The sequence below is a fragment of the Autumnicola musiva genome (assembly GCF_031846585.1).
Lineage (GTDB): Bacteria > Bacteroidota > Bacteroidia > Flavobacteriales > Flavobacteriaceae > Autumnicola > Autumnicola musiva.
Genome location: NZ_JAVRHK010000004.1, coordinates 173,015 through 230,685, shown reverse-complemented (window position 1 = coordinate 230,685; position 57,671 = coordinate 173,015). Strand labels below are relative to the sequence as shown.

The following is a 57,671-nucleotide window of genomic DNA, read 5'->3' as shown; positions in this document are numbered from 1 at the left end:
GGGCAAAACGCCAAATGTGGGCTCCTGATGCCGCAGAAAAAGATGGTAAATACTACCTTTTCTTCCCTGCAAAAGATAAAGACGATATTTTTAGAATTGGTGTAGCCACATCTGATAAGCCAGAGGGTCCTTTTACCCCGGAAGAAAAACCAATTGAAGGCAGCTACAGTATAGATCCCGCGGTTTATAAAGATACCGATGGTGAATATTATATGTATTTTGGCGGAATTTGGGGTGGCCAGTTACAGCGTTGGCAAACCGGAGAATTTGTTGAAGAAGACGAATATCCTGCTGATGATAAACCAGCACTTAGCCCTAAAATCGCAAAAATGAGCGATGACCTATTGAGTTTTGCTGAAGAACCAAAAGATGTTGAAATATTAGATGAAAACGGAGAGCCTATTACCACAGGTGACAACGACCGTAGATTCTTTGAAGCAGCCTGGGTTCACCAATATAATGGTAAATATTATTTCTCTTACTCTACAGGAGACACCCACAATATTGCGTACGCTATTGGTGACAGCCCTTATGGCCCTTTCACTTATCAGGGAGTAATTTTAGAACCAGTTGTAGGTTGGACAAATCACCATTCTATAGTTGAATACAAAGGAAAATGGTATTTATTCTACCACGATAGTTCACTTTCAGATGGGAAAACCTACTTACGAAGTATGAAAATGATGGAAATTGAACATGATGAAAATGGTAAAATAAAAACAATGCAGTCTTATACTGAATTAGACTAAAGAAAGCTGTTATTATTGAAAAGCTGCTGATATTTAAATATCAGCAGCTTTTTTCTATCTTATATTTTAACGAGGCATATTGTTCTGAAATAACTTAAAAAAACCGATGCTTACCATGCACCGGTTTTAATAAATCCTTAGACCTATAAATATTAGTTTCTATACACTTCATCATTCCCAGAATATTGAAACCAATTAAATAAAGCATCATTATCACTTGGTTTCCCATTAGAAGTGGTATACAGCCCTAAGTTAACACCTACAAATCCGCCGGCTACCTGGGTACTAAGAAATTTACCGTCCTGAGTTTTTCCTAATTGTTGCCAGTCATTACCGGTATTATAGAAAAAAGTATATTCATCTTCCTCAAACTTTAGTTTAAATTCAACTTCAGATACTGTATTGTCTAAAGAAATGCTTTCTATTAATTCATCAGACTTATATAATTGCACCACAGGTTGTTTATTCTCTTTAGAAAGCGCTGCGTAATAATAATGGGTTTCCTTTTGAAAAGCGAGCAAACCGGCTTTCTCATTTTCAGCCTTTGCGTCAAAATCAACTGAAATAGAAACTTCACCAATTATATGTTGCTGCCTATGACCAAGAAAACTAGGATTAGCCTCGCCTTCTACAGTTTCAGGACGGGTTTTAAGGATAATTCCTTCAGCTCCATCTTTTAGATCATACCAGTTAGTTGTTGGGTTTCTAAGCATCATCCAGTTTAGCGGCAACTCCTTTTTATCAAATTTTTCTTTAAAAGAAAAGTTACCGTTTAACGGAATAAAATCCTTTTTAAGTTCAACTCCCTCTGGCAACGGATAGGAATATTTAATTTCTTCACCCCCTAAATCGAAAATAGGCCAGTCTTTTTCCCATTTCACCGGAGTTAAGAAAGTTTCCCTTCCCGTATTATATAAATCGCCTTCATATGGTCTCACAGCAAGGAAAACTCCGTACCAATCACCATTTGGATGTTGTACAATATCGGCATGGCCCGCAGAAGTAATAGGATTTTCCCGATCTGGATCTAAATGCCGCTGAGTTAAGATTGGATTTTCTTCAAAAGGAATAAACTTATCATTAATATTGGCGTTTCGATAAATCATTTCAGAATGGTTCACCGCGGTTCCACCTTCGGCTGTCATTAAATAATAATAGCCGTTTAGTTTATAAATCCTGGGACCTTCAGCCCAAACGGGTTCAGTAGAAATATCTACCCCGCCATCTACCAAAATTCGGTTCTCACCAATAGTTTTTAGATTTTCTTTATCAAACTCAATCATTCTAATGGTTCGGTGTCCTTCGTATTTAGCCTGGTTATTTGGCGGTTCACTGTTGTAAACCAGGTAAGATTTGCCGTTATCGTCAAAGAATAATCCGGGATCTATTCCACTAACTTCCGGAAGCCAAACAGGATCGGACCACGGGCCGGCAGGATCTTCTGCAGTCATTACAAAATTACCTTTCCCGTCAACAATGGTACAGGTTAAATAGTAAGTACCCTTATCGTAACTAATATCTGGTGCAAAAACTGCCCGGGAAGTCCCAAAGCCATGTAGATCTACCTGCTCTGGCCTGTGTATCACATTACCCACCTGTTTCCAATTAACTAGATCTGTACTGCGGAAAACAGGGATGCCGGGATAAAAGGCAAAGGTAGAATGTACCATATAAAAGTTTCCCTCTCCATCATCAGTAATAGCGGGGTCAGGATACCACCCGGCTAAAATAGGATTTAAAAAATTTTCCTGTGCGAAAGTGCCATTTACACTTAGCAAAATCATTAATATAGATAGTATTTTTTTCATAATAAAAACGCAATCGGTTGTAATTCCACAATATACATTATTAATCATAATATAAGTAAGCTTTACAGATTAAAAAAGGATTATGTTTTACTTAAAAAGCAAGTGTTTTATGCAACTTTTTCAGTAGTGTCCGGTAAAGATTTTTAAAAGCGGGATTTCCTAAAGAGGATTTCCCGCCTATTTTGTATCTTGTTTTTACCACAAAACCAGATACATGAACAAAAGTAATAACTTTAGCGGACAGCCCATTATTAAGCAACTATTAAAATTGCTTTCTCCATCAATAATTACCCGGACAGCATCTGATCATAATAGTGACAGATATTATAAGCGTTTTAAAACATACGATCATTTGGTAACGATGCTCTATGCCACTTTGAGCGGTGTTAGCTCCCTACGGGAATTATCCACGATATTATTGGCCTGCGAGGGGCGAATAGGCCATTTAAACCTCAAAGATTTCCCAAAACCCAGCACATTGTCCGATGCTAATAAAAATCGTAGTAGCGAAGTCTTTGCAAGTATCTACTATTCTTTATTTCATTCATATCGTTCTTTTTTATCGGACAGCAGCCCGCTGTCTTTACCTGTAAAGCATTTAAAGATCGTGGATTCCACTACTATAAGCTTATTCAGTGATATTTTAAAGGGAGTTGGCCGCAACCCTATCGATGGTAAGAAGAAGGGCGGTATCAAAATGCATACAATGATTAACGCATTGGAGGACGTCCCTTGTCTTGTCCGTTTTAGTAGTGCCGCAACCCACGACCATACCTTTTTGAAGGAACTGAATCTGGAAAAAGGTTCTTTTGTTGTCTTTGATAAAGCATACAATGATTATCTACAATATTTTCAATGGACCGAGAATGACATCTATTTTGTCACCAGGCAAAAAGATAATGCAGTCTACAAGAGTATAGCGGAATTTGACCTGTCCGATACCACAAGTGATGCCGTGTTAAAGGATGAACGTATTGCCATCGATAAAAAAGAAACAACCATTGAGTTAAGGCGCATTGCTTATTGGGATAGTGAAAAAGAAAAAGTGTTTGAGTTCATTACCAATCATTTCGAATTAGAGCCAGATAAAATAGCTTCTATCTACAAACACAGGTGGCAGATAGAAACCATGTTCAAAAGGCTCAAACAGAATTTTCCACTAAAGTATTTTCTCGGGGACAATCAAAATGCTATTGAAATCCAGATTTGGTGCGGGCTCATCATACAGCTTCTAATGCTTGTGGTACAGCGAAAAACGAAAAGAAAATGGGCATACTCCAATATGGTATCGATGATACGATTTCATTTGATGACTTATATTGATTTGTTTAAATTCCTTGAAGATCCAAATAAAAAATGGAAGGAGCTGACCACAAAACCTCCGGATAAACAACTGGCTCTATTTTGACACCACCCCTTGCTATTGAAATAAAGAAAAAAACAATGGTTTTATTGGGCGCAATGGTCATTTATATAAAAATCGTATTTTAACCGGACACTAATGCAACTTTTTACAAATATTTCGTAATTTTGTTGCAACCGAAGATTTAAAAATACATGAATAAGAAAAAGGAGGTTACTATATACGATTTAGCCAAGGAGTTAAACTATTCCCCGTCTACGATTTCCAGAGCTTTAAACAATCATAAGAGTATTGGAAAAAAAACCATAAAAAAGATTCAAAAAACTGCAGAAGAATTTGGCTATCGCCCTAACACTTTAGCTGCGAGTTTAAGAAATAATACTTCTAAGGCTATAGGGATTATGATTTCCAGAATAAACCGACCTTTTCAGGCTTCTTTAATTACCGGTATTGAAAAAGCAGCACGGAAATCAAATTATAATGTTATCATCACACAATCTGATGACAAATACGAAAATGAAGTTAATAACGCCAAAGCTCTTTACGATGCCCGTATAGGCGGACTTATAGTTTCTTTAGGGATGGAAACCCAGGATACAAGCCATTTTGATCAATACGTGAAACAGAATATACCTATAGTATTTGTAGACCGGGTGCCTGAAAATTTCAATTCTTACCGTGTTATTATTGATAATCACGCTGCTGGATACCGGGCTACAAAACACTTAATAGAACAGGGATGTAAAAGAATTGCACATTTCGCTGGAGCTCAACACGTTAATGTTTACAACTTAAGAAAGAAAGGATACGTTGATGCACTTATAGACGCTGGACTTCAGGTCGACGAAGAACTCATAATGGATATGAAAACCCTTAGTTTTGAAGAAGGAAAGAAGGCAACCGAAAAATTATTAAAACTTGATAATCCTCCAGATGGTATTTTTTCGGCTAACGATACTGCAGCAGTAAGTGCAATTTTATATGCTAAAGAAAAAGGAGTTAAAATTCCTGAAGAACTCGCTATTATTGGCTTTAACGATGATCCTATTTCCAGAATCGTAGAACCTACGCTGTCTACCGTTTCACATCCCGCAATAAAAATGGGAGAAATATCTACAAAAAGAATTTTAGAACACTCTACGCGCAAACTTGACGCTGCTGTTTCAGAAATTACAATGTTAGATACCGAAATTATTATAAGAAATTCCAGTAAAAGAAAGTAAAGGGATTTTAATTAGAATCCGAATAATTCAGGAAGCCAAAGGCTCAAAAACGGAAAAATTATCACCAAAATTAAGGAAATCAACATTCCCACAAAAAGTGGTAGTAAAGGTTTTACCACTTTTTGAATAGTAGTATTTGCAACTCCTACCCCTATAAATAAAACCGAACCTACGGGCGGCGTACAAAGCCCTATACATAAATTCAGGATCATTATTACTCCAAAATGTACCGGATCTATACCCATAGCTACTGCAACCGGAAGAAATATTGGGGTAAAGATCAATACCGCCGGCGTCATATCCATAAAGATTCCAACAAATAATAATATCAGGTTGATTAAAATAATCACTACAAAAGGATTATCACTAAAACCTAATAAAGCTGAAGTTACTTCCTGCGGAATATTTTCGTAAGACATTACCCAGGACATTGCAATAGACATCGCAATAAGTAACATTACCAAAGAAATGGTCCCTACTGATTCTACCAGTACGGTTTTAAGTTTAGAGAAATTCAATTCTTTGTATAGAAAAGCCAGTATCAGGCAATAAACAACAGCTACAGAGGAAGCTTCAGTAGCAGTAAAAATTCCGCCAACAATTCCGCCAATAATAATTATTAATAAAAGCAGACTTGGAAGGGCATCAAAAAAAGACCGCATAATATGTTTAAACGAACTTCTTTTTCCTGTAGGGAAACCTTTCTTTTTTGCCCAAACTAAAGCAATGGCCATTAAAATTAAACCGGTAAGAATACCGGGAAGATAACCGGCTAAAAATAATGCCCCTATACTCACCCCACCACTGGCAAGAGAATAAATTATAAAAATATTACTTGGCGGAATTAAAAGTCCCGTGGTGGCCGAAGTTACATTTACAGCAACACCATATTCTTTGGTATAACCTTCTTTTTCCATCCTTTCAGACATAAAACTACCAATAGCGGCAGCAGCAGCACCGGCAGAACCTGCAATTGCACCAAACATCATCGCAGCTACAATATTTACGTGCGCCAAACCACCGGGTAAAGCTCCAACCAGGGATTTTGCAAATTCAATTAACCTTTTGGCAATTCCACCACTGTTCATAATGTGACCGGCAAGGATAAAAAAAGGAATAGCGAGTAAGGAAAAACTATCTAAACCGGTAGCCACTCTTTGAGAAATAGTGGTAAAAGCAGGAATAGTATCTACACTAAATAACAAGGTTAGTACCGAAGCTATCCCAATGCTCCAGGCAATGGGAACGCGAATTCCCACCAAAACTATAAAGCTAAATATTAAAACAAATATTTCCATTTACCGATTTGCTTTTAATTCCTGCAAGGTTTGCCGCATTTGCATCCATTTAAAATAAATAATCATCAATCCTGAAATAGGTAAAACCAGGTATACAAATCCCATAGGCAAACCTAAAGCTGCAGAAGTTTGTTCGAGCTTAAAAGAAACATACACATACCTACCACCGCCAATTACAAAAATTGCAGCAGTAAAAAGCATAATTATTAATTGCACCAGGAGATCGAGTTTTAATTTTGTCCTGATACTAAACGATTTTGGAAGTAAATCTATAGTGATATGCGTATTTCTACCTGAAATATAAACGGCCCCAAAAAGGCTAACCCAAATTAGCATAAAACGCGCCAGCTCATCTGTCCACGAGCTTTGATCTGCCAGTAGATAACGACTACAAACACCCCATAACACGCTAAACAACATTACCGTTACCAGGCAAACAACCAACCATTCTAAAAACCAATTAAGTTTTCTACTCATTTCCTAAGTTTTTAATTTCTTGAATGGTTTTGTATAATTCAGGTTCTGTTTTCTCTAAATCTTTAATTATATGGCTACTTTTTTCTTTGAATAATTCTTTATCAGGGTAAGTGACTTTCACCCCTTCTTTCTTAATTGCCGTCAATGCCTCTATTTCGGCAATCTCCCATAATTCCCTTTGTTTTACTGAAGCTTCCTGAGCAGCTTCCTGGATCCATCTCTTTTCTTCGGAAGAAAGCTTGTTATAAATCTGCGTACTTATCACCAAAATATCGGGGACAGCCGAATGCTCATCTAATGAAAAATTTTTACAAATTTCGTAATGTCTTGACGTGTAAAAGCTGGGCAAATTATTTTCTGCTCCTTCTACTACTCCTTGCTGTAGTGAAGTATAAAGTTCTCCCCAGGAAACCGGTGTAGGCGAGCCTCCAAGGGTTTTTACAAGGTTAATTGCCGTAGGACTTTGCATTACCCTTATTTTCAAACCTTTTAAATCTGCCGGAGTTTCAATAGGAGTGTCTTTTGTATAAAATGAACGGCTGCCCGCATCAAAATAGGTTAAGCCCCTTAACCAATATTTCTCGCCGTCTAAAAGAAGTTCATTTCCAAGCTCGCTATCATAAAGCTTATAACGATGCTCGCGGTCTTTAAAAATATAAGGATAACCAAAAACGCGAAGTTTAGGGGAAAAATTTTCCATCACGGCAGATGACACTTTGGTCATAGCCAAACCGCCCAGTTGCAAAAGTTCCAAACTCTGCCTTTCTGAACCTAACTGCCCGCCGGGGTAAACCTCTATTATTAATTCTCCATTAGATTTTTCTTTAACACGCTGAGCAAAAAATGCTAAAGCCTGGTGAACAGGATGATCAAGACTCAACCCGTGGGAAAGTTTTAAAGATTTTACTTCATCTTTATGGCTACAGGAAGCAAAGAGAATTAAGACAATAAAAAGTTTGAAAACTGATCTCATGTAGATCTTATTTCAGTAATTATTTTTAGCACTTTGGCCACATTGTTTTTTATAGATTCAAAATCAGAATTTTCAACCATATTCTTTGGAATAAGTGCTGACCCCATTCCAACGCAAGTAACTCCAGCGTTAAACCATGCTGTTATATTTTCTTCTTCAAGATTAACTCCGCCACTTGGCATAATTGAAGTCCAGGGTTGCGGGCCTTTTACAGCCTTTACAAAACCAGGCCCTAAAACAGCCGCCGGAAACATTTTTACTATTTCGCAGCCCAATTCTTCAGCCTGGCTTATTTCGGTTAGACTACCGCAACCGGGTAGGTATAACACTTTTCTACGGTTACAAACTTTAGCAACATCTTCTCTAATTACCGGGCTCACTACGAATTCTGCACCTAAATTCATATATAGACTGGCTGTACCGGCATCTACTACAGAACCTACTCCAAGAATCATTTCGGGACATTCTTCTCTTGAAAATTTTACGAGATTTCCAAAGACTTCGTGAACAAATTCTCCCCGGTGAGTAAATTCAAAAAAACGTGCTCCTCCTTGATATACTGCTTTAAGCACTTGCTTAACTAATTCCTGGTCCTGGTGATAAAATAAAGGCACTAGCCCCAATTCTTTCATTTTTATCGCAATTTCCGGTCTGGATAATTTTTTCATGATATTTATCTTTTAATTCTTCCTGAGCCATCACCTTCAATTAATTCTAATACTTCTTCTTTACTTACCCTATTAAAATCTCCCACAATAGAATGTTTTAAACACGAAGCCGCCGTGGCAAAATCAAGCGCTTTTTGCTCTTTAAAGTGCTGAAGTCCGTAGATAAGTGCTCCCATAAAACTATCTCCAGCACCAACCCGATCTACAATAGGATAAATGTTGTATTCTATAGATGATAACAATTTTGACCCTGTAAACAGATCTGCCGACCATTTGTGATGAGATGCATTCAATTCTTCACGATTTGTGATAGCTATTTTTTCTAAAGAAGGGAACTTTTTAATTAGAGCTTTAGAAAGTTCGTGATTATCTTGAATATCTTTTAAACCGAAAAACTGACTACAGGCATAAGCCCCCGCAAGTAAAACGTCGCTTTGCTCCACTAGTTTGGTCATGGTTTCTTTAGGCTTGGCCTCTTTGTATTGCCAAAGATTTCCGCGGAAATTAAGATCTCCGGAAATTTTAATTCCTTTACTTTTGGCCACTTTAATCGCATGCGAACATACCTGCGCTGCCTTTTCAGAGATCGCCGGTGTAATTCCTGACCAATGGAACCAGTTGCAATCTTTAAAAATCTCATCCCAATTAAACCATTCGGGTTCTATTTGCGAAAAAGCTGAATTTTCCCGGTCATAAATTATTTTCCCGGGACGGTTAATAGCCCCTGTTTCCAAAAAATATAATCCTAATCGCTGCCCTTCAAATTTTATGTGATTTAAACCTACATTATTATTTCGTAAATCATTTATGGCTGATTTCCCTAAATCGTTTTCGGGTAAAACACTTAAAAACTCGGTTTTTAAACCAAAGTTTGCTGCAGTTATAAGCACGTTTGCCTCACTCCCGCCGTACACAACTTTAAAATTATTTATTTGCGAAAACCTTAGCGCATCTTCGCAAGACAGGCGCATCAATAACTCCCCTAGGCTCACCAGCTTTTTCATAAATTACTTTTTGTCCATTTCAGGAAATTCAAAATACGATTCTGCATTGTAATAACATATATCCTTAATTATTTTACCTATCCATTCTATATCTTCAGGAAGTTCTTTGTTTTCAATATCTTTTCCGAATAAATTACATAAAACGCGTCTAAAATATTCGTGCCTTGGTACAGATAAGAAACTTCTACTATCAGTTAACATTCCGACAAAACAACTGATTAAACCCATATTTGATAATGAATTCAACTGTTTTTCCATTCCATCTTTTTGATCTAAAAACCACCAGGCAGAGCCATGCTGAATTTTTCCTTTCCGGGAATCACTCATAAAATTCCCGGCCATTGTGGCCATCACTTCATTATCTGAAGGGTTCACGTTATAAAGAATGGTTTTAGGCAAATCTTCATTTTTATTTAGTGTATCTAAAAATTTTGCCAGCGGCTTAGCCTGGTTTAAATCTCCAATACTATCTACGCCTGCATCTTTACCAATCTGGTTGAGTAATTTAGAATTGGTATCCCGCACCGGGCCCAGGTGTAATTGCATGGTCCAGTTCTTTGCAGCATACAAACTACCTAATTTTAATAATAAAGCGGATTGATATTTCTCAGACTCTTTCACAGTAAGGTTTTCTCCTGCTAATTTTTTCTTGAGTAAATTATCTATTTCATCCTTAGAAAAATCTTCAGCCAGCATTCTTTCCAAGCCGTGGTCTGAAAGCCTGCACCCGTGTTGATGAAAATATTCTATTCTACTTGCTACTGCTTTAATAAGGGAATCAAAATCTTTAATATCTATTTTAGTTTGATTTCCTATTCTTTTTAAATAAGCTGCAAAATCATCGCTTTCAATATTCAATAAACCATCTGGCCTAAAAGTGGGAAGCACTTTTACTTCAAAACCATCTTCCGCAATCTTTTTATGGTGTTTTAAATCATCGGCAGGATCATCTGTGGTGCAAACCACTTTTACATTCATTTTCTTTAGCAAATTCCTGGTAGAATAAGCCTGGGTAGCAAGCAAAGAATTACATTGATTGTAGATCTTTTTGGCATTTTTCTCGTTCAATAAATCGGTAATACCAAAATAGCGTTGCAATTCTAAATGCGTCCAATGATAAAGCGGATTTCGCATGGTATAAGGAATGGTTTCTGCCCATTTCTGAAATTTCTCCTCATCGCTGCTATTTCCCGTAATATACTTTTCTTCAATACCAAGCGCCCGCATAGCGCGCCATTTATAATGATCACCGGCAATCCAGATTTCAGTAAGGTTTTTAAATTGCCTGTCTTCAGCTATGTCTTGAACTGGCAAATGGCAGTGATAATCGATAATAGGCATATCTTTAGCATAGCGCTCATAAAGCTCTTTAGCAAAGCTATTTTCCAGAAGAAAATCTTCTTCAATAAAATTCGTCATTTAATTCACTCTTTTCGGTTGTTATCTTAGCGTAAACACGGCTTCTTTAAACTGGGCTGCACCTAATTCCAGGCTTCTGGCAGAAGGGCTGGAACTTCCTATATAAATTTTAAATTCTCCTTTTTCTATGATACTTTCACCTTCGTTATTTACAAGCTCCATCATCTCGGGAGTAATATCAAACTTTATTTCTTTAGAACTTCCTGCTTTTAAATTTACTCTTTTAATTCCGTAAAGCTGATATTTAGGCGCCTCTACAGAAGTTTCTAAATCTGAAACATACAATTGTACAACTTCTTCGGCTTCACGATCTCCCACATTAGAAACTTCTAAACTCGCCTCCAGGTTTTGCCCTTTTCGAATTTTTTCTTTGGATAATTTTATATCAGAAAATTCAAAATCTGAATAGCTCAACCCATAGCCAAAAGGATACATTGGTTCTGCATCCATATATTTATAAGTTCTACCCTTCATCGTATAATCTTCATATGGAGGCAAATCGTCCAGGGATTTTGGAAAAGTAATTGGCAATCTACCCGATGGAGAAACCTCTCCAAAAATAATATCTGCCACGGCGTTACCACCTTCCTGGCCGGGATACCAAACCATTAATACCGCGTCTGCCAGTTCGTGTACTTCTTCCAGATTCATTGGGCTTCCGCCCGTAATTACCGCAATCACCGGATTATCGCCGGCGGCTTCATTCAATTTTCGTAAATAATCCAGCTGATTTTCAGGAAGGTTATAATCCAACCTATCTCCAAAAGTTTCTGAAGCTATAGACTCCCCTTCTTCGCCTTCTAAAACTCCGGAAATTCCTAATACAGCGATGGTAGCATCGCTATTTGCAGCATTCGGCGAAGCCCAATCCTGCGGGTTTGCATTTGGACGATCTAACAAAGTCCCCTGGCGGTATTGTAACTGACTTTGAGGTTCTATAGCTCCTGCTATTCCTTCAATAATTGTAACCAAATCGGGATTTACACCGTGATAGTTACCAAGCAAAATTTCAACACTCGTAGCATTTGGCCCGGTAATAAAATATTTCGCCAGGTCATTTTTCAAAGGAAGTACATTGTTATTTTTAAGCATCACGATAGACTTTTGGGCAGTCTCCCTGGCCAATGCTCTGTGTTCACTTGTATTAATATCTTTTGCAGAAAGTTTAGAATATGGATTATTTGTAGGGGAATCAAAAAGACCAAGTTTAAACTTGGTTTTCATCAAAACGGCAAGTTGCTTGTCTATTTCTTCTTCGGTTACCAAGCCTTGATTTACCGCTTCTACCAAAGAAGGATAAACGCTACCACAGTTAAGGTTAACCCCGCTTTTTATTCCAAGAGCCGCAGCTTCTTCAGGAGTTTCCACAACATTGTGACCTCCATAAAAATCTTCCAATGCCCAGCAATCGCTTACCACATGGCCTTTAAAACCCCACTTATCCCGTAGCACATCGGTAAGTAAATATTCATTTGCACAACAAGGTTCTCCGTTAGTAGCATTATAAGCGCACATAATAGTTTCTACCTCCGCATCTACCAGGGCTTCAAAAGCCGGCAAATAAGTTTCCCATAAATCTTTTTGAGAAGCAACTGCATTAAATTCGTGTCTTAATTTCTCAGGACCGCTATGTACTGCATAATGTTTCGCAGCAGCAGCGGTTTTAAGATATTTATCATCATCGCCCTGCAGGCCTTTTACAAACGCCACCCCTAATTTTGCAGTAAGAAAAGGATCTTCCCCGTAAGTTTCCTGTCCTCTTCCCCACCGCGGATCACGAAAAATATTAATATTCGGAGTCCAAAATGTTAGTCCGCTGTATTGTCTTCTATACCCGTTTTCTACGGCGGTATTATGATTTCCGCGGGCTTCATCTGAAATTGCCGAAGAAACTTTAAAAATTAAATCTTCATCAAAAGTAGCGCCCATCCCGATGGCCTGCGGAAAAACCGTAGCCACTCCAGAGCGACCTATACCGTGCAATGCTTCGTTCCACCAATTATATTCTGGAATCCCCAAACGTTCTATGGCCGGACTGTCATGCATCATTTGCATAGCTTTTTCCTCTAAAGTTAATCGATTGATTAAATGGTCCACTCTTGCGTCTATACTCAGTGACTCATTATAAAAACCATAATTTTCATCTTTCTCCTGCGCATTAATAGTGCCCCAGTTTCCCAGTACAAAAATCATTAGGAAGGTTCTCATTACTCTATAATTCATAATTTTCTGATTTAAGTTTATACACCAATATTTAAGTATTACCTTCTTAAAAATGTCTTAACAAATAAAACATAATTTTACTATAAACACAACCGATTGCATAAAAAATTTTGTCAGAAAGCTTTTTTTGTCTAATTTTCAGCCCACAATCGTTTGATAAATTATAATGAACTTAAAGAAATTTATTTCCCTGGCACTTTTAGGCCTATTAATATTTAATACTCAGGCTCAGGAAGGATACGAACTCTGGTTAGACTATAAAGAAATACAAGATCCTACTGTAGAGAAAAGTTATACTTCCTTTCTAAATAACACAGAGGTAATTGGTAACTCTTCTACAATTCAATCTATTAAAAAGGAATTACAATTAGCTCGAGCAGGCTTTGATTTTGAAGATTCAGAACCTAACAATGAATCGAAATTAATTATAGGAGTTCAAAATAAATTACCTTCTACACTTAAAAACCAGATTAATACTAAAAACCTGGGAGAGGAAGGTTATAAAATCACTACGATTAATAATGGCAATACAATTGTAATAAGTGGAAATTCTGAAATAGCTCTTCTTTATGGAACATATGGTTTTCTCCGTGAAATGCAACAATGGAATGATATTTCAGCTTTAAATATTGAAGATAAACCTAAAATCCAGAAACGTGTTCTTAACCATTGGGATAATTTAGATCGCACCGTAGAAAGGGGTTATGCCGGTTTTTCAATCTGGGATTGGCATCTTTTACCCGAACTTATAAAACCCGAATATAAAGATTATGCCCGTGCGAATGCTGCGATAGGAATTAATGGTACGGTTTTGACCAACGTAAATTCTAACGCGTTAATTTTAACCCCACATTATATTGAAAAAGTAAAAGCCCTGGCCGAAGTTTTTAGACCTTACGGGATCCAGGTTTACCTTACAGCGCGATTTTCAGCCCCAATTGAATTAGGCGACCTTGATACTGCCGATCCTTTAGATGAAAATGTAAAAAAATGGTGGAAAAATATTGCCGATGAAATTTATGCCGAAATTCCCGATTTTGGTGGTTTTTTAGTTAAAGCTGATTCCGAAGGCCAACCAGGACCTTTTCAATACGACAGAACACATGTAGACGGCGCTAATATGCTTGCCGAGGCAGTTGCTTCCCACAATGGAATTATCATGTGGCGTGCCTTTGTCTATTCGGAAGAAGATCCAGACGATCGCGCAAAACAAGCTTATGACCAGTTTATTCCTTATGATGGAAAATTTGCCGATAATGTAATGGTCCAGGTTAAAAATGGAGCCATAGATTTTCAACCGCGAGAACCTTTTCACCCAATGTTTGGTGCAATGCCCAATACTCCCTTGATGATGGAATTTCAAATAACACAGGAGTACCTTGGCTTTAGTTCTCACCTGGTTTTTCTTCCCAAACTGTTTGAAGAAGTTTTAGACGAAGACACTTATTCTAATGGAGAAAATTCTACGGTCGCCAAAATTATAGATGGCACAAATTCAAATAAAAAATTAACGGGAATCGCTGGAGTGGCCAATATTGGTACCGAAAAAAACTGGACAGGGCATCCCTTTGGACAAGCAGACTGGTATGGTTTTGGGAGATTAGCCTGGGACCCATATATAGATTCTAAAGATATAGCACAGGAATGGTTGAAAATAAATTTTTCTAATGAGGAAGATTTTGTCAAACCTATGACCGATCTCTTAATAGAATCTCGCGAAACAGTGGTAAATTATATGACACCTCTGGGATTACATCATATTATGGCTACCAGCCATCATTACGGTCCAGGGCCGTGGGTAGATGATCTAGGCCGGCCTGAATGGAATCCTGTTTATTATCATAAAGCAGATAAAAATGGGATAGGCTTTGACAGAACCGCCTCAGGTAGTAATGCACTGGCTCAATATGCTAAACCTATTGCAGAAAAGTATAGCAACCCTAAAACCACTCCTGAGAAATACTTGCTGTGGTTCCATCATCTACCATGGGATTACGAAATGAAAAATGGAAAATCTTTGTGGAATAATATTGCTTTACATTATCAAAAAGGTGTTGAGCAGGTTGAACAGATGCAGAAAACCTGGGCAACAATGGAGCAATATGTAAATGAAGAGGAATTTGAAAAAACTTCGATGTTACTTGCAATTCAGCTGGAAGAAGCAAAATGGTGGCGGGACGCCTGTTTAAGTTATTTTCAGCAATTCTCTGAAATGGAACTACCAACCGGAGTACCAGAACCAGAACACGATCTTGAATACTATAAATCTATAGAACGACCATATGCGCCAGGCATAAATCCTTCCTGGTAACAAAAAAACCTACAAAAAATGACCAAACAATTAACAGCAGTCGTAACCGGCGCTAATGCCGGACTCGGATTTGCAACAGCCAAAAAACTCTGTGAAAAAGGAATTAAAACTTACGTAAACGGTAGAAACAAAGAAAAAACAGAAAAGGCCTGTAAGGAATTAGGTGAAAACGCCATTCCATTTATACTTGATTTAAACGATTTAGATAAAATATCTGCAGCTGTAGAAAGAATTGGGCAGGAAGCCGAAAGTATCGACATCCTGGTAAATAATGCCGGTATCAATATGAAAAAGGAATTCCTGGAAGTAACCAACGAAGAATTTCAGAATATTTTACACACCAATGTTTTGGGACTTTTCGCTATTAGCCGCGAGGTGGCTAAAATAATGAAAAAGCAAAATTCGGGCAGTATTATTAATATTAGCTCAATGGCAGCACAGTACGGTATTCCTAAAGTTATTGCTTACTCGGCCAGTAAAACTGCCGTGGATGGGATGACACGGGCTATGGCCGTAGATTTAGCTCAATTTGGAATTCGTGTAAATGCAGTGGCTCCAGGATTTATTGAAACCAGCATGTCCAGAAAAGCTTTGAATAACGATCCTGAAAGAAAAAATAGGGTTTTATCCAGAACGCCAATGGGTAAATTAGGGCAACCTTCAGATATAGCCGATGCGGTTTATTATTTTGCAACTTCAGAATCGGCTTTTGTAACAGGAACTATTTTACCGGTAGATGGTGGAAATTCAATAGGATTTTAGGATGATTTCAATGACACAAACAATGCGATGGTACGGCCCTAACGATGTACTTTCGCTAAAAGATTTAAAACAAGCCGGGATAATTGGAATTGTAACCGCGTTGCACGAAATTCCTGTAGGTGAAATTTGGACCGAAGAAGCCATTTTAGAACGAAAAACCTTAATTGAAAGCTATGGACTGGAATGGAGCTTAATAGAAAGCCTGCCGGTTCACGAAGACATAAAAAAGGCATCTGGAAACTATAAGCAATACATAGAAAATTATAAAATAAGCCTTCAAAATATTGGCAAATGCGGTATTCGCGTGGTCGCTTATAATTTTATGCCAATTCTTGATTGGGTGCGAACAGATCATTATCACGAAAATGAAGAAGGCGCTTCAGTTTTAAAATACGATCCTTTAAAGTTTGCTTATTTTGACGTGTTTCTACTAAAAAGAAAAAACGCCGAAAAAGATTATACTGAAGCGCAGATTACTGCAGCCAAAAAAGTAGGTGATAATCTTTCTTCCGAAGAAAAAGAAAAACTTTTTAAGAACATTCTATTAGGATTACCGGGCAGTACCGAAAATTTTACTGCCGAAATTATTAAAAATCTCTTGGATTCCTATTCCCATATCACTGATGAAAAATTGAGGAAAAACCTGGTTTATTTTCTTTCTGAAGTTACACCGGTAGCCGAAGAAAGCAATGTAAACCTCGCTATCCATCCCGATGATCCACCATTTTCGGTATTAGGTTTGCCTCGTGTAGTGAGTAGCCACAATGACCTGAAATTTATTTTTGAAAATGTAAAAAGCAAGGCCAACGGGCTTTGTTATTGCACCGGTTCATTAGGCGCAAATCCCGATCACGATCTTCTTGAGATTTACGATGAATTTGAAGAAAGAATTCATTTTTTACACCTTAGAAATGTAAAAAAGAAAGTAACCGGCGTCTTTATGGAATCTAACCACCTGGATGGCGATGTTCCTATGTTAGAGGTGGTAAAACGCATCTTAAAAACAATGCAAAAAAGAAATCAAAGCATCCCAATGCGTCCTGACCATGGTTACCTACACACGTTAGAAGCGAATAAAAACTATTACGCGGGCTATTCTTTTATAGGCAGGTTAAAAGGTCTTGCAGAATTACGCGGACTCGAATTAGGATTACAGGAATCATTAAATTAAAAGCTATGAATTCACCAAAAATATTTCAAAAATCGATTTTTATTCTTGCATTTGCTGCAGCGTTTATCGCCTGCAAATCCAATACCGATTCTGAAGAAAAAGAAGTTAAGGCTCAAACAGAAGATTCTTCAGAAATTGGACTGAAAGATTACTACGATGATTATTTCCCGATGGGCGTAGCTGTTGCACCAAATTCTGTCAAAGGGCAATCGGCTGAATTGATCACAAAGGAATACATCAGTATCACGCCAGAAAATGTAATGAAAATGGGACCTATTCATCCCCAAAAAGATAGATTTTATTGGGAAGATGCCGATCTACTCGCTGAATTTGCAAAAGAAAACAATTTAAAAATGCGAGGACACGCCCTGGTTTGGCATCAACAAACCGGCGGTTGGATCTTTGAAAATGAAAATGGTGGAAAAGTAAGTAAAGAAGAGCTGTTAAAGCGAATGAAAAATCATATAGATTCGGTAGTTCCGCGTTATTCTGGTGTTATCTATGCCTGGGATGTGGTAAACGAAGCCGTAGCCGATGATTCTACAAAAGTATATCGTGATTCGGAATGGCTTAAAATTGCAGGAAAAGATTTCCTGGTAAAAGCCTTTGAATATGCTCACGAAGCAGACCCAGATGTGAAGTTATTTTACAACGATTATAATGCGATTATTCCTGAAAAAAGAGATAGGATTATTGAATTGCTAAAATTTCTTCAAGAAAAAGATGCACCGATTGATGGCGTGGGAATCCAGGCACACTGGTCAATTCACGGACCATCAGAAGAAGAATTAAGAGAAGCTTTGAATTTGTATTCAGAATTAGGCCTGGAAATTCAAATTACCGAACTTGATGTTTCGCTTTATCCCTGGGAAAAAGAACGTCGCGAACTTAAAGAAGGCGAATCAGATGAACTTACTCCCGAACTTGAACAAAAACAAATTGAAGCCTACGATATGTTTTTTAGGGTTTTTAGGGATTATAAAGACATAATTACCGGGGTGACTTTCTGGAATATTTCAGACAAATATTCCTGGTTAGATACCTATCCAGTTGAAGGTAGAAAAAATTATCCGCTACTATTCGATGAAAATTTTGAACGTAAAAAAGCATATAATAATGTGGTTGAATTCGAAACTCAACCAAAATCCAAAACACCATAAAATGATACAACCATCAATTTCTATTTACCAGAAAATATATTCTATTATTATATTTTTAAGTTTCTTTCAGGCTGGCTTTGCCCAGGATTCTTATATAAGCCAACAACCTGTTGAAAATGCTTTTCCTTTGAATTCTGTAGAGCTATTCATAGACTCAGAAGATCACGAGGGAGTTCATTTAGTTGCAGAAGATCTACAAACAGATTTTAAAAAAGTTACCGGCAATGTGCCTAAAATTTCTTCACAAGAAATCAATGAAGAATACCCGGTAATTATTGGAACCGTAGGAAAAAGCAAATTAATCGATGATTTGGTTTCTAACGGTAAGCTAAATGTTTCAGAAATAGAAGGAAAATGGGAAAACTTTTTAATTGAAGTGATTGAAAATCCATCGCCGGGAGTAGAAAAAGCTTTGGTAATTGCTGGCAGCGACAAGCGAGGAACTATATTCGGAATGTATGACCTTTCAGAAAAGATGGGGGTTTCTCCATGGCACTGGTGGGCAGATGTTCCGGTTAAAAAAGAAGAACAGCTATATGTGAAACCTGGAAGCTATTCGTCGGGAACGCCAAAAGTTAAATACCGTGGAATTTTTATAAACGATGAGGAACCGGGACTTGGAAATTGGGCCCGGGAAAAATTTGGAGGCATTAACAGCAAAATGTACGAACAGGTTTTTAAGCTCATTCTTCGTTTAAAAGGCAATTACCTTTGGCCTGCAATGTGGGGAAAAGCCTTTAATGAAGACGATCCTAAAAATCCGGTTTTGGCCGATAAATATGGAATTGTAATGGGAACTTCTCATCACGAACCTATGGTAAGAGCGCAAAAAGAATGGGGCAGGCATCGTAAAGATTACGGGAACGGTGAATGGGATTACCAAACCAATGCTGAAGGTTTACGAGATTTTTGGAGGGATGGTTTTGAAAGAAATCAGGATTTCGAAAATTTGGTAACGATTGGAATGCGTGGCGATGGAGACGAACCAATGACCGAAGGTACTGCTATAGAATTACTGGAAACTATTGTTGCAGATCAGCGAGAAATTATCGCTGATGTAACTGGCAAACCCGCCAACGAAACCCCACAGGTTTGGGCACTGTATAAAGAAGTTCAGGATTATTATGACCAGGGAATGCGTGTTCCAGATGACGTGACCTTGCTTCTCGCCGATGACAATTGGGGTAACATTAGAAAATTACCAAATCCTGAAGAGGAACCGCGAGAAGGTGGCTATGGTGTTTACTATCACTTCGATTATGTAGGTGGCCCAAGAAGTTACAAATGGTTAAATACCACGCAAATTGAGCGTGTTTGGGAACAAATGAATTTGGCTTACCAATATGATGCTACCGAATTATGGGTGGTAAATGTTGGCGATCTGAAACCCATGGAATTTCCTATAAGTTTCTTTTTAGATTTTGCCTGGGATCCGGAAGCTATCGATGCTAATGAACTTGATGATTATTCAAAAGATTGGGCTAAAAAACAATTCGGTGATGAATATGCTTCGGAAATTGGTGAAATTTTAGACACATACACTAAGTATAATAGTCGCAGAAAACCTGAAATGTTAACTCCAGAGACTTATAGTTTAGTCAATTATAATGAAGCGGAATACGTAGTGAAAGATTATAATAAATTAGTGGAAAAAGCAGAAGAATTAAACAACAAAATACCTGCGGAATATAAAGACGCATATTTTCAGTTGGTTTTGTTTCCGGTTAAAGCATCCGCAAATTTAAACGAATTGTATGTTACCACAGCTAAAAACCGATTATATGCAGAACAAGGTCGCGCCGTGGCTAATAATTATGCTGAAAAAGTAAAGGAACTTTATAAAAAAGATTCTGAATTAACTGAAAAATATCACAGTATTGTCGGAGGTAAGTGGAACCATATGATGTCGCAACCCCATATTGGATACACCAACTGGCAACAACCTAAAGAACAGGTAATGCCAGATGTTGAAACTATTGAAGTTAGTAATAAACCAGAAATGGGAATTGCCATTGAAGGCTCTAAAAAATCCTGGCCAAAATCATCTCAAACAGCAAGATTACCAGAGTTTATTTCAGTAGGAGATCAAAAATATTATGTTGAAATCTTTAATAAAGGGAAAGGAAGTTTCGATTTTAAAATAAAGAAAAAGGATAAATGGATTAAGGTTTCAGAAGAAAAAGGATCAGTTAAAGATCAAAAAAGAATGTATGTTTCTATTGACTGGGACAGCGCTCCTAAAGGAAGAATGACTGGGAATTTTAGCATTCAGCAGGGAGGAAATTCGGTTAAAATAGAAGTTCCTATAAACAATATTAATTCCAACAACATAAAAGGTTTTGTGGAAAGCAACAACTACATAGCTATGGAAGCTACCAATTATAGCGATCAAGGCAACGATGAACAGGGATGGACTTTGGTACCGAATTTGGGAACAACAAGCTCAACCATGACCGCCTTTGCTGAGGAACCAACCCATGGCGAATTGTCTGAAAAAAATCCTTATCTGGCCTATAATTTTTATAATTTCAGTACAGGAAAAGTAAAAATTGAATTTTTGCTTTCGCCCACCCTCGATTTTCATAATAAAGGTGGTTTAAGGTTTGCATATTCCATTGATGATGGTGAACCACAAATTATTAATATGCACCAGGATACCAAGGATGATTGGGGTACTTCGGTAGGAAATAATATTACCAGGGTAACTTCAGATTTAAATCTTGAAGAAAAAGGTAATCACACTTTACGAGTTTGGGCTATAGATTCTGGTATTGCACTTCAGAAAATTATTATCAGAAAAGGAGAAATAAGAGAATCGTATTTAGGCCCAAAACAAAGTGAGTATGTCAAAAACTAAGGATGAAATCTATTCAAAATTTAAATACCAAAATTAAGAAAATTAAATCATGAGATATCTATTATTAATCCTACTATTACCCCATATTGTAAGTTCTCAAATTCATTTTGATACTTCTAGAGATAACAATGGGAACTTTCCAATAATAAGTGATAAAGGTAATGCAGCAATTTATTATGATACCTCAGAAAACATCTTAATAAAAAAATCTGTTAATTTTTTAGCAAGTGATATCGAAAAGGTTACTAACCAAAAACCAAAGGTTCTAACCAACATTTCTCCCGACAATAAAAATGTAATAATTGTAGCTACCTTAGGCAAGAATGAGTTTATAAACAAGCTTGAAAAACAAAATAAACTTGATCTCACTCCCCTTGAAAACAAATGGGAAAAATTTATATTAAAAACTATAGAAAATCCCGGGAGTGGCATTGAAAAAGCTTTAGTTATAGTAGGTAGTGACCGAAGAGGTGCTGCTTATGGAGTATTTAGCCTTTCTGAAAAAATGGGAGTTTCACCATGGCATTATTGGGCAGATGTTCCCACTGAAAAAAGTAAATCCCTTAGCCTCCAAAATGTTAATTTTATTTCGAAATCACCTTCTGTAAAATATAGGGGAATATTTCTAAATGACGAATCTCCTTCGCTTAGAAATTGGGCAAAAGAAAAATTTGGAGGATTTAACCATGAATTTTATGAGAAAGTGTACGAATTACTACTTCGGAAGAAGGCTAACTTTCTATGGCCTGCAATGTGGCTACCTACAGTTTTTGCTGAAGATGACCCTTCAAATCCTAAAGTTGCCGATGAGTACGGAATAGTAATTTCTACCAGTCATCACGAGCCTATGATGCGCGCACATGACGAATGGGGACGCTACGGAGGTGGCGCGTGGAATTACGAAACCAACAAAAAAAAACTTCAGAAATTTTGGAAAGGAGGTATTGAAAGAATGGAGGATTATGAAAGTATCGTAACTGTAGGAATGAGAGGAGATGGTGATGAAGCCATGAGCGAAGGTGCCGCCGTAGAACTTTTACAGGAGGTAATAGAGGATCAGAGGAATATAATTTCTGAAGTTACTCAAAAACCCGCCGAAGAAACTCCACAGGTATGGGCTATCTACAAAGAAGTGCAGGAATACTACGATAAAGGTATGCGGGTAGATGACGATATTACTATCCTATTTAGTGATGATAATTGGGGAAATATTAGAATATTACCCAAAAAAGAAGATCGTGGTTATGAAGGTGGCTATGGAATGTATTATCATTTTGATTATGTTGGAGCTCCGGTTTCCTATAGGTGGCAAAATGTAACGCAAATAGAACGCGTATGGGAACAAATGAAATTAAGTTATGAGTGGGGTGTAGATGAACTATGGTTAGCAAATGTAGGCGATATCAAGCCAATGGAGCTTCCTATAAGCTTTTATCTAGATATGGCCTGGAATGTGGATAGCTTTAATGCAGCAGACCTTCCGGAATATTATGTGGATTGGGCAGCAAAACAATTTGGAAGTAAACACGCAGCTGACATAGCTGAAATTCTTTCATTGTATACTAAATATAATGCAAGAAGAACTCATGAAATGCTTACCCCCAGCACTTATAGTGTTTCAAACTACCGCGAAGCAGATAGAGTATTAAAAGGTTTTAGACAACTAATTGAAAAAAGTCTTGTTATAATGCAAAACCTTCCTGGGGAATATGAAGACGCCTATCAACAACTAGTTCATGCTCCTTTGGAAATGTCTGCTAATGTAAATGAGATGTATATTGCTACAGCAAAAAACCAATATTATGCTGAATTAGGCGCAAAAGTTGCTAATAAATATGCTGATTCTGTAAAAATATTCTTTGAAAAAGATGCTAAATTAACAGAACGTTTTCACGAGGAGATTGCTGACGGAAAATGGAATCACATGATGTCCCAAACCCATTTGGGCTATACAAGCTGGAATCATCCTCCGGCGAATAAAATGCCTTCAATTTCCTATATTCAAGTTCGAGATACAGCTACGTTGGGATATAACATAGAACACGGAACAGAACCAGCCTGGCACGGCTTTAGTGTAGAAGGAGACGGACTTTATAGTGAATCGTTCCCTACCTTCGACCCTATTAATGACCAGAAGTACTTTATAGAAATTTTCAATAGAGGAGATAGAGACTTAAGCTTTGAAATTAAAGCAAAAGATCCTTGGATTAAACTGTCCTCTACTAAGGGAACAATTCAATACACAGAAAAAATTGATGTGAGCATTAATTGGGATACCGTTCCAGATGGAGAAACTATGGGAGAAATCGAAATCTCCAGTAAAGGTCAAAAGTACAGTGTAGAAGTACCTCTAAGAACAGAATTACCTAAAGCTAGCGGTTATGTAGAAAATAACGGAATAGTTTCTATCGAGGCAAAACATTTCAAAAAACAACAAAGAGGAAAAAATGTTTCCTGGGAGGTTATACCTAATTTAGGTCGAACCGGGTCTTCAGTTGCTATCACTCCTATGGATGCTGAAAGACAGAAACCAGATGAAAGTACTGCTATTCTAAAATACGACTTCACTATTTATGATGATTCAGATTTACATATAGAAACCTACCTTTCTCCAACTCAGAATTATCAAAAAAATGAAGGATTAAAATTTGCAATCGCCATCGATGACGAGGAACCACAAATAATTAATATCAATGAAGGGGAAATTAAACCGGATTGGGAATATGCAGATTGGTGGTCAAAATCGGTTGCAGATCATATAAAGAAAAGTATCTCCAAACATTCTAATATAAAATCAGGCTCTCATACCCTTAAGGTTTGGGCCCTTGATCCTGGGGTGGTTATTCAGAAATTTGTTATTCGTACTGGAGAAGAGAGAAATAGTTATTTAGGACCACCGGAAAGCAATAAAGTTGATTAAACGAAATATTATTCTAATTATAGAAAAATGAAAACCATATATAAAATTATAATCTATAGCTTGTGTGGATGAGCCGGTCAAAGTGAACCACGTGCGCCGGATGAAAGTGAGCATAGCAAACTAAGTGCTCAAAATTTGTTTAATGTGAAGTTTAAAAATAAAAATAGCTTTTCTTCTTATACCATTTCAGATACCAGGACTTATATTTTACCTAGAATTATTATGTTTTCTGTTGGCTATAACTTATGAATGGTTGAGCCTTGGTTTCTTTTACTAGAATTTTATAGAAGATATCTCTTGAAAATTTCGACATTTTTACTTTCCCTTTCGTTTAGGGAATCCGAAAAAATGCCAGTATTAGAATATTCTATTTCGGAAATTGTTCATAATTAAAATCATTTTAAAAATAACTCGAAACATTTTAGGTCTCATTTCACTTGATATTTGCTCGGGAACAAGTAAAGAAGAGGCCAAATAGCTAAACTTCGTTCTCCATTATATCATTGAAGTCAAGTCCGCTTTAACCTCTACTTCAAAAAGGAAATTCGTTTAAGTAATTACACGCAGCATTCCCAACAAACCTATCCAGAGTATAGCCGAATGGCTTCATTCCAGACAAAGAGCTTCCTTTTAAAGATACTGGTCACCAGCCCCGATTGTTATTTTCCATTGCGCTTGTTCTCCCTGTCCCGGTGGAAAGCGCGTTCATTTCATTACGAAATCGTGAACGGAGTCCATCAATTAGGAATTCCATTCATTTACTTCGCTTCCGGTTGTTTTTCAATTTCAGTCTTTCCATTTACACCTCAGGCCGAAGCTGTCCCTACCTTTTTTGTAATGCAAAATACCAATATTTAGAAGTTAGTCCAGACTGCATAAGCCAGTCGCTTACTCCTTTTTATAAGTCTTCCCTAATTCTAAATATTGAAAATGTATCAGCATCAAAAAGAGGTAACAGCAAACGGCTCTATAGGAAGTAAATCAATAAATAACAATTATGAAATCATTTCAAAACAACATAACCGGAAGCGAAGTAAAAAAATCAAAAAAGGAAAACGCTCCGGATATAATAAGTAAATCAATGTTTAATCAACCTGCAAAGAAAAGCAGGTATCTAAATTTTTTAATTATGAGTAATCTAAGAAACCAAGTACAGTTAATCGGAAATGTGGGGAATGCCCCGGAAATCAAAAACTTCGAAAGTGGTAAAAAGGTAAGCAGTTTTTCACTGGCTACTAATGAATACTATCACAAAGAAGGAGAGAAAATTCAACAAACCGAATGGCACAATGTTGTGGCCTGGGGAAAACAGGCGGAGCTTATTGAGAAATATGTTGATAAAGGAAAAGAAGTGGCTATTCGTGGCAAACTAACCTCCAGGTCCTATGAAGCCCAAAATGGAGAAAAACGATATGTTACCGAAATTCTGGTGAGTGAAATCCTGTTTTTAGGAGGTAGCGAAAATCCTAAAGAATAGGCTATTAAAACAAAGAGGGCGTCATCGTCGAAAAAGCGCCCTCTTTTAATTATTAACCCTTTAAATAAGCTAATAATGAAAACCAAAGTTAATGAAATAACGATAAGTTACAACGGTAGTCTGAAAGTGAATTTGCTACCCAAAATAACCTGCTCTAAAAGTGCCGCTGCATTGGCCTTTGATCAATGGAATAAAAATACCATCGAATTGCACGAAAGTTTTAAAATCATCCTTCTTAATAATTCGAATAGGGTAAAAGGCATTTACGAACTATCCTGCGGAGGTATTACGGGTACTTTAGTAGATATCCGCATTCTTTTTGCTATCCTACTAAAAAGCTTAACAACAGCTGTAATCCTGGTGCATAACCATCCCAGTGGAACATTAAGACCAAGTGAACCGGATAAACGCCTGACACAAAAAATTAAAAAAGCAGGTGAACTTCTAGATATTAAAATTCTTGATCATATTATCTTGAATCCTCAAGGTAATTATTATAGCTTCGCCGATGATGGTATCCTATAATAATACCATGTAATCTTAGCCTACTTAAAGCCCTTTTTTTAAAGGGCTTTTTTATTGCCCGCTAATTGTTCTAGATATAGTATAAGGATCTACCTGGAAAATAGGCAGGTTAAATAAATTCACTACTCTAAAGATTTAAACTCAGGATTACGCGCTGACTCAAATCCTTCTTTAAAAGCGGCAACATTCTCCTCCCAATCATAAATTGTAGCCAGTATAAACATGCTTAAAATTCCTAATAGATAAAACTTTACATCTCTGGAATTTATTTTCAGTTTTCTCATAGTGGATTATATCTAAAATTTAGCCTTAAATATAAGCATTTGATTAAAAATGAATCCTTAGCTAATTGCCGCTTATCCTTTACCGGCACTCCATATCTAAGAAACACAAAGTATTCAATTTACCTCCGTTTATTGGTATACCATTTCAGTTGCTCTAATTTTAAAAGCAACCCTAAGTATTTAGAAGTAACCGCAGCAGAATCTATTAGTGCTTTACTAATATGAAAACGTGAAATTTTTTAACTGCAGTTTTATGCAGTTGCCTTAATTAAAAATAAATCGTCCCGCATGCGGGACGAAAAGGACAGCAAGAGGGTAACACGCGATGCGATGTTAAGTCCTTTTTTTCGTAATGATTGCCATTATTTGATATCAATTGAAGTTCAATTTTATGAGCTATTAGAACCTAATGGATTTTTTTTCACGGAAAAATTTTCTAAGCCCAGTAATAGCCACAATTTTTTCACGGAAAAATGAAAAAACAAAGCAAAAATGAATCCTTTAAAAACCTAAGTATTAAAACTTCGGTTGCCAAACGTTTCCGAAAATTCACTAAGGAATTAGGTCTTAGACAATCGGCCAGTCTGGATTTGATGCTAGACTTTTTTGAGACTAACAGGCTCTCTCCTACCCAACATCTAGGCCCCAATATGAAATCCCTGGAACATCATCTGGAGAAAAGAATCAATTCTTCTATCGCCATAGTACGGGCTATTGAAAGTACTCAAACAAAACCTACCCAGGCCATGCTTGCTGCCCTTTTTGAAAGCCTGCCTGGAAAAGCTAAAAAGAAACTCCCTCCCTCTTTTGAACAGGCACTGCAAAATACCCTGGCCCATAAACCTATCATACAACAATTACCTGAAGCCCCACCTGAAAAAGAAGATCTTAAGGAGATCCTTAAAAATATAGAACTGGTGAAACCTACTTTCGGAAATCCTTACCTGAAAGTCAATATGGAATATGATGAGCTAAAATCCCTTAAATATAAATATCATGTATATCACGATTAGCCCTCAGAAAATTGGACCTGCCTTCTCCAGTAGCGTAGCCGATTTTGTAGACTACCTGGAAAAGGAAAATACGGACCGCCTGCCAGAGGCACAAGAATACTTTTTTAATCAAACCCAGGAGAAAATTACCCGTGATCAGGTCATCAAAGAAATCGATGGGAATACTGCAAAGCTTAAGACTACCGAACCCCGATACTATTCCCTGACCATTAATCCCTCCCAAAAGGAATTGCAACACATCAAAAATGACCCGGAAAAACTAAAAGTATACACCAGGGAAGTGATGAAGGATTATGCCGCTTCCTTTAACCGGGAAATTAATGGCAGACCCGTTCAGGTTTCCGATATAAAATATTATGCAAAAATTGAATTCTCCCGAACTTTCAAAGAACGTGATAAAGAAGTCCGGGAAAATGCCCCTTATAACAATAAGATAGCGCAATTAAAGAATGAGCTCCGAAAAGTGCAACGCGGTGAAATTCTCGGCCACCCCCTTAATATTAGAAAAGAAATATTGAGCTTACAAAGGGAAGCTCCTCATAAAATTGAAGGGAAACTCATTGATGAAGGAACGCCTAAACAGGGGAATCAAACCCACCTCCACCTTATTGTGAGCCGAAAAGATCAATCCAATACTGTTAGCCTTTCTCCGGGAAGTAAGTATAAAGCTTCCGAAGTGTCCCTACACGGAAAGATCGTAAAGCGGGGTTTTGACAGGGATCGCTTCTTTGAGAAGGCAGAGAAAACTTTCGATCAAAAATTTAATTATAAACGGAATTTTGTAGAACAATACAACGCCCGAAAAACATACCTGCAATCACCGCAAAAGTACTATTCCATGATTCTCAAGCTGCCAACCAACGAGCGGAAAGTGGCGATGGGAATACTAAATACCGGGGTTTCTAAAATTCCGGATGCCCGGATCCGGTTTGCCGTAAAACAGTTTCAAAAAGCTATAGAACTCGGTTTGAAATCCAGCTCTATCGGTTATTAAATCTATAAACATATGATACTTTATTTCCTTATTGCCTATGCTATAATCGCCGGTGGATTCGCACTTTTAAACCGCCTCAAGCAGTTAAGCTTTAATCAGTGCTTCGGCATTTTAGTCGTTTCTAATTATGCACTGTTTATGGTATATCCCAAGGCAGGCTATATCATTATCATGTGCGCCAGCCTTCCCCTGATATTTATCCTCCTGCTTATTTATGGTTTCGAATCCAATAACACCATTGCTTCAAAATACCGTGTAAAATTTGCGCTGGACTCAGGTAGCTTCTCTATCCAAAATCTTAAACGGGGAGTTTCGATAACCGGCGCCGCCGGAAGTGGAAAGACCGAAAGTGTGGTCTATAATTTTTTAAAACATTTGTCCCGGAATAATTTCTGCGGGATTATTCACGACTACAAGAATTTTGAACTTACAGAATTAGCCTATCCTCTTTTCAAAAATTCCGATCTCCCATTCAAGATTATCTCCTTTGATCCTGTATACCACAAAGTAAACCCCATCGCACCCCAGTACCTTCCCGATGAGGAGAGTGTTAATGAAATTGCCCGGGTACTCATGGAAAACCTGCTGGAACAAAAAGAGCAATATGCCAGTGGTACTACCCGCTTCTTTAATGATGCCGTTGAAGGAATCATATGTGGAATGATCTGGAACCTTAAAACCCATCACCCCAAACTTTGTACCCTACCCCATCTTATAGCACTTTATCAAAGAATGAATAGTGATCAGCTCATTGAATTTTTAAGTTCGGATATCACTTCCAGGGCTATGGCTGATGCTTTTATTAGTGGAATTGATTCGGAGCGGCAAACGGCTGCGGTAAAAAGTACCCTTGCCAATGCTTTTAAAAAGATTACCACCCGAAAAATATTCTTTTGCCTCTCCGGTCACGACATCTCCCTGGATCTAAATAACCCGAAAAATCCAGCTGTGGTAACTATTGTGAATAACCCGAAAAACGAATCGGCTTATTCCCCGGTAATCGCCATGATACTGCATACCGTCATCAAACAGATGAGCGTCAGAGATCGAAAAAGTGCCTTCATCTTAATGGAAGAAGCTCCAACCATCCGTCTCCTGCATATGCACCGAATACCGGCCACCCTGAGAAGTTATGATATCGCTACCCTGTATATCCTCCAGGATAAAGTGCAAAATGATCTACTCTATGGTGAGAAAGCAAGCAAAGCAATCCTGGCGAACCTTTCCTACCAGTTCTTCGGCAAAGTCAACGACCCGGTAACCGCTGCCTATTATGAGAAATTTTTTGAACTGGTTAAACGCGATACCGTCAGTATCAGTAAAGGGGAAGGCCTCAACTTTGATACCCGGATAACTAAAACCAAGAGAGAAGTTTCCAAACTACGGGCAGACCTTTTCTTTAGACTTAAACCCGGGGAATTTGTCGCATATGCGGATGGAAAGGAGAAGAAAGTCCGGTTTAAATATCCGAAAATTCAAAAGGCACTGCCCGGAAAATTTAAACATTTTTCCAAAGATGAATTGGATGCCCGATTTGCTAGTATTTATACCGAGGTGGAAGAGCTTTTGAATGCTACAAAAAATTAGCCGTAGAAAATTAGTTTGTAACTTACTATGAAACTAATTCTACAGAATCTAATCAACGAGTTGGATACTCATTAGGTGTGCTTTAATAAGTTATTCGATTATCCTTTTTTAATGTTTAAACCAACGCCTGTATAGTTGTGAAAAAGTCGGATCATTAATACTATCCTCACCTAATACCCTAAAGTAAAGGCTATCCTCATCTTTTTCCAAGAATGATGGAATCACCTGCCTGCTTTTTTAACCGGTAAGGGGGATAAATCTCGTCGATCAGACGGCCGGTCTTTTGCCCGTCTACTACCGAAACTTCAGGAGTATTTTGGGAAATCCAAATGTTATCATTCACTTTAATAAACCCTCTATGTAAGGAAGATTTATTTATTTTTCCATGGAGACTTTGGTTCCGTAAATCGATCGGTTCTTCCTGATGAAAAAAGTTGCTAAGTAGCGCTCCTAATAATGCGAGGGCTATTACCCAAAGAATAGGAACCAGAAGTCTGTTTCTTTTCACAATAAGAGATTATTAATTATTCCAAGTTAGAAAAATAACTTAAAAAACCTTGATCCGCGCGCTTCATTTAATTCCAAATGAAGTCCCTGATGTTCTCCTAAACTGAATTTTGAATAAACAACGCTAAACTTCCGCTCCTCACCGACCGCTACCGCTTTAGGAACTTCTTCCCTGTAAACTGGTTCTAATCGAATTTTCTGAAAGGAACTCCTTCTTGCTTTTTTTCCCTGTACTTTAAAAAGGGCTAAATCCCCAATCTCGAAACTGATCCTGGACCGGTTTTTTATTCGGTAAGTAATAAATACTTCATCCCGATGATGATGCACTGCTAATACCTCTATGCGCATCCCTGCTTTTCGTTTTACGGCTAAGCGCTTTTTAGCCTTCGAAGCGAAATAAGCTGATAGTTTCTGATAATATGTTTCCTTTCTATCCCTGACTTCTATTATTTTTTTAGGAACCGGTTTAGAATCTGTAATAATTGAATCCCTTAATCTGATCCTGTCTTCTCTCTTTATTTGAAAGGAATAATCGCTTAGACTATCACGGTATTTTAAGGTATAGGTATAAATATCCCCGCCCGATGTTCTTAAAATCAAATTACTCTGCTGCCCGGGGCTCCCCTGTAGCAAGCCCAAAATATCGGGTTTTGTTTTGTCATAGGTAAAAACAAAATGATCTGAACCCGTAACGGCCTGAACAATAGGTTCAGGGCTTAAGACTACCGTATTTTGAAAATCATTACAGTATATTATTTTCGATTGGGCAATGAGTAGCCCGGGTAGCATTGACAATAAATATAATAGTACTGGATTTTTCATAATGCCGGTTTTAAAATTAATTGATGTTGATGCAAAACTTTGACTTTTACATTGCGGTTATTCCGCTGAAAAATACTTTTCAATCCCCGTAGCTGGGGAACCCCCGAAATATTGATATCCTGGATAACATCATCCAGTACCTCAGTGGTTACCTGACTCCTAAAGGAGTTTTCTATATAAATTCCTTCCAGGCCATCAGTGAGATCATAGGCAACCAATTTCCCTCCCGGAATGAAATTTCCTGTAATTTCAAGTAATAAACGATTGGCTCTAAATCCAGCTCTGGCATAAATAAGGCTATTTGAAGCAAGGCTGTCTTTTCCTATCTTTATTGGGTCAATGATTCTAAGTTCTAAACGCTCGTCCTTTCGTATGATTTGGTCTCCGTTTACACTAACCCGAAAACTCTCAGGACTTTTCTCAAGGGGCTGGCTTTCCTGGGCTTTTGAAACAAAGAAAAATTCCAGGTGTCCCTGGCCGGGAATATGATCAGGTGGATTAGTTGATTTATTGACAAGGCTAATACCTGTTGTATCTTTTTCCTTTACTGGGGTGGCTTCAGGTTCAAAATAATACTCGTCAGGCTCGGGACCACTTTTTAAAATACTATCCATTAACCTGTTTTTTTCCTCTTCCTCCAGATAAGGATCATATTCACCAGAACTCTCTAAGTTCTTATCAGGATATAAACTTGGCGGAACCCGGTCACGCTCCTCGCGAAGTCCCTCCACAGCTTCCAGACGACTTTGATACTCCTCAGACTCCCCACTTAATTCAGGTATCCCTGGGTTGCTGATTTTCTCGTCTCCTAGCTTCTCATTAGTCTCCATCCCCCAAAAGCCGTAAGCCACAATAAAGCAGATTAGTAATACCACTACCCCTACAAATACTGCTTTTTTTCTATCAATGTTCATCAGGTTGTTTTATTAATTGGTTCTCAAAAAAATTAGTGATCAGCAGCCCGTGCGGATTATTCGGAAAACTACGGTCTACCCTTAGAAGCTCTCCACTGGTAACCAACTTATATTTTTCCGTAGAACTCCCCCGGTTGATTTCAAACCAGGTAGTCACTTCAAATTTATATGGCGCTTGTTCTAGGTTCACCGTAGATTCAATTTTAGTAACTCTTTGTACCAGCGAATACTGCAATAAACGATTATAAACCCCATCCACCTTTTTCTGACGATACACCTGATCTACAGAACTGTTACCAAGCCACAGGGCTTTTGCGATGTTTTCTTTATAATTACTGGTATTGAGACCATAGAAATACCGGTGGAATTGATCTAAATGAGATTTGACCTCCACCCCTATCTGGTCTTTTTGACTCACCAGTTCCAAAGGAAGCACCCCTCCATCAGGACTAATGGCAAAAGCTTTATTCAAAAAATCCTGCTGTACCTGACGAACCTGATACAGGGAGATCATACTACTGCAAAAAGCCATAAGCAATACACTAAGTACTATAAACCGGTTGAGCCGCAGAACTTTGTAAATATGGGTATAAGGTGTTTTCATAAAAATAGGATTTAAGTGGAAAATATTCGAAACGTGAAACTAATAGCTCTGTGGTAGAGCTTGAATTTTAATAATACGATAAAGGCTACCGAGCCCAACTGGATGACCGGGGACAGGATGCTATCTTCCCCATTACTGCCTATTAGACCAGGCCAGAATTCAGTATTGATCGCCTGGTAGAGTTGATTGATAAATATATTGACCAAAAAGAAAGCGGGCACGATCATATACACCGCCGCATAAAGCTTGAAAAAGCGATAGCCCATCTCCCGAAATTTCTCGAAAACGGATAAACTGATCACCAGTGGAAAAAATACCTGCATCAGGCCCAGGATAAAAAAACGTTCCGCCAGAAATAATGGATAAATAAACAGGTCCATAATCCAGAGAAATAAGCCTAAAATAAAGGCGATCATTTTTAAGGCATAAAACGGGGTCACTAGGTATTCAAAGAGCAAACTTAAAGCTTTGCTCCCGGCCTCAAGTAAACCGACATCCCGGTCTATCTCTATATCCTGCAATTGTAAAGGGATAAGAGCTGGTGCTGTGTCCCTAAAATCAGATTCGATACCTACCAGAATACCATCAAAAACACCCAGGATCTGGTCGGAAAAAATAACCAGCAGCACCACCATAAAATTTTTGATAAGCTCCGAAGGACTCAGTCCCCAGGTATATCCGTCCCTGGCCACAGCTCCTTCGTGGTATTTCTTTATAATATTTACCAGAAAAAGGAATACCGCAAGTGCCTTCATTCCCGTAATGGTATACTGAGAGAACTCAGTTTCTTTAATGGTAGTAAATACCGCATCTACATATTCCAGACCCAGATCCATGATTCTTAATATTGAGTTTGTCGCCGGTTAATTTCCTCCTTGATACGCCTGAACTCAATAAGAATCTCGTAACGTTGTTTTTTTAAACCGATCTCCCGGATAACCTCACGGGATCGCATCCGCTGGCTCTCCAGTACTTCCAAACGTTGTGCATCGTCCATATTCAGCATATCACTAGTGAGTAATTGCTGCATAAAATCCAGGTCCTCCAGGGCATTTTCCATAAGGCTGTTAAAAGACTCGCTAATACGGTCCACTTCCTCCGGGCTGATATATGGTGAGGAAATGATGGCTCTTAAGTCACTCCTAACGGTTTCGTATAAGCTTTGGTTATTTTCCACGATCTCACGGACGGTTCTGAGTTGTTTGATCACTGCGTTTACCTTTTCTATACGCTCCTTTTGTTCTTTTAAAAACCGGGCGGTCTTCAAAAGTTCCGAGGTCTGTTTAGCCGATTCGATAAGGGATTGACCAAGGGCCAAAAAGTTGGTATTGTCATACACCGGCATCCCCTGGCAGGCAGCGCCTGCAGGCAATAATAATGTTAGTGTCAATGCAAAAGCAAATGTTTTAAGCTTCGTTCTGTTTTTCATGATTTTTCTGTTTTAGTGGTTAAAAATTCCAAGATGGCTACTTCCATATTTTTTGTCCGTTCATAAATTTCCATAATAGCCTGATTCTCCCTTCCATCGGTGAGATAGGCAGCGTATACTTCCGGGGGCACCTCCAACCTGAAAATATTGGACTCTCTCCCAATCTTGATAAAGATCTCAGTATACTTGCGCTTGCCTTTTAAATCGTTACGGATGGAATGTAGCTGGTTCAAATCGTGGGCACTAAGGTTAAGCCTGCGAACAAGATCCTTATATCCCTTTTCATTATGAAGGCTATAAATAACCTGGGTATTTTCAAGAATACTGGCTGCCGTAGCATTTTCCGGAAGTTGATTTATCGACTGTAAGATAATTCCTATAGCTCCCTCCTGCTTGCGAATAGCCTGATAATAGAATTCCACGCTTTCCAAAACATTGTCGAACTTAAGTTGCTTGGCAAACTCGTCGAAAAGAATAATGCCCCGTTCTCCAGGATTTTTCCAAATCGTACGTTGTACCGCCGATTTGATCAGTTTAAGCATCACCGAAAGAATTTCCCTGTTGTCCCTTACTTCATCAAGTTCAAAGATGATCAGACGTTTGTCCTCCAATTTATAGGCCTGGTCTTCCCTGGACTCAAATAGGAACCCATACATCCCGCTGCCGACATATTCTGACATGATATGTAGGAACTGAACAGCATCAAAGTAATCTTTACCAATGCCAAGGCTGGACTCAAAAGTTTCCTGGTTTGTAGCCACAAACCGGTAAAATCCTTCTAATGAATATGGGCCAGATTCCTGCTCATAATAAAACCGCAGCATCTTTTTTAGAGCCACTTGCCCCTCTTTGGCGACCTTGAGTCCCGAAGCATAGAGCTCCATCAAAAAACCACACAGGTCTTCAATCCGCTCCGGGCTCAGGTCATCTGGTTTTGCTATATAAAAAGGATTGATCCCTAAGTTCTTTCCATGCTCATAACGCAGGATGATATGATCCTTCGGGTAGAGTTTTGCGAATTTCGAATAGGATCCACCAAGGTCGATGATAACCAAACGGGTACCTCCTTCAAAAAACTGACGTAAAATGTTATTGGCCAGAAAAGATTTTCCTTCCCCCGTTGGAGCGAAAATGGCAAAATTCCTGGCTTTGATTCGTTTTTTATCACTATCCCAAACATCCTTAAGTACCGGGGTATTAAATAAGCGCTCATTAAAGAGGACACCTTCCCCGTCACTGCGATAGCCGGTATTATTGATCCATAAACATAAAGCGTGCTTGAGATCGGTTACATAGAGATCCTCATTAGAAAATGCCGGACTATGTCCGAAATAACTATTTAAAAAATACTGGTATAATAAAGATCCGGCCGGTTCATAAGGTTTTATATCCAATTCCTTAAAACCACTTTTGATCCCGGAACTTATCCGGCTTAGTTCTTTTTGATCTTTACCGGAAAATAAGATGTTTACCTGTCCTCTTACAATTCGGGACTGCTCGTCTTTACCAATAGTCTCGAGGGTTTCCTCGATCTGTGATAGAAAGATCTTATTTTGAATACCAAAATTTACACTCTTTAAAAGCTCTTCCCGTTTTTTATTTAAGATGGCGATCCAACGGGAACGCTCATCCAAAAACAACACCTGGTTGACAATATGATCTTCATATAATTCCAAACCAAAATCATCCAAAAAGCCTTTATGAAAACTGATCTCATCTGAAGTAAAGCAGGAATGTGGTTTGCTGGTTTGTACGCCCTGGCCAAAACAGGATTCGTGGTTTATGGCTAGGATCCCAAACCTTTGGCTACCTATGCGAAGCTCTCCGTCTTTTAATCTTATATCGGTGTCACTGCCTGCACAAAAGCCATTGAAATACTGGGTAGTAAGGGTAATGGCCTTTTCTTTTGAAATTGGCTTTAGGCTTATGTTGGCGGTATTATTCAAATAGCCAACAGAATCGCTTACCGCTGCCATAAATTGCCGGGTTTCATTATTCATTTTAGCGGGTAGCTTTTTTGGAACTTTTACAAATGGATTGGCCCTCTGGGGACGGGAAAAAGATTTGTGAAATGGCCAGGTAAAAAATATATAGCTTTGATGCTCTAATAATGCTCTGCCCTGAAAATGCTTTTTGGTTGCTTTTGAGAGAAAGGTATCCCCCGTTAACCCCTTTGATTCGAATTCCTTTTTAAGATAGATATCCTGCTTATGGACAACACTACTCGCAGGAAGCGATTTTAGGGCCTGAAACCAATTGCTGTGCAATTTTTCATAAGCTTTTTCTGAAAGGGAAAAGATCTCGGGAAGCTTAAGCTCGTAACCCAAAGAAATATTTCCGTTGGCCAGAAAGATCAGATGGTCCTGTTGGTCAATTATCGGGTAATAATCCTGTAAATTAATATTCATAGTACTTGCTTAATCCTGTTTGTTTATTCGAAATAAGTGAAGGTAGCCTTGCACTTACCTGGGTAAATGAGAAACTGTTTATCCGAATTAAGGTGACATACAACCCGAAATTCCACACCACCAGCGCTAATAGCAGTAAAAGCTTAAAAGCGAAAATGATCAGGAGCAGTGATGCGATCACAGAACCCATCTGGATCGCAAAACTGCTGACAGCCAACCCGAAGATCACTGCATTCTTGCGGATATTCCGGTACAACGTGTAGCTTTTCATTAGACTACAATACCAATGAGGTAAGTAAAAATTCCAACTACCGCTCCCGCGATAAGTACAAAAACAAGTACCCTGGTAATGCCTTTTTTAAGGTCTGCATTTTCTCCAAAGAAATGCCCGGCATTAAATAGAAAACCTACCAGGAAAATAACACCCAGGATGATGGGGAACACCGCCCTGATGGTATCCGAAATATCCGCTACGGATTGTTCGATCCCTCCGATCTGTGCGAACATCGGGAGACTGAAAAGGGACAAAAAAAGGCTGGGGTAGAAAGCGTTTTTCATAAAAGATAAGTTTTAAGTTCATTGGAAAACTAAATCTTATCACGATTACAACAATTTGAAATACAACACTTTAACCTTCAATTTCCTGATTTTTATATTATTAAAAGTCAGCGTGTTGTAAAATTATTTATTTGTTACCGGGCGTTAACAAAAAGTCTGCCCACAGCAGAGGATGCATACCAGCCTGGGCCTTTTCGCTATTTATACCCGGATAACAATACCAGTTATGCGTTCTCCCTGACCAGATGCCCCTACGGTTAAGACCGCAGCTTAAAAGCTCAGCCGAAGGTGTGTTATTATATAAAAAGTATTGTGTTTCTCGGAGATTGATGCCCTTTTGATACGCACCCAGGCTGAAATAGGAGGCGGCCTTTCCATAATCCCGGTCTGCCTTGAAACATCCGCTTTTTAGGATATTGCGGATTTCCTTTTTTGTCAGAAGTTCGGAGAGAGATTCACAAAAAGATGGTCGGCCTAAACTCCCGCAACATATTAAAAGATCGTGAAACATATCCAGTTGTTCTTCCCAAACCTTACTGATAAAGCTCAATTGACTCCTTCTTTTTTGATCAACTTTCTCCCCCTTCCCTGACCCTGAGAGATTGGTTTGAAGTATCCTAAAAAGCTGGTCTTTTGGATCCCTTAGCCATAGTATTTGCAAGCCGGTATCAAAAAGCGGCTTTCCTTCTGAATCTTCCTTGTTGCAATAACTGCGGCATACTGAAAGACTGTAGCCTTTCCTTAATAATATTCCAAAACCTAAACCCTGGTTGGAATTCCCTTCAAAGTAGTAACAATCCCGGTAATTAAAATCAGCCAGGTACTTATCTCTAAAGCTGATCAGGCTGGCGCGATCCTCTACCTCCTGCAATAGAAGGACATCAGGGTTAATCTCACTGATCACCCTTGCTTTATGGATGACCGATTCTCGTGGAATCATCTGGCTGGTCATTTTGATCCAGCTATGACCGGCCTTGAAATCTTTTTCCAAAGTCCGGGGAGAGGCTACTATTTTTCCGTGTAAAACGTCCCCGTTTTTTCTAAGTACCAGGTATTTTTGCGGATGTTCTTTACTAAGCCCCATTAAAAATGATAATTCCCTAAGCCTTCGATAATCCTCATTAAGCCTTAAGCCTTTCCTTAATATGGCCTCAAACTCATCCAGCCAGTCCATAAAGTTTTTAGTGTGGCCTGTTCCAAAAAGAGCCTCATCCCTGAAAAACAGATTCTGGATATTATAACTTGCTATTCTCATAATTTATTTGCGTTTGTCGGCCGAATTCTTATCAAAATCGACCAGATTAAATAATTTGCGCATACGGCTACGTACCCGGTTGCCATAGCGCTCCTCCAATTCCTCTGCAATGAGGTTGGTACTTGCGTGGGTCCTGACGTTATGATTTAAGAAAAGCTCATACCTGGAGAGCAAAATTTCCCCCACTACATTACAATCCCGCCCATAATATCTTCCCATAGGTTCCACCCCCAGATCATCCATACACAGGTATCCGGAATTCCCATAGTCCTCAATGGTCTTATATCCCAAATGATTGAAGGAGAAAACGATATTCCGGCTGGGGATAACCTGATAAGCCTTTTGATGCGGTACCAGGTGACGGAGCAATTTTAAAATACTGGTCTTTCCACATCCCACCGGGCCGCTGATAAGCAAGCCCTTCTTTGGATCCATTTGAAACTTCTCACATTGTTCTATGTCAGCGATGATATAATTGCAGAGCTTAAAGAGCAATGCTTCATCCTCTGGGTAAATCTTAAATTCCCTGAATAAAAGCTTCCCCTTGATCTCCAAATACTCCAACATTTTCTGGAAATCGTAACAGACTTTTTTGCCTTTAATTTTTCCGATGTGATAGCTTACGCCTCCTTCAATAATTTCACAAGGGTTGACCATAATCTTTATTTTTTGTGGTTTTTAAATAATCAGTAGCTTCTTTATGACTATTTTTTTTGAATTCCGCTGCCTTGAGGACCCAACTTTGAGCAAGGGATTTCCAATTTTGGACCGGAAGATTTCCCCCCACCTTCCATCCAGTAGCTTCGTAGTGATGATAATATTTCAAGGCTTCCTGAACCGACCATTTTTGTTCTTTAAAAAAATTAACTACTTCATCTGCGCCTTTAGGCCTATCTCTGGTATATTTAGTTTCTTTATTAGGTTTACTATTGTTTGTTTCATATACCAGCGCTTGTTCAGGACTTGTACCGAACTTATCCTTGACTTGTCCATCACAGGGTTTAAACTCATTTATCGGTTGTTTATCACTGGTTTCCAGCTCGTCCATTACTTGTTTACTACTACTCCAAAAAATGGACATCATAACCTGGCTGCCCTTTAAGGGATTTTTTGAAGGGAGGTACGTGATGTAATTCCATTTGCTGAGTTCCCTGATACAACGATGGTAGGTCGTTAAAGAACCGATCTTAGAGGCCTGCATAATTTCCTCTCGTTGTACGAAAAACTGTTTTCTGAAGCGGAACAAATTCCAGTACTGAAAGAGTGCATAATAGATACTGATATGTGTTGAGTTCAACCGATCATCAGTCTTAAACTTTTCAGTTACCTCGGTGAGCATTCGGATATAATTCATAGCTTTCCAAATTATCTACTCACCTTTCGCTCTTCCATAACTTTGGCAATTTTATCAGATTCATAGAAAATAAGGCCGCCAATTTTGCTATAGGGCAGGGTTCCGTTCTCCCGGAGATTATGAAGTGTTCCCGGACTAATCTTGAGCATTTTTATAACCTCACTGGATTTAAAATACTTTTTAAGGGGTTCTTTGGAATGTTGCTTTAACAAATCCTTGATCTCACCCAGCAATTCTTTTTTGAATTTAGCCAGGTCTTCGGTGGTAATAATACTTGTTGGCATTGTAATTACGTTTTGTGTAAAGTCCCCATCCCAGGTAAAATTTAAGGATGAGGACCTACTGGTTTGACTTCGTAAGTACAAAGTTGAATGACTTTTCAATTGTAATTTCACAAGGGAAGACGTAGTTACGAGAAAAATTAACATTCCGGGAGAAGGGAATCATTTGTGGCCATTTCAGCTATTTTGAATGAATAGAACAACCTATAAAATGACTTCACAGAAAGCTACCACATTGGAAAGACTAAATTTTAAGACTTCGTAAGGTCTATCGTAATTACGAAAAAAACTAAGTTTTAGTGACGGTGACATTTTTTGATGCAGAATGCAGTAGGATAACCTTTAAGTTGAAGAAGGTGATACAATTCTAGTGATTGAGAATAAAATAATTGATGAGCAATTATTTTTTTGTAGTAATCAGTCTCTCAAGAATTAGGATAATATATCAGCGATCTTTACTATCCAATTTCCATTGATAATCCAGAATTGAAGAATTTACTTTCAAGGAAGTACAAAGCTGCATTTTTAGAATTTAAAGGAGCTTGAAACCAGATTTGAAAAAAAAACTAATTACAAAAGGAATAAAACCTTACTCGAGAAAGAGGTTATGGCTTCTGCTGAATATGAACGAATTATTTCGTAATATGAAATAGCTGAAAGTAATGTACCATCGCTTCGAAAACAGGTAGTAAATAATTGGCAGGTGGTAATCGTAAATTATAGAGTTGCTTTGGAAAAATTGGCAAGCAATAAGAATCAACTCATAGAGAATAAATCAGTGTAATATATAACTACTCCAGATAATGGTTGTTACCGAATGAGACTTGGGATTGGATACGAGAAAACAGCAATTACTATAACTTAGCATTCGTGGGGCTGATCACCAACTTGAAGGCACAGTTAAATACACCTGTTCTTTGATCAAGCATATATGTGGGATTAGCCTCGTAAGATTTGTTCTGAAAGCCCTCTAAAGTAAATCTCTATGCAGATGTAGGCTTTTGGTTTTGACCTAAAGTGAAACTGCTTTTACTATGGTTCTTCGCTGGCCCTTTAGGTCAAAAAAAATAAAAAGAAGAAATGAGATAGAATAAAACAGTTATTATTTTAATTTTCTTATCCGTAAAATAGTAAATATTTTTTGCCTAAGCCTATTGTACTATAGGTGGATAATTCATTTAATCGGATGGTACTAATAATTTAAATAACCTCATTAAAAACCTGTATTTATTATTATTTAGAATATTTTTTCTTGCCCTTCAGGTATAGCACTGCAATCTTCTTGCATATAAATTTTCAAAAATTAACTTGTGTTTGTTTAAATTTAAAAACGTGGTTTCACCACATTAAAAAGGTGGTTTGAAATTAAATTTAAAGAACATATACGACTATTATTGTCCATATGATATTTAAATCAAAAGTATATGATTTCTGTAGTTTCCTTTATTATTTAATCTCAATTTTAATTTTATAAACCATGCTTAAACAAATCAAAAAAGCTTTATTTTTATTTTCGACAATAGTATTTCTTACTGGGTGTGAAAAAGATCAGGACGCCGTTCTTGAGGAAAATTTAATGTTTGAAGATCAAAGTGAAAATTACATTCCACTTACTAAAGCGGAATTGATTTCAAATAATATTTTATTTGAAAATCCTGAAACCAAACAACCTGTGAAAAAAAATGTCCAAAGTGTTACTCCAATTATGGATCAGAATAAGGATAATTTGTATTATATAATTAATTACGAAAAAGGAGGCTTTGCAATATTAGCAGCGGATAATAGATCCATTCCCATTCTTGCTTATTCAGAAACCCAATCTTTTTCTATAGATGAAAATTTAAAAGAAAAAGAAGGTGTTTCGGATTGGATGGAATTTGCTAAAAAACAAATAGATGAAATTCGAAAAGATAATTTATCGGCTAGTAAGGAAATCAAGGAAGCCTGGAAGAGTTATGAGAATTCCAGAAAGATTAATTACACGTATACAAAAAATTCTAAGAAAGAAGACCCAATTGGTGGGTGTGATCCTGAAACAGAGGAAGTATCCCCTTTAATAGACACTAACTGGAGTCAAGGTTGTGGTTATAATGATTTATTACCCCTAAAATCTTGTACTACGAATGCTTGTGGAAGGGTTTATGCTGGGTGTGTTCCTGTAGCAATAGCTCAGGTTATGAAGTACCACGAGTTTCCCAATAATTACAACTGGAGTAATATGCCTGATAATTTTGGCAGTATTGAAACTAGTACTCTGATTAGAGATATTCATAATAATATAAATAATTCTGATTTAACATATTCCTGTGACGGTACCGGAGTTGATTCTGATTATGGTGTTGCGGGATTGTTTAAATCTAATTTTGGATATTCTTACGCTTCGCAGAAAGAAACAAATTTTTATCAAGAAATAGCAAAGATGAATTTAAGAAAAGGTCAACCAGTAATTTTGGCCGGTTCTAATTCTTCCTCGGGTCATATGTGGGTTTGCGATGGATTTAGAAGATCTGAAACTTGTGTAGGTGGAGGAATGTTGGTATCAATTTTGAAACTTCATATGAACTGGGGTTGGGGTGGAAATCACAATGGATGGTACTCTTGGAATAATTTTAATCCAAATTCTACTTATAACTCGGATAATGTAATATATTATAATATAAAACCTTAAAAAATGAAGAAAATTATTTTTATTTTAGGTATTGCCCTAGCAATTCAATTTTCAAGTTGTTCAAAGAATGATGACCAAGTTCAAAGTTCTAACCTAGTCAATGAAGTGCAGTTTATTGTAAAAGATGAGGAGGGGAATAATTTAATTCCTAATAAATATAACTCAGAAACTATTAAACTATTTTCTGAAATTAATGGTGAATTTGAAGAAATCTTTGATAGTAATTTAGATTATCCACGCAACTTTAAGATAGCTGAAAAAGATGGAGAAAATATTTTATCTATTTGGCCCTTTATTAATGAAGAAGAGGATGTATCTAGAACTCTAATTCAATGGGAAGAGGGAGATGTTGATACTTTAGAAACCAGTTATATAAAAACTGATGATGCAACAATTTTAAAAGAAGTATGGTTTAATGGTGATCTCATACTTTCTAATGAAGAGAATGATCAATATATTTATGAACTATCGAAGGATTAAGAGTGATAGTTAATTATATATACTTTAACCCTCCAATTGTAAGCAGAATTTTATTGATTTTTTGATTAAAAAAGGGATGGATTTTCGTGAAATTCATCCCTTTTTAATTTGAAATTATGATTTCTTAACCAGGAATCATTTCGAGATAAAATATAAAAGAAATGAAAGTATTTGCAGAAAAATCTTCAGATATCCTTTTCTGGGAAGTACTTAAGTAATACTCAGAAGTAATTTCATGAAAAATAATGTTAGAAATCATTATACTAACTTGACAATATAAAACCCATTACTTTTAAGATTAGATGTCTATAAGGGCTCGGTTTCCGATGTGACTTCTGGAATGTTCTCGAATCTTTCATTACTATAAGTTTATTTGCTCTTTAAAATAATCAACACTTAGGTTCCAGGCTATCCTGAAAATCCAGGAGAGTCAAACCTTCCCCTTTATAAGGTATTTAATATCCTTATAAAATGTAGTCTGTATGAAACCTTGCTTAACAATTGTTCGTCAACTAGTTTTTACAAAATAATTTTAAAAAGGTTTCCTAAAATTCACTGAAGTAATCTTTTCCAGAAAATTAAAATTTAAAGATTAAAGCTAATGAAAGGTCTATTACAAATAGAAATCCATACATGTTGCTTGATTTAAGTAGGTGTTCTATTTACCTAGTTCTAGGAAATAAAAGCTTACTTTTCGTCATCTTCACGCATTCTGTTTTCAAGTTTCAGGATAAGTTGATGTAAGTATTTTGCTTTATCCTTACGTGATTTGAGCTCGTAATACGTTTTGTATTTGTTGTCCAGGCTAATATTAAAGATATCCTCAAAGGCTGAAATAATAGTGCTGATATCCGCCGTCCCGTTATTTAGTATTCCATCTGCATGCAAAGCATAGATAATTTCCACCAGAGATGCTTTAGATCCCGTCCATTTAAGCAACTTTGGTTTTCGCTCTAGAAAAAGGGCCTTATTGCCGGGTTGTAACTTTTGCAATTTCTCTCTTATGTAATGTATAAACTTATACATTGCCTGGATCATCGCCCAAAGCATATCGTGCGATGTTGAGAATTCAGGGTACTGGTAGTAATTTATAGTCGGCGCAAAAGGAAAATTATCCAATTTATTCCGCGTAAAAAACTCAGGATCCATATACCTACGCGCCTGCTCCATATAGTTCGCAAAGTCTTTATTTTTAGAAAAAAATTTATTGATTTTTTTAGCCTCCTTTTCCAGAAACCGGATCTTAGGTTGCGTACCTAATTTTGGAATGCTCAACTCGCACCTCCTGATTTCCGTAAAATAAATCAGGTAACTCATCGGGATGGGCTTAATGTTCCTGAAAAAATTAATCTCTTCCGCCGGATCCTCGAAATCTTCCTTTTCCACCAGACGCTGAAGTTTAGAGAGGGTATTATTAGAAAGTCGGATTCCTAATTCGGCCTTTTTAAGAGCATCCTCCTGCGAATTGATGATCCGTTCTACCTCATCCGTAAAAGTTGACATCGTTTTCTCAAACATAGCGTTGGTATTAAAAGAAAGCAAATAATGCCTTTGTTGGGCTAGTTTCAATATGGTTAGGATATATTGGGTTAAAACTAAAGGGGACTAATCTTTCCTTAAAAATTCCAGGGCTTCCAAAGCAAAATTATCGCGGGTTTGAATATAGCAGCAACGATCTATTATTTGCGCTCCTACCTTTCGCTTTTCAAATCCGGCTGTTAATCCGAAATCAATTCTTTTGGATCCTAGTTCCTTAGCACGCATTATGGTTTGGTATAAAAGCTGTCGATAAATGTTATATTCCCTGGAAAATTGATAATCCATTCCGATAACGGCTGGAGTATATACGTTACTACTGTTTTTATAACAGAACATAACCCCAATCAGCTGATCTTGATTTTCTTTCGCATAGATCATAACGAACTCCCATTGCGATGAGGTATTCATATGCAGGAACAAAGAAAATGGATAAGTAAAAGTATTGAGCCCCAAATTATTCTCTTTTACCGCTAAGTACAATTCATAGCTTTTTTTCAGCTCACTATCTGATAAATTATCCTTTATCTGTACTTGTAACTTATCCTTAAACGCTTCAATATCCTTCCTGAAATGTTTTCTGGAACGTTTGCTTAAGGTGCTTACATAATCTGTCGAATCCTTCCAATTAAATTCCCGGTATACTGCCGATTGAGGCATTGATGCTTGAATAAAACCTTTACTATGAAGAAATGATTTTATAGCATTGTTATGCGTATCAAAATCCCTAAGGATGATGTACTGAGGTTTCAGTTTCTTTTCCAGTAACTCTATTTGTTCCAGTAGTAAGTTAAAAGCTTCTTTCCAGTAGGGCGTTTCCTGACATAAGTATAAGTGATCTCCCTCTGTAATCATAGACCCCAGACTCAAACATGAACTGGTATGATAATAAGGATCAGTCTGCCTGGCTTTTTCTATAGCTACAGAAACAGATCTCGGAGCAAGCATATCTTCCTTCCATATACCATAAGACAAAAATGTAGCTAGAATACATTTTTGATTCGGATCCTTAATGATATAGTAGAAGAATTGATTATTATGCTCCGGGGTGTCATTTCCCTTAAGAATTTTTTCCAGAGCTTTCAGACCATTCCAATCGTAAAATCCGTGTCCCCCTGCTGTTTTATTCCATAAATCAGGATCAATCTCTTTAATAGAATGGTAGCTATCTATGCTCAGATTTGGTTGGTGTGTGCCTGTCTTACTTAATCTTACAGTATTTCGACCGAATGCGAAATTTACACGTTCCAAATTGGTATGCGTATCTTTCAATGCCTTGGGAAATTCTACCACCAGCGCTTCACAAAGTCTCTTTATTTCTGAGTATTGATTAAGCCTTGATATAGTAATTCGAAGACCGGTATTCTTAACAGGTACTGCAGGAAAGAATCCGATATTCACATAGAATCCGGCTTTCATAAGTCTTTTCACTAAATTAAAACCAGTCTCAGGCATCCCTGTCCCAATATAGAATACCGGGGAATCATTGTCAACAATTAGTGGAAGCTCGGTCTGTTTTAGACATTTGGAAAAATATGCAATCTTTTCGGCAAGTTCTTCCTGCATGGTATAAATTTCTTCACTCAAATGGATTTTAGCCGATGCGATGGCGGCGCCAACCGAGGCCGGCTCCAGCTGAACCGAAAATGTAAGTGGACCACCAAAATTCTTTACTCTTTGCTGAATCTTTTTATCACTGCAAACCATTACCGCTCCACTAGCCCCAAAGGTTTTGCTAAGTGTTCCGAATAATATTACCCGCTCCGGCAGTTGTTGCAGCACACTCATTACATAGCCGCTTCCATTTTTACCTTTCCAGCTCATCCCGTGCACGTCATCAAAATAAATATGGAGTTGCGGATATTTATTTAGCAATAACATAAGCTCTTCTATAGGTGCGTAATCCCCATACATAGAATACATCCCGTCAGCCATATACCATATCTTGTCGCATCTTGATTGTAACTTCTTAATTTTATCTTCCAGCATTTGCAGGTTGTTATGCCTGATCATTTCCACCGGAACGGATCGTAATTTTAAAGGGTTTACGGCACTCTGTAGGCTCCAATGTACCTGATGGTCCAGGATCACCCCATCCCCATCATCTACAACTGAGGGAATGACACCCATATGACCTAAGGTACTGTTCTTGGTAATTACCACCGGATTTCCGTAGATTTTCGTCATTAGACATTCCAATTCCGCATATAACGGATGGGATATATAAGATTTTGAAAGGGGGAATTCAGTTCCGTAGGCTTCTATAGCTTGGATAGCTCCCCGTTTTAACCGATCATCCTGTTCCAGACCTAAATAACCGGTAGTACCGAAATGAAAAAGCTTTTCACCATGAAGTTGGATTTGTCTGCCATTGAACTTTTCATCTTCTGCATACAGATGAATGGCTCCCGATTCTTTAGCATTTGTCATGACCGAAACAACCGTATCTAAAAGATTGTTATGCTTAATTTTTGCCATAATTCTTTATTTAAACCTCTATGAAGCTAATAAAAGATTCTGTTTTCCAGAAGTTTGCAAAAACAAATGTCTTCTGAGTCAAGTACTGAACTTTAAAGTCAAATACCCGCAAATACTACCAAAACAATACAGGTTCGGACTTCACACAAAAATCATGCGTATTAAATATTATCAATTTTTAATTAAATTAGGTTATAGTTAATAGGGTATAGATGATTAAAGGCGAAAAATATGCAGACTTCTGGATAGAGGAGGGGATTTTGAACTTTGTTTATAAACCAAACACTGTACTCGATCTGGATGGCGCCAAAGCGGTAGTAAGAACAAGACTTCGTTTTCAAAACGAAATTTCCTATCCCATTTTGTGCGATGTCCGCCATTTAAAAACTGCGAGTAAAGCTGCTCGGGAATATCTGGCGAAAAACGGATGCTTAAAAGCACTTGCCGTAGCCATTGTAATGGAAAATGCCTATTCGGGAACCCTATATAAAGCCTATGTAAATATTAGTAATCCCACGGTACCCACCAAAGGTTTCAATACTATTTCAGAGGCACTGGGTTTTCTAAATGAATACAAAATGAGGTAATTAAAATCATGTTGATATGCTTTCCACAAATTTTAAAGCCAGAGTACAGGAAATCCTGGATTTTATAACCGAAATCACACTTGGAAACTACACGTATACGCTCCCGCTCAGAAATCAAAAAGATGAATTGGAACAAATTGTAGTTTCTCTAAACACCATGGTGGAAGAGGTTGATACCGTGGTTCATCGCATAAATCACGACAAAAGTAAAGAAGTCACTGAAAACCTTGTTTTTAACCTTGATTGCAATTTTCAAATAACTTCCTATTCTGACAATGTGGTAGAGACTCTTAAGTATGCTGAAGAGGAGTTGTTAAACAAGCCGGTGAAATTTTTAGTCAGCAATCAAACAAATTTGCCGGATGACCTGTATAAATTATTAAGGCATACCATTGAGGAAAAACTTTCTTTTAAAGTAGAGTTTAAACATCAAAATGGATATTTATGGTCGGGCTATGGTTATTTGCACACCATGATTTCTGGAGGAAAGAAAACCTATTCGCTATCCGTTTTTAAAGCTGTTTATCATAATGAAAAAATTAAAAACAGTCTGAAAGATGAAAAACCGGGAGCAGCAAAATACCCTACAGAATACAGAAGTTTATTATTACGCGATCAACGTGACTTAATCAAACAACTACATCAATATGTTATGGAAAGATTGGATACCAGCTTGCCTGAAATCAGTGAAATCGGGAGCTATATTGGGTGTAGTGCCAATAAGATAAAGAAGATTTTCAAAAAGACATATGGAGAAACGATCTATACATATCATCGCCATAAACGCCTGGATAAGGCCTATACCTTAATTAAAGATACACATATGGATATCAGTTTAATTTCAATTGAATGTGGCTTTCAAAGTCCGGCACATTTCTCCAGAGCTTTTAAAAAAGTTTACGGTTTTAGCCCCTCCAAGGTGAGGAAATTTTAAATAAAAAAGCTTCTGAGTCAACTATAAATTCTTTAAAGTCAAACAACCAGCTACTAAAAATTATAATTTTATATCATTGATAATGTGACAATTATAAGAAAACAGTCACTGATTACAATGATATGCAAAAAGATATTGAACATTTAAAAGAAGTAGCTTTCGCCAAAACCGGGCTGATCCTAAAAATAATTTCATTATATTTTATTTTTCTTTTTGTCTATACCGGCTTCAGTAAACTGATGGATAACCAGTCTTTACTTACCACCTTAAAAAATGCCCCGCTTTTTCTTAATACATTATTTGGCAATTTTTTATCCTGGGTAGTACCAATAGTAGAAATTTTACTTGCAATGATGATAGGATTTAAAAAGACGAGCCAGTCTGGATGGCTAGGGATCATGACCTTGATGACAATATTTACTTTATATACGGCTTGGATCGTTCTGGTAAGCTCATATCAGCCCTGTACCTGTGGAGGATTAATGAGTCTTTTATCTTGGAAGCAGCATTTGATTTTTAACCTAGTCAGCCTGGCACTGGCTATTTGGGCTTATCGGTTGGACACTAACTTAATCAAGACATAAAGATTTTATCGCGATAATGACAGGAATGTGAGCTGAACACCTGTAAAAGAAAGTAGGCATAATTAATTCATAAAACTTAATATTATGAAACTTAGAAAATTAATGTTACCAATGATGGCCTTTGTTTGTGCCATTGGAATGGCATTCGCATCTGCGAATGTAGTTGAAGATCAATCTACCGGGTATATATTCGAAAATAATACTTGGAGAACTGTACAGGTGGATTGTGGGGAAGGCGAACTCAATTGCCGTGTCAAACTTCAAGGTGATGATACCATTTATCAGGTATTTGAAGCGGATTTGACAACCCCAACAAAAGGTAATGCTTCTCAACCGATCATGGTTGATTAGGTAAGTATTAGTGAAGAAGAATACCGGGTTCAAACCCGGTATTCTATTCTTCTCTACAGTTTATTAGCTTCCCAGACAAATTCAGACCTATTGATGGGCTTAAAATATTTAACAGCCGTTTTGATTAGATCATCTTTCTTTAGATCACTTATATATTCTATAACCTCATCATATTTCGGGTAATTTTTACCATTACTATAATACTCATAAAGTCTTTCCTGAAGCTTCGAATTTTTATTTAAATTCTGTTTTTTGTAAAAGGCCACTAATTTTTTCTTAGAAGAATCAAAAAATGAATCGTCAAACTTTCCTTTTTTTAATTGGGAATAAAAATCCATACAAATCTGCCGAATAATGCGGAATTCCTCTGGAATACAATCGATCAAAATTTGAAGAGTGTACTTATTATTTTCATATTTACCATAGGCCGCTGCATTATAGATGGAAAGATCATACTCATATCGTAAATCTTGAATTTTGTTATTCATCAAAATGCCCAAAAGATTTAATTTCAACTCTTCTCTCCAACTATAATTGTTTATATCATTCTGAGAAAATTTAACTTTATAGAGTGAACTTTTATTAGGATAGGGTGCAGAAAACTCTTTATAAATTGGAGTTTTAGGTTCTTTTACATTTTTACTTTTTTTAATATCGGTGATTTTTTTTCCTGAATTAGGTAAGTTTCCAAGGTATTTTCGAACCAGGGGAAGCACCTCCTCTGTCTCCAATGCTCCCGAAATAATAAAGGTGAAATCCTCGGCATTTGAAAATAATTTATGATAAATGGCGTAAGCTTCCTCCATCTCGGTTTTTTTAATTCCCTCAAGTACGAGAAATCCTTTTGGCAGTTCTGACCTGTCGCCTGTGTACTCAGAAATAGCATCTTGCAGATCAGAAATAATTGTTCTATGCCTACCTTCCTTGTATAAATCTATTCGGTTTTGCCTCCAATCTTTATAGGCCGTCTCGTCTTTTCTGGAAACAGTAAAGTATAGATATATTAGTTGAAAAAGTTCCTCCAGATCTTCGGGTTTAGTGCTCCCCCTAATACCTGTCTCATTATTTTTTATATATGGATTGACACCCTGCCATATACTCTTCCCTTTTAAAAAACGGTTGAGTTCAAATTTATTTAAACTATCTGTTCCCGTATTTTTAATAATACCGGGAGCGTTAATTGCAGAGTAAAATAAGCTATCTCCAAAAAAAGCTGCTCCTTTAGGTCTGAAACCGTGAATTGAGATCTCCTCCTTATTTAAACCGATCGGCTGAACATTTTCTTTTAGAACAACCTTTACTCCATTGCTCAGTTCAATGATTCTTTCCCCAAACGGACCGGTACCGCAATCCCGAAAATTTCTCATCTCTAAGGCTTCCTTCTCAGAAACATCCATAAGTCCGTCAGGAGTATTCGGTGGCTGATATGGTTTTACAGGGATCTCGTTGGCTTGTCTTAGCTTTTCCCGAAACTCTTTCTTTGAATAATTATCCACAAAACTGCCACCAGGAGCCATGATGCCAATATCGTTAGGATACTTTGGAAGTAACCCAAATAAAAAGTTATTAGCGGCAGTAAAGGATAGATTCTCTAACCAATCCTTAAGCCCTTTATATTTTTCTATGTCTAAAGGCTCTTTATAAATTTCGTGATCTCTAATTTGGAGCGTCCAATAGCTTGGATCATCCGAATCCAATGCTTTTAACCCTCGAAGCACTTCATCTTTAGCCTGATTCCATTCTCCTGATGTAAACCCGTATGTTTTGAACTGCTTCACAATAGAAAGTGCTTTATTCAAAGACTCCGATCCCTCGCCATACGGACTACTTACTTTAATACTAAAAGCAGCTGGATGTGATGTATAAGAGTATCTGGATAATATATCATAAGATTTAAGATAAAACTCAGATTCTTCCTTAAAACGTTTATTCAGGATACGAGTAATAGCTGTCCACATATATTTTCGCTTTAAACCTTCTGCAGAAGAGATTTTCTGAATAGTTTCGGGATCTCTATAGAACATCTGGATCTCCACGGATTTATCATGTTTTCCCCTTAACGTATCCTTTTTTAGAATTACAAATTTGTTTGAACCTGCAAAATAAAGAGAATCACAAGCCTTGGGTTTCCGGGGATTCTTGGCGGGAGGTATCTTTCCAAAAGTTTCTTTGATCTTATCGGTGACCATTTTCTTTTCCCCTACATCACCACTTACAATAAGCGTCATCAGTTCCGGCCGATACCAATCGCGATAATAGCGAACTAAGCTTTCCCTGGGGAATTCATCAAGATTCTCAAAAAAATCACCGGTATTAAGAAGACAGGGAAACAAAGATTTTTCTAGTTTTGATTCTAACGCCCGCTCTTCATATCGATTTCCGATTTTATAAACCATTTCTTGCTTAACAACTCCTCTCTCACTGTCAACATCCTCTTTTCTCAATTTTAATCCTGTTAAAATATCATTATAAAAAAGGAGTGCCGTTTCTAAAGCATGCTCATTATCCTTTGGAACTGACAAATCGTATTGCACATAGCGCTTACCAGCTGTAAAAATTTGGAAAAAAACATTCTTTTCTGCGAATTCATCCATTTTAAACCCCTCCGGGAAATGAGTCCCTCCTTTGGAAGCCATATGTTCGAGAAAATGCGCCATACTTGGCTGATCTGCATCCTGCTGCAGACTACCAACTTTCACTAATAATTTCAGGTAAACCTTGCCCGAATCCTTTTTCGCTGGTTTGATATAATAGGAAAATCCATTTTCAAACTTATCATAGTAAAGCGAGCTTTCAGTAATTATCGCAATTTCCTCCTGTGCGATCAAAAAATTAAAAGCACTGTAAAATATGCAAATAACCGCTATGATCGTTTTTCTTAATTGACCTAACATAATAGAAATTTAATAACCCTGGTTTTGCTCAAGGTTGGGGTTTTTACTTCTCTCCTGGGCCGGAATGGGATATAGTACATCGGTTTCCTCCCATCCTGAAGATTTGGAACTTAAGACCTCGGAAGCTATATTGAGACGTTTTAAATCTAACCATCGATGGCCCCACTCAGCGAATAATTCCCTTCGACGTTCTTCTATTATTAAGTTTTGTAGTTCCTGCGGCGAAATATCAGGATTGGCCTCTGAAATTAAATTCAAGCCGGCCCTTTCCCTTATTCTATCTATGTCTTCAATGGCGGCCCAGAACTCTCCCATCCCGATACGTGCCTCGGCACGAATAAGATATTGTTCTGCCAGACGTAACACCATGCCATACTCTGTAATATTATCTATGCTAGATCGGTCTTTGTATTTGTACACATAATCGAAATCACGGGTTTCACTTAAAAAACTCCCAATCCACTTTTCCCGTCTTAAATCCTCTTGAGAAAATGAACCTACAAATTCAGGCCTAAGTTTGATAGATGAAAAGGAACTGCCGATAAACGTGCTTCCCTCTGCTGTCCAGGTCAAAATATTTCCCCTTCCCGCAGGAGAGATCTGCCAAATGGCTTCCTGGCTATTTTTTAGAAAGACTTCGTCCAGGTTTACCAAATCGTAAAGATCGTTCGCATCAATTACTTCCGAACTTAATATTGCAGCTTCACTGTACTGCTCCTGGTATAGTTTAACCCGTGCCATCAATGCTGTCGCAGCGTAATAATTAGCATAAAACCGTTCATCCCTTAGATAGTCTTTAGTTAAAATCTCTCTAGCTCGGTTAAGATCTAAGACTATCTGTTCGTAAATTTCAGATTCCGGGGCCTGTGAGATCAATGAGTTTTCATCATAATCTGTGCTTAGAACCAAAGGAATATTCTCGTAAAGATTTACTAAATAGAAATAAGTAAAAGCCCTTATAAAACGAGCCTCCCCTTCAAGCCGATGCTTAAACGAATCGGATAATCCTTCAGAATTTTCAATCCCTTCTAATAAATTATTAACGAGATAAATAATATTATAAGCACTATTCCAGATACCCAGAACACCGGAGTTTTCTGTGAAAATTTCATTTTCCTGAAATTGTATCAAAGTGGTATTATTGGTACTGATTGGTTCCAAAATATCCGCTGATAAACCGCCTAAGACAGTTATACTGTTTGTAGTTCCTCCCGAAAATCCAGTATTAAAGAGTTCGTAATAAATTCCCTGCATAGCACTTTGAGCAGTTTCCTCTGATGCAAACACAGTTTCGGTTACCATCTTATCATTTGGTATTTCAACTTCAACGAAGCTTTCGCAAGAAGCGAAAATCCATATACTCATAAGAAGTATAAAATTTCCTTTATAAATTGTTGATTTCATTTTTTTAGCTTTAAAAGGTTAATTCTAATCCTGCAGTTATGGTTCTCAAAACCGGCAGATAAATTCCAATTTCTTGCGGATCAAGGCCCTCGTATGGAGTTATGGTGATTAAATTTTGTCCAGTTACAAATAACCTTCCCTTCTTAAGACCTAATCCATTTAGAAGGTTGTTGGACAGGTTGTATCCCAAAGAAATTGTTTTCAGCCTCAGAAAAGAAGCGTCAGAAGTAGATAGGTCACTTAACGAAGCAAAACCGTGGGCTCTTTGTGCCTGAATTGATTGTGATGGAACCTGCCCATTGCCATTATTTATTGCCCCGGCTTCCTGATTACTGGCATTGCCTAAATTACCCAGGAGGAAGTAAGGGTCAATTCCCTCTTGCTTTACAAATTCCCATAAGAATTGTGCAGAAAAATTTTTATAGAATAGTGTATTATCCATTCCTCCAAAAAATTTCCTGCTGCGATCCCTTTCTATAACACGATCCTGGTAATCAAAACTTCCATCCTCGTTTATATCTTCCACGGTAAAATATCCGGTTTCTGAATCTATACCCGCATAGCTGTAAAGTAAGTCTATGTTTAAAGGTTGACCTACTCTATAGGTATTTGCATAGGAGGTTTCTTCGATGTTTGGAAAACTGATAAGTTTATTGCGAGGAAAACTAATATTAAACGAGGTGTTCCATTTGAAATCTTGGTTTGAAATGTTGGTACTGCTTAAGACTACTTCCCACCCTGTATTTTGTACTTCCGCAGGTAAATTTGCTTGTATTGAATTAAATCCGGTGGTCGCAGGTAATGGAAAACCTACCAACTGGTTAGAAGAGCGATTTCGATACCAGCTTACCTCCGTGTTAATCTTATCCTCCAAAAACCCTAGTGATAAAGCTGCTTCCAATTTCCTATTAACTTCCCAGGAATAGTCCGGGTTGAATAATTGTACTGGAATTAATCCTCCCGGAGCTAGAGTTGATTCATAGGCATCCAAATAGCCATAATCTCCTATCTGGTCGTTTCCCGTAGTACCGTAACTCCCCCTAAGCTTTCCGAAACTTAAGACAGGCAGGGCGTCCTTAATAAATTTTTCTTCCGAAAATATCCAGGCTGCTCCAACCGCACCAAAATTCGCGAAGCGCTTATCAGGTCCAAAACGTGAAGACCCATCACGCCGGCCGGTAAGGTTTACAAATAACTTATGCTGCCAGTTATACCCTATTCGTGCAAACAATGCATTGTATTTATAATCGATAGAAGCATCATTGTTTACCGATACATCTTCCGCGACCATCAAATTACCTATTTGAGCTTCAGAACTATAACCGAATCCATTCATTAGCAAACGAGAGTTGGTGTTCTGCTGAAACGTAGCTCCAATGATTACATCCAGTTCACTATTACCCAATTGTTTGTTAAAGATTAATTGCGGTTCTATTAGCCAGGAATTCCGTTCCACGGCTGAATGGGTAGATCTAGCAGTTATGGATCCCCAGTTTTCAGGATTGTAAGACCTTTTGGGCATTTTTATAAGTTCATTGCTCCCAAAATCGGTATATCCTAAATTGGTTTTAAACTTTAAATTCTTTAATAAGTCATAAGAGAAGCTAGCATTAGCTAACAAATTATTAGAGTAAATTTCACTGGTATTGTAAAGCCCTCCAAAGGGATTATCCCTATTACCAGCATCCCAATCTTGCCAATTCAAACTACCGTCTGTGTTGAAGATTGGTGGGGCATTAGGCGGTAAAGTTACCCCCAGGTAAACCAGTGAAGAATTAACACTATTTAAAAAGTTATTGGTATCTGCCCCGTAATTAAGCGAAAGGTCTATATGAAATTTTTCATTATCAGAGACATGGTTTACTTGTAAAGCTGCGGTAGCTTTTTGGTAATCGAAATCACCTGTAAAAACTGTTCCTTCCTTATGGTAACCAACACCAAGCCTAAATGAAGTATTTTCATTTCCTCCATTCACGGATAAATCCATATTTAAAATTTCAGAGGTCCCCCCGAAAAATTTTTCCTGCCAATCGGTATAACGTTCATTGTCCCATAGCAGCAAATCGTAAGCATTCGAGTTTGTAAGCTCTACCCCATCATTCTCAAATGCCTGTTCCCTAATATCTAAATATTCCCGGGTATTTAGCACATTCATTTTACGTGATGCCTGGCCCGCTCCTGAATATAACCTGACTCTTACTTCAGTCTCCCGGGCATACCCTCTTTTCGTAGTAATTAAAACTACCCCGTTGGCTCCTCTGGAACCATAAATTGCAGTAGCATCAGCATCTTTCAAAATTTCGATACTCTCTATATTGGATAGCCCAATAGTATTTAATGGGTCTAAACCTGTACCCGAAATAACTCCTGTATAGCTAGGAACAGGAGCGGAATTAATTGGGACACCATCGATAATGTACAAAGGTAAATTACCATTATCATCGCGTGTATCCCGTAAACTATTCTGCCCTCTTATTCGGATAGTCGGGGCCATACCCGGGGCGCCGCCACGTTGAGTTATTTCAACTCCCGCCATTCTCCCCTGAAGAGCCTGTAGAGGATTTACAATTGGCTGCATCTCGATATCTTCACCTGTTACTTTGGCTATACTTCCAGTGCGCTCGCTCTCAGTAGTTCTATAATACCCGGCATTTATTTTAACTTCCCCAAGAGAAGCAATATTCTCCTCCAGTTGGATATTAATTTCACTTCTACCATCTATTGGTATCTCTAAAGTTTTAAAACCTATATAAGAAAATACCAATGTACCATTGGCCGGAGCAGTAATTTTATATTCCCCATTCAGATTTGTCACCGTACCCCGTGTGGTATTCTTAACCGTGATGGTAACACCTGGGATAGACTGCCCCTTTTGATCTTGCACTACACCCGAAATCTCCTGCTGTTGAAAGTAAGCGATATTAGTAGTTGCTGCATTGGCAGACTTTGACAGAAAGAAAAGTATCCCGCCAAGAATAATTAGCGCTACCCATTTAAGGCGCGAATAATTATTTTTCATAATTTTACGTGTGTTTTTAAATGAAACATTGTTTTATTTAAGCTTAGGCCTTCCCCGTTCGACGCCAATCTTAGGGGAAGGCTTTTTGGCTTAACACCTTTAACTAAGGCTAATTCACTTTTCTTTTCATAAACAATTTCTTTTTTTCTAAACTTAACGACCCTATCCGTTAACACCTATTAACCCAAATCAATATTCCCAGAGCCTCAAAGAGACCCCACCCAAAGCTGTTATTAATAATAGGGCACCTAACAGCAACCCACGGGATTGTTTATGAGATTTCCTTGTTCCCGCAAACAAGAATTAGCGAATACAGTAATAATTACTGCCGGCCACTT

The 57,671-nt window shown here is 37.6% G+C and carries 47 protein-coding genes (1 of these 47 cut by a window edge); 20 read left to right on the top strand and 27 right to left on the bottom strand.

Annotation, left to right across the window (positions count from 1 at the left end):
* Nucleotides 1-749 carry the 3' portion of a glycoside hydrolase family 43 protein gene (locus tag RM539_RS08030; RefSeq protein WP_311502871.1) on the top strand. Its footprint begins 355 nt before the window's first position, so only the last 749 of its 1,104 coding nucleotides appear in the window; its start codon lies beyond the left edge, outside the window; its stop codon occupies nt 747-749.
* Nucleotides 750-901: 152 nt separating this feature from the next.
* On the opposite strand, the gene RM539_RS08025 is transcribed toward RM539_RS08030, so the two are convergent.
* Nucleotides 902-2,557: a glycoside hydrolase family 43 protein gene (locus RM539_RS08025; protein ID WP_311502870.1), complete on the bottom strand. Its 1,656-nt coding sequence runs from the start codon at nt 2,555-2,557 to the stop codon at nt 902-904.
* 214 nt (nt 2,558-2,771) lie between these two features.
* Here RM539_RS08025 and RM539_RS08020 point away from each other — a divergent pair, with 214 nt between their 5' ends.
* A complete protein-coding gene (locus tag RM539_RS08020; RefSeq protein ID WP_311502869.1) occupies nt 2,772-3,965 on the top strand; it encodes an IS4 family transposase in 1,194 nt (397 codons plus the stop codon).
* A gap of 149 nt (nt 3,966-4,114) precedes the next feature.
* Nucleotides 4,115-5,143: a LacI family DNA-binding transcriptional regulator gene (locus RM539_RS08015; RefSeq protein WP_311502868.1), complete on the top strand. Its 1,029-nt coding sequence runs from the start codon at nt 4,115-4,117 to the stop codon at nt 5,141-5,143.
* Nucleotides 5,144-5,154: 11 nt separating this feature from the next.
* On the opposite strand, the gene RM539_RS08010 is transcribed toward RM539_RS08015, so the two are convergent.
* From RM539_RS08010 to RM539_RS07980, 7 genes are read right to left on the bottom strand one after another with little or no spacing between them, the layout of a single operon-like run.
* Nucleotides 5,155-6,441, bottom strand: a complete 1,287-nt coding sequence (locus RM539_RS08010; protein WP_311502867.1) for a TRAP transporter large permease — start codon at nt 6,439-6,441, stop codon at nt 5,155-5,157.
* On the bottom strand, nt 6,442-6,918 hold the full coding sequence (locus RM539_RS08005; RefSeq protein ID WP_311502866.1) for a TRAP transporter small permease: 477 nt from the start codon (nt 6,916-6,918) through the stop codon (nt 6,442-6,444).
* On the bottom strand, nt 6,911-7,891 hold the full coding sequence (locus tag RM539_RS08000; protein ID WP_311502865.1) for a TRAP transporter substrate-binding protein: 981 nt from the start codon (nt 7,889-7,891) through the stop codon (nt 6,911-6,913). Before RM539_RS08000 ends, RM539_RS08005 begins: the two co-directional genes overlap by 8 nt.
* A complete protein-coding gene (locus RM539_RS07995) occupies nt 7,888-8,559 on the bottom strand; it encodes a bifunctional 4-hydroxy-2-oxoglutarate aldolase/2-dehydro-3-deoxy-phosphogluconate aldolase (protein ID WP_311502864.1) in 672 nt (223 codons plus the stop codon). Before RM539_RS07995 ends, RM539_RS08000 begins: the two co-directional genes overlap by 4 nt.
* 5 nt (nt 8,560-8,564) lie before the next feature.
* Nucleotides 8,565-9,563: a PfkB family carbohydrate kinase gene (locus RM539_RS07990; protein WP_311502863.1), complete on the bottom strand. Its 999-nt coding sequence runs from the start codon at nt 9,561-9,563 to the stop codon at nt 8,565-8,567.
* A 3-nt stretch (nt 9,564-9,566) separates the two neighbouring features.
* On the bottom strand, nt 9,567-10,982 hold the full coding sequence (uxaC, locus tag RM539_RS07985; protein WP_311502862.1) for a glucuronate isomerase: 1,416 nt from the start codon (nt 10,980-10,982) through the stop codon (nt 9,567-9,569).
* 21 nt (nt 10,983-11,003) lie between these two features.
* Nucleotides 11,004-13,205 carry a glycoside hydrolase family 3 C-terminal domain-containing protein gene (locus tag RM539_RS07980; RefSeq protein WP_311502861.1) on the bottom strand — a complete coding sequence of 734 codons (2,202 nt, stop codon included), beginning with the start codon at nt 13,203-13,205 and terminating at the stop codon, nt 11,004-11,006.
* A gap of 166 nt (nt 13,206-13,371) precedes the next feature.
* Between RM539_RS07980 and RM539_RS07975 the strand changes: the two genes are divergently transcribed.
* The 8 genes from RM539_RS07975 to RM539_RS07940 all read left to right on the top strand — a co-directional run bounded on the left by RM539_RS07975 (nt 13,372) and on the right by RM539_RS07940 (nt 26,388).
* Nucleotides 13,372-15,516, top strand: a complete 2,145-nt coding sequence (locus RM539_RS07975; RefSeq protein WP_311502860.1) for an alpha-glucuronidase family glycosyl hydrolase — start codon at nt 13,372-13,374, stop codon at nt 15,514-15,516.
* Between the two features lie 18 nt (nt 15,517-15,534).
* Entirely contained in the window at nt 15,535-16,278 is a 744-nt protein-coding gene (locus tag RM539_RS07970) for an SDR family NAD(P)-dependent oxidoreductase (protein ID WP_311502859.1), read from the top strand.
* 10 nt (nt 16,279-16,288) lie between these two features.
* On the top strand, nt 16,289-17,449 hold the full coding sequence (gene uxuA / locus RM539_RS07965; RefSeq protein ID WP_311502858.1) for a mannonate dehydratase: 1,161 nt from the start codon (nt 16,289-16,291) through the stop codon (nt 17,447-17,449).
* Between the two features lie 5 nt (nt 17,450-17,454).
* Nucleotides 17,455-18,609: an endo-1,4-beta-xylanase gene (locus RM539_RS07960; RefSeq protein ID WP_311502857.1), complete on the top strand. Its 1,155-nt coding sequence runs from the start codon at nt 17,455-17,457 to the stop codon at nt 18,607-18,609.
* Between the two features lies 1 nt (nt 18,610).
* Nucleotides 18,611-21,466: a glycosyl hydrolase 115 family protein gene (locus tag RM539_RS07955; RefSeq protein ID WP_311502856.1), complete on the top strand. Its 2,856-nt coding sequence runs from the start codon at nt 18,611-18,613 to the stop codon at nt 21,464-21,466.
* Between the two features lie 49 nt (nt 21,467-21,515).
* The gene (locus RM539_RS07950; protein WP_311502855.1) at nt 21,516-24,386 is read left to right on the top strand and encodes a glycosyl hydrolase 115 family protein; all 2,871 of its coding nucleotides are present in this window, start codon (nt 21,516-21,518) and stop codon (nt 24,384-24,386) included.
* A gap of 1,129 nt (nt 24,387-25,515) precedes the next feature.
* Nucleotides 25,516-25,863, top strand: a complete 348-nt coding sequence (locus RM539_RS07945; RefSeq protein WP_311502854.1) for a single-stranded DNA-binding protein — start codon at nt 25,516-25,518, stop codon at nt 25,861-25,863.
* Nucleotides 25,864-25,938: 75 nt separating this feature from the next.
* Nucleotides 25,939-26,388 carry a JAB domain-containing protein gene (locus tag RM539_RS07940; protein WP_311502853.1) on the top strand — a complete coding sequence of 150 codons (450 nt, stop codon included), beginning with the start codon at nt 25,939-25,941 and terminating at the stop codon, nt 26,386-26,388.
* 122 nt (nt 26,389-26,510) lie between these two features.
* Here the strand turns inward: RM539_RS07940 and RM539_RS07935 are convergent, their stop codons facing one another.
* The gene (locus RM539_RS07935; RefSeq protein WP_311502852.1) at nt 26,511-26,672 is read right to left on the bottom strand and encodes a hypothetical protein; all 162 of its coding nucleotides are present in this window, start codon (nt 26,670-26,672) and stop codon (nt 26,511-26,513) included.
* Between the two features lie 473 nt (nt 26,673-27,145).
* On the opposite strand from RM539_RS07935, the gene RM539_RS07930 reads away from it, so the two are divergent.
* The 3 genes from RM539_RS07930 to RM539_RS07920 are packed head-to-tail and all read left to right on the top strand — an operon-like array spanning nt 27,146 to nt 30,266.
* Nucleotides 27,146-27,685 (top strand): BfmA/BtgA family mobilization protein, encoded by a 540-nt coding sequence (locus tag RM539_RS07930; protein WP_311502851.1) that lies wholly within the window; start codon nt 27,146-27,148, stop codon nt 27,683-27,685.
* Nucleotides 27,669-28,679 carry a MobB family relaxase gene (mobB, locus tag RM539_RS07925; protein WP_311502850.1) on the top strand — a complete coding sequence of 337 codons (1,011 nt, stop codon included), beginning with the start codon at nt 27,669-27,671 and terminating at the stop codon, nt 28,677-28,679. Before RM539_RS07930 ends, mobB begins: the two co-directional genes overlap by 17 nt.
* Nucleotides 28,680-28,691: 12 nt before the next feature.
* On the top strand, nt 28,692-30,266 hold the full coding sequence (locus tag RM539_RS07920) for a type IV secretory system conjugative DNA transfer family protein (RefSeq protein ID WP_311502849.1): 1,575 nt from the start codon (nt 28,692-28,694) through the stop codon (nt 30,264-30,266).
* Between the two features lie 196 nt (nt 30,267-30,462).
* On the opposite strand, the gene RM539_RS07915 is transcribed toward RM539_RS07920, so the two are convergent.
* The 13 genes from RM539_RS07915 to RM539_RS07855 form a co-directional block, all read right to left on the bottom strand.
* Nucleotides 30,463-30,774 (bottom strand): hypothetical protein, encoded by a 312-nt coding sequence (locus RM539_RS07915; RefSeq protein WP_311502848.1) that lies wholly within the window; start codon nt 30,772-30,774, stop codon nt 30,463-30,465.
* Nucleotides 30,775-30,800: 26 nt separating this feature from the next.
* Nucleotides 30,801-31,595, bottom strand: a complete 795-nt coding sequence (locus tag RM539_RS07910; RefSeq protein WP_311502847.1) for a DUF4138 domain-containing protein — start codon at nt 31,593-31,595, stop codon at nt 30,801-30,803.
* Nucleotides 31,592-32,509 (bottom strand): conjugative transposon protein TraM, encoded by a 918-nt coding sequence (gene traM, locus RM539_RS07905; protein WP_311502846.1) that lies wholly within the window; start codon nt 32,507-32,509, stop codon nt 31,592-31,594. Before traM ends, RM539_RS07910 begins: the two co-directional genes overlap by 4 nt.
* Nucleotides 32,499-33,113 carry a conjugal transfer protein TraK gene (locus tag RM539_RS07900; RefSeq protein ID WP_311502845.1) on the bottom strand — a complete coding sequence of 205 codons (615 nt, stop codon included), beginning with the start codon at nt 33,111-33,113 and terminating at the stop codon, nt 32,499-32,501. The genes traM and RM539_RS07900 overlap by 11 nt, the downstream gene beginning before the upstream one ends.
* An 11-nt stretch (nt 33,114-33,124) precedes the next feature.
* Nucleotides 33,125-33,949 carry a hypothetical protein gene (locus RM539_RS07895; RefSeq protein WP_311502844.1) on the bottom strand — a complete coding sequence of 275 codons (825 nt, stop codon included), beginning with the start codon at nt 33,947-33,949 and terminating at the stop codon, nt 33,125-33,127.
* A 5-nt stretch (nt 33,950-33,954) separates the two neighbouring features.
* Complete coding sequence (locus tag RM539_RS07890; RefSeq protein ID WP_311502843.1) at nt 33,955-34,542, bottom strand: conjugal transfer protein; 588 nt, start codon at nt 34,540-34,542, stop codon at nt 33,955-33,957.
* Nucleotides 34,539-36,950 carry a TraG family conjugative transposon ATPase gene (locus RM539_RS07885; protein ID WP_311502842.1) on the bottom strand — a complete coding sequence of 804 codons (2,412 nt, stop codon included), beginning with the start codon at nt 36,948-36,950 and terminating at the stop codon, nt 34,539-34,541. The genes RM539_RS07890 and RM539_RS07885 overlap by 4 nt, the downstream gene beginning before the upstream one ends.
* Nucleotides 36,940-37,221, bottom strand: coding sequence for a hypothetical protein (locus tag RM539_RS07880; protein WP_311502841.1), 282 nt, complete (start codon nt 37,219-37,221; stop codon nt 36,940-36,942). The genes RM539_RS07885 and RM539_RS07880 overlap by 11 nt, the downstream gene beginning before the upstream one ends.
* Nucleotides 37,221-37,508 (bottom strand): hypothetical protein, encoded by a 288-nt coding sequence (locus tag RM539_RS07875; RefSeq protein ID WP_079712052.1) that lies wholly within the window; start codon nt 37,506-37,508, stop codon nt 37,221-37,223. The genes RM539_RS07880 and RM539_RS07875 overlap by 1 nt, the downstream gene beginning before the upstream one ends.
* Nucleotides 37,509-37,635: 127 nt before the next feature.
* Nucleotides 37,636-38,763, bottom strand: coding sequence for an endonuclease/exonuclease/phosphatase family protein (locus RM539_RS07870; protein WP_311502840.1), 1,128 nt, complete (start codon nt 38,761-38,763; stop codon nt 37,636-37,638).
* Between the two features lie 3 nt (nt 38,764-38,766).
* Nucleotides 38,767-39,420: a P-loop NTPase family protein gene (locus RM539_RS07865; protein WP_311502839.1), complete on the bottom strand. Its 654-nt coding sequence runs from the start codon at nt 39,418-39,420 to the stop codon at nt 38,767-38,769.
* Nucleotides 39,404-40,117: a hypothetical protein gene (locus RM539_RS07860; RefSeq protein ID WP_311502838.1), complete on the bottom strand. Its 714-nt coding sequence runs from the start codon at nt 40,115-40,117 to the stop codon at nt 39,404-39,406. Before RM539_RS07860 ends, RM539_RS07865 begins: the two co-directional genes overlap by 17 nt.
* 11 nt (nt 40,118-40,128) lie before the next feature.
* Nucleotides 40,129-40,401: a helix-turn-helix domain-containing protein gene (locus RM539_RS07855; protein WP_311502837.1), complete on the bottom strand. Its 273-nt coding sequence runs from the start codon at nt 40,399-40,401 to the stop codon at nt 40,129-40,131.
* A gap of 1,474 nt (nt 40,402-41,875) precedes the next feature.
* Here RM539_RS07855 and RM539_RS07850 point away from each other — a divergent pair.
* Together RM539_RS07850 and RM539_RS07845 are read left to right on the top strand one after the other, a co-directional pair.
* Complete coding sequence (locus tag RM539_RS07850; protein WP_311502836.1) at nt 41,876-43,066, top strand: C10 family peptidase; 1,191 nt, start codon at nt 41,876-41,878, stop codon at nt 43,064-43,066.
* A 3-nt stretch (nt 43,067-43,069) separates the two neighbouring features.
* Nucleotides 43,070-43,546: a hypothetical protein gene (locus RM539_RS07845; protein WP_311502835.1), complete on the top strand. Its 477-nt coding sequence runs from the start codon at nt 43,070-43,072 to the stop codon at nt 43,544-43,546.
* 687 nt (nt 43,547-44,233) lie between these two features.
* Here RM539_RS07845 and RM539_RS07840 read toward each other — a convergent pair.
* Nucleotides 44,234-45,064, bottom strand: a complete 831-nt coding sequence (locus tag RM539_RS07840; RefSeq protein WP_311502834.1) for an RteC domain-containing protein — start codon at nt 45,062-45,064, stop codon at nt 44,234-44,236.
* Nucleotides 45,065-45,151: 87 nt separating this feature from the next.
* Nucleotides 45,152-47,560, bottom strand: a complete 2,409-nt coding sequence (locus tag RM539_RS07835) for an aminotransferase class I/II-fold pyridoxal phosphate-dependent enzyme (RefSeq protein WP_311502833.1) — start codon at nt 47,558-47,560, stop codon at nt 45,152-45,154.
* A gap of 212 nt (nt 47,561-47,772) precedes the next feature.
* On the opposite strand from RM539_RS07835, the gene RM539_RS07830 reads away from it, so the two are divergent.
* The 4 genes from RM539_RS07830 (at nt 47,773) to RM539_RS07815 (ending at nt 50,016) form a co-directional block, all read left to right on the top strand.
* On the top strand, nt 47,773-48,147 hold the full coding sequence (locus tag RM539_RS07830; protein WP_311502832.1) for a DUF7793 family protein: 375 nt from the start codon (nt 47,773-47,775) through the stop codon (nt 48,145-48,147).
* A 16-nt stretch (nt 48,148-48,163) separates the two neighbouring features.
* The gene (locus tag RM539_RS07825) at nt 48,164-49,081 is read left to right on the top strand and encodes an AraC family transcriptional regulator (RefSeq protein WP_311502831.1); all 918 of its coding nucleotides are present in this window, start codon (nt 48,164-48,166) and stop codon (nt 49,079-49,081) included.
* Nucleotides 49,082-49,203: 122 nt separating this feature from the next.
* Nucleotides 49,204-49,665 carry a MauE/DoxX family redox-associated membrane protein gene (locus RM539_RS07820; RefSeq protein WP_311502830.1) on the top strand — a complete coding sequence of 154 codons (462 nt, stop codon included), beginning with the start codon at nt 49,204-49,206 and terminating at the stop codon, nt 49,663-49,665.
* A gap of 84 nt (nt 49,666-49,749) precedes the next feature.
* Complete coding sequence (locus RM539_RS07815; RefSeq protein ID WP_311502829.1) at nt 49,750-50,016, top strand: DUF6520 family protein; 267 nt, start codon at nt 49,750-49,752, stop codon at nt 50,014-50,016.
* A 53-nt stretch (nt 50,017-50,069) separates the two neighbouring features.
* On the opposite strand, the gene RM539_RS07810 is transcribed toward RM539_RS07815, so the two are convergent.
* The 3 genes from RM539_RS07810 to RM539_RS07800 are packed head-to-tail and all read right to left on the bottom strand — an operon-like array spanning nt 50,070 to nt 57,333.
* Entirely contained in the window at nt 50,070-52,910 is a 2,841-nt protein-coding gene (locus RM539_RS07810; RefSeq protein ID WP_311502828.1) for a M16 family metallopeptidase, read from the bottom strand.
* Nucleotides 52,911-52,919: 9 nt separating this feature from the next.
* A complete protein-coding gene (locus RM539_RS07805; RefSeq protein ID WP_311502827.1) occupies nt 52,920-54,314 on the bottom strand; it encodes a RagB/SusD family nutrient uptake outer membrane protein in 1,395 nt (464 codons plus the stop codon).
* A 10-nt stretch (nt 54,315-54,324) separates the two neighbouring features.
* Nucleotides 54,325-57,333: a SusC/RagA family TonB-linked outer membrane protein gene (locus RM539_RS07800; protein ID WP_311502826.1), complete on the bottom strand. Its 3,009-nt coding sequence runs from the start codon at nt 57,331-57,333 to the stop codon at nt 54,325-54,327.
* Between the last annotated feature and the right edge of the window lie 338 nt (nt 57,334-57,671).

Coding starts and splice junctions, on each gene's coding strand:
- RM539_RS07890 (WP_311502843.1), bottom strand. CDS start 34,542: ATGAAAAACAGAACGAAGCTTAAAACATTTGCTTTTGCATTGACACTA.
- RM539_RS07920 (WP_311502849.1), top strand. CDS start 28,692: ATGATACTTTATTTCCTTATTGCCTATGCTATAATCGCCGGTGGATTC.
- RM539_RS07960 (WP_311502857.1), top strand. CDS start 17,455: ATGAATTCACCAAAAATATTTCAAAAATCGATTTTTATTCTTGCATTT.
- RM539_RS07875 (WP_079712052.1), bottom strand. CDS start 37,508: ATGAAAAACGCTTTCTACCCCAGCCTTTTTTTGTCCCTTTTCAGTCTC.
- RM539_RS07805 (WP_311502827.1), bottom strand. CDS start 54,314: ATGAAATCAACAATTTATAAAGGAAATTTTATACTTCTTATGAGTATA.
- RM539_RS07935 (WP_311502852.1), bottom strand. CDS start 26,672: ATGAGAAAACTGAAAATAAATTCCAGAGATGTAAAGTTTTATCTATTA.
- RM539_RS07870 (WP_311502840.1), bottom strand. CDS start 38,763: ATGAGAATAGCAAGTTATAATATCCAGAATCTGTTTTTCAGGGATGAG.
- RM539_RS07830 (WP_311502832.1), top strand. CDS start 47,773: ATGATTAAAGGCGAAAAATATGCAGACTTCTGGATAGAGGAGGGGATT.
- RM539_RS07885 (WP_311502842.1), bottom strand. CDS start 36,950: ATGAATATTAATTTACAGGATTATTACCCGATAATTGACCAACAGGAC.
- RM539_RS08005 (WP_311502866.1), bottom strand. CDS start 6,918: ATGAGTAGAAAACTTAATTGGTTTTTAGAATGGTTGGTTGTTTGCCTG.
- RM539_RS08000 (WP_311502865.1), bottom strand. CDS start 7,891: ATGAGATCAGTTTTCAAACTTTTTATTGTCTTAATTCTCTTTGCTTCC.
- RM539_RS07820 (WP_311502830.1), top strand. CDS start 49,204: ATGCAAAAAGATATTGAACATTTAAAAGAAGTAGCTTTCGCCAAAACC.
- RM539_RS07835 (WP_311502833.1), bottom strand. CDS start 47,560: ATGGCAAAAATTAAGCATAACAATCTTTTAGATACGGTTGTTTCGGTC.
- RM539_RS08015 (WP_311502868.1), top strand. CDS start 4,115: ATGAATAAGAAAAAGGAGGTTACTATATACGATTTAGCCAAGGAGTTA.
- RM539_RS07880 (WP_311502841.1), bottom strand. CDS start 37,221: ATGAAAAGCTACACGTTGTACCGGAATATCCGCAAGAATGCAGTGATC.
- RM539_RS07865 (WP_311502839.1), bottom strand. CDS start 39,420: ATGGTCAACCCTTGTGAAATTATTGAAGGAGGCGTAAGCTATCACATC.
- RM539_RS07855 (WP_311502837.1), bottom strand. CDS start 40,401: ATGCCAACAAGTATTATTACCACCGAAGACCTGGCTAAATTCAAAAAA.
- RM539_RS07955 (WP_311502856.1), top strand. CDS start 18,611: ATGATACAACCATCAATTTCTATTTACCAGAAAATATATTCTATTATT.
- RM539_RS07850 (WP_311502836.1), top strand. CDS start 41,876: ATGCTTAAACAAATCAAAAAAGCTTTATTTTTATTTTCGACAATAGTA.
- RM539_RS07940 (WP_311502853.1), top strand. CDS start 25,939: ATGAAAACCAAAGTTAATGAAATAACGATAAGTTACAACGGTAGTCTG.
- traM (WP_311502846.1), bottom strand. CDS start 32,509: ATGAACATTGATAGAAAAAAAGCAGTATTTGTAGGGGTAGTGGTATTA.
- RM539_RS07825 (WP_311502831.1), top strand. CDS start 48,164: ATGCTTTCCACAAATTTTAAAGCCAGAGTACAGGAAATCCTGGATTTT.
- RM539_RS07845 (WP_311502835.1), top strand. CDS start 43,070: ATGAAGAAAATTATTTTTATTTTAGGTATTGCCCTAGCAATTCAATTT.
- RM539_RS07800 (WP_311502826.1), bottom strand. CDS start 57,333: ATGAAAAATAATTATTCGCGCCTTAAATGGGTAGCGCTAATTATTCTT.
- uxaC (WP_311502862.1), bottom strand. CDS start 10,982: ATGACGAATTTTATTGAAGAAGATTTTCTTCTGGAAAATAGCTTTGCT.
- RM539_RS07995 (WP_311502864.1), bottom strand. CDS start 8,559: ATGAAAAAATTATCCAGACCGGAAATTGCGATAAAAATGAAAGAATTG.
- RM539_RS07860 (WP_311502838.1), bottom strand. CDS start 40,117: ATGAATTATATCCGAATGCTCACCGAGGTAACTGAAAAGTTTAAGACT.
- RM539_RS07970 (WP_311502859.1), top strand. CDS start 15,535: ATGACCAAACAATTAACAGCAGTCGTAACCGGCGCTAATGCCGGACTC.
- RM539_RS07930 (WP_311502851.1), top strand. CDS start 27,146: ATGAAAAAACAAAGCAAAAATGAATCCTTTAAAAACCTAAGTATTAAA.
- RM539_RS07895 (WP_311502844.1), bottom strand. CDS start 33,949: ATGGATCTGGGTCTGGAATATGTAGATGCGGTATTTACTACCATTAAA.
- RM539_RS08020 (WP_311502869.1), top strand. CDS start 2,772: ATGAACAAAAGTAATAACTTTAGCGGACAGCCCATTATTAAGCAACTA.
- RM539_RS07990 (WP_311502863.1), bottom strand. CDS start 9,563: ATGAAAAAGCTGGTGAGCCTAGGGGAGTTATTGATGCGCCTGTCTTGC.
- mobB (WP_311502850.1), top strand. CDS start 27,669: ATGTATATCACGATTAGCCCTCAGAAAATTGGACCTGCCTTCTCCAGT.
- RM539_RS07810 (WP_311502828.1), bottom strand. CDS start 52,910: ATGTTAGGTCAATTAAGAAAAACGATCATAGCGGTTATTTGCATATTT.
- RM539_RS07900 (WP_311502845.1), bottom strand. CDS start 33,113: ATGAAAACACCTTATACCCATATTTACAAAGTTCTGCGGCTCAACCGG.
- RM539_RS07815 (WP_311502829.1), top strand. CDS start 49,750: ATGAAACTTAGAAAATTAATGTTACCAATGATGGCCTTTGTTTGTGCC.
- RM539_RS07945 (WP_311502854.1), top strand. CDS start 25,516: ATGAGTAATCTAAGAAACCAAGTACAGTTAATCGGAAATGTGGGGAAT.
- RM539_RS08025 (WP_311502870.1), bottom strand. CDS start 2,557: ATGAAAAAAATACTATCTATATTAATGATTTTGCTAAGTGTAAATGGC.
- RM539_RS08010 (WP_311502867.1), bottom strand. CDS start 6,441: ATGGAAATATTTGTTTTAATATTTAGCTTTATAGTTTTGGTGGGAATT.
- uxuA (WP_311502858.1), top strand. CDS start 16,289: ATGACACAAACAATGCGATGGTACGGCCCTAACGATGTACTTTCGCTA.
- RM539_RS07980 (WP_311502861.1), bottom strand. CDS start 13,205: ATGAATTATAGAGTAATGAGAACCTTCCTAATGATTTTTGTACTGGGA.
- RM539_RS07910 (WP_311502847.1), bottom strand. CDS start 31,595: ATGAAAAATCCAGTACTATTATATTTATTGTCAATGCTACCCGGGCTA.
- RM539_RS07840 (WP_311502834.1), bottom strand. CDS start 45,064: ATGTTTGAGAAAACGATGTCAACTTTTACGGATGAGGTAGAACGGATC.
- RM539_RS07975 (WP_311502860.1), top strand. CDS start 13,372: ATGAACTTAAAGAAATTTATTTCCCTGGCACTTTTAGGCCTATTAATA.
- RM539_RS07950 (WP_311502855.1), top strand. CDS start 21,516: ATGAGATATCTATTATTAATCCTACTATTACCCCATATTGTAAGTTCT.